The organism is Mycobacterium hippophais, from assembly GCF_027529605.1.
Taxonomy (GTDB): Bacteria; Actinomycetota; Actinomycetes; order Mycobacteriales; family Mycobacteriaceae; genus Mycobacterium; species Mycobacterium arseniciresistens.
The window spans coordinates 905711-960630 of the sequence record NZ_JAPZPY010000001.1 but is presented as its reverse complement, the minus strand read 5'-3'; the positions used below and the strand labels follow the sequence as shown (position 1 = coordinate 960630).

56 protein-coding genes (2 of these 56 running past the window's edge) are annotated in these 54920 nt (G+C 69.2%); 32 read left to right on the top strand and 24 right to left on the bottom strand.

Annotated features, from left to right (window positions below):
* Together hsaC and hsaB are read left to right on the top strand one after the other, a co-directional pair.
* Window positions 1-727 carry the 3' portion of an iron-dependent extradiol dioxygenase HsaC gene (hsaC, locus tag O6P37_RS04820; RefSeq protein WP_269892965.1) on the top strand. It extends 182 nt beyond the left edge of the window, so only the last 727 of its 909 coding nucleotides appear in the window; its start codon lies off the left edge, out of view; it ends in the stop codon at window positions 725-727.
* 28 nt (window positions 728-755) lie between these two features.
* The gene (gene hsaB / locus O6P37_RS04815) at window positions 756-1322 is read left to right on the top strand and encodes a 3-hydroxy-9,10-secoandrosta-1,3,5(10)-triene-9,17-dione monooxygenase reductase subunit (RefSeq protein ID WP_269892964.1); all 567 of its coding nucleotides are present in this window, start codon (window positions 756-758) and stop codon (window positions 1320-1322) included.
* A gap of 9 nt (window positions 1323-1331) precedes the next feature.
* On the opposite strand, the gene O6P37_RS04810 is transcribed toward hsaB, so the two are convergent.
* Window positions 1332-2090: an alpha/beta fold hydrolase gene (locus O6P37_RS04810; RefSeq protein ID WP_269892963.1), complete on the bottom strand. Its 759-nt coding sequence runs from the start codon at window positions 2088-2090 to the stop codon at window positions 1332-1334.
* Window positions 2091-2132: 42 nt separating this feature from the next.
* Entirely contained in the window at window positions 2133-3083 is a 951-nt protein-coding gene (locus O6P37_RS04805; protein ID WP_269893172.1) for a LysR family transcriptional regulator, read from the bottom strand.
* A gap of 94 nt (window positions 3084-3177) precedes the next feature.
* Here O6P37_RS04805 and O6P37_RS04800 point away from each other — a divergent pair, with 94 nt between their 5' ends.
* From O6P37_RS04800 to O6P37_RS04790, 3 genes are read left to right on the top strand one after another with little or no spacing between them, the layout of a single operon-like run.
* A complete protein-coding gene (locus tag O6P37_RS04800) occupies window positions 3178-4563 on the top strand; it encodes an MFS transporter (RefSeq protein ID WP_269892962.1) in 1386 nt (461 codons plus the stop codon).
* The gene (locus O6P37_RS04795) at window positions 4560-5306 is read left to right on the top strand and encodes a 3-hydroxybutyrate dehydrogenase (RefSeq protein ID WP_269892961.1); all 747 of its coding nucleotides are present in this window, start codon (window positions 4560-4562) and stop codon (window positions 5304-5306) included. Before O6P37_RS04800 ends, O6P37_RS04795 begins: the two co-directional genes overlap by 4 nt.
* Window positions 5303-7255, top strand: a complete 1953-nt coding sequence (locus O6P37_RS04790) for an acetoacetate--CoA ligase (protein ID WP_269892960.1) — start codon at window positions 5303-5305, stop codon at window positions 7253-7255. The genes O6P37_RS04795 and O6P37_RS04790 overlap by 4 nt, the downstream gene beginning before the upstream one ends.
* On the opposite strand, the gene O6P37_RS04785 is transcribed toward O6P37_RS04790, so the two are convergent.
* Entirely contained in the window at window positions 7252-8418 is a 1167-nt protein-coding gene (locus O6P37_RS04785) for a pyridoxal phosphate-dependent aminotransferase (protein ID WP_269892959.1), read from the bottom strand. The genes O6P37_RS04790 and O6P37_RS04785 overlap by 4 nt on opposite strands.
* 9 nt (window positions 8419-8427) lie before the next feature.
* Window positions 8428-8922 carry a MarR family winged helix-turn-helix transcriptional regulator gene (locus tag O6P37_RS04780; protein WP_269892958.1) on the bottom strand — a complete coding sequence of 165 codons (495 nt, stop codon included), beginning with the start codon at window positions 8920-8922 and terminating at the stop codon, window positions 8428-8430.
* Window positions 8923-9048: 126 nt separating this feature from the next.
* On the opposite strand from O6P37_RS04780, the gene O6P37_RS04775 reads away from it, so the two are divergent.
* Window positions 9049-9984: an NADP-dependent oxidoreductase gene (locus O6P37_RS04775; RefSeq protein ID WP_269892957.1), complete on the top strand. Its 936-nt coding sequence runs from the start codon at window positions 9049-9051 to the stop codon at window positions 9982-9984.
* Between the two features lie 55 nt (window positions 9985-10039).
* On the opposite strand, the gene ipdE2 is transcribed toward O6P37_RS04775, so the two are convergent.
* The 4 genes from ipdE2 to fadD3 are packed head-to-tail and all read right to left on the bottom strand — an operon-like array spanning window position 10040 to window position 14645.
* The gene (ipdE2, locus tag O6P37_RS04770) at window positions 10040-10981 is read right to left on the bottom strand and encodes an acyl-CoA dehydrogenase IpdE2 (RefSeq protein ID WP_269892956.1); all 942 of its coding nucleotides are present in this window, start codon (window positions 10979-10981) and stop codon (window positions 10040-10042) included.
* Window positions 10978-11937 carry an acyl-CoA dehydrogenase family protein gene (locus O6P37_RS04765; protein ID WP_269892955.1) on the bottom strand — a complete coding sequence of 320 codons (960 nt, stop codon included), beginning with the start codon at window positions 11935-11937 and terminating at the stop codon, window positions 10978-10980. Before O6P37_RS04765 ends, ipdE2 begins: the two co-directional genes overlap by 4 nt.
* On the bottom strand, window positions 11934-13079 hold the full coding sequence (locus tag O6P37_RS04760) for an acyl-CoA dehydrogenase family protein (protein ID WP_269892954.1): 1146 nt from the start codon (window positions 13077-13079) through the stop codon (window positions 11934-11936). Before O6P37_RS04760 ends, O6P37_RS04765 begins: the two co-directional genes overlap by 4 nt.
* The gene (fadD3, locus tag O6P37_RS04755) at window positions 13080-14645 is read right to left on the bottom strand and encodes a 3-((3aS,4S,7aS)-7a-methyl-1,5-dioxo-octahydro-1H-inden-4-yl)propanoate--CoA ligase FadD3 (RefSeq protein WP_269892953.1); all 1566 of its coding nucleotides are present in this window, start codon (window positions 14643-14645) and stop codon (window positions 13080-13082) included.
* 47 nt (window positions 14646-14692) lie between these two features.
* On the opposite strand from fadD3, the gene ipdE1 reads away from it, so the two are divergent.
* The 7 genes from ipdE1 (at window position 14693) to fadA6 (ending at window position 21755) form a co-directional block, all read left to right on the top strand.
* A complete protein-coding gene (gene ipdE1, locus O6P37_RS04750) occupies window positions 14693-15844 on the top strand; it encodes an acyl-CoA dehydrogenase IpdE1 (protein WP_269892952.1) in 1152 nt (383 codons plus the stop codon).
* The gene (gene ipdF, locus O6P37_RS04745) at window positions 15841-16629 is read left to right on the top strand and encodes a (5R,7aS)-5-hydroxy-7a-methyl-1-oxo-2,3,5,6,7,7a-hexahydro-1H-indene-carboxyl-CoA reductase (protein WP_269892951.1); all 789 of its coding nucleotides are present in this window, start codon (window positions 15841-15843) and stop codon (window positions 16627-16629) included. Before ipdE1 ends, ipdF begins: the two co-directional genes overlap by 4 nt.
* 69 nt (window positions 16630-16698) lie before the next feature.
* Window positions 16699-17367: a response regulator transcription factor gene (locus O6P37_RS04740; protein ID WP_269892950.1), complete on the top strand. Its 669-nt coding sequence runs from the start codon at window positions 16699-16701 to the stop codon at window positions 17365-17367.
* Window positions 17364-18395 (top strand): HAMP domain-containing sensor histidine kinase, encoded by a 1032-nt coding sequence (locus O6P37_RS04735; RefSeq protein ID WP_269892949.1) that lies wholly within the window; start codon window positions 17364-17366, stop codon window positions 18393-18395. The genes O6P37_RS04740 and O6P37_RS04735 overlap by 4 nt, the downstream gene beginning before the upstream one ends.
* The gene (locus O6P37_RS04730; RefSeq protein ID WP_269892948.1) at window positions 18392-19945 is read left to right on the top strand and encodes a DUF4153 domain-containing protein; all 1554 of its coding nucleotides are present in this window, start codon (window positions 18392-18394) and stop codon (window positions 19943-19945) included. The genes O6P37_RS04735 and O6P37_RS04730 overlap by 4 nt, the downstream gene beginning before the upstream one ends.
* Window positions 19946-19989: 44 nt before the next feature.
* A complete protein-coding gene (kstR2, locus tag O6P37_RS04725; RefSeq protein WP_269892947.1) occupies window positions 19990-20604 on the top strand; it encodes a TetR family transcriptional regulator KstR2 in 615 nt (204 codons plus the stop codon).
* Window positions 20605-20606: 2 nt separating this feature from the next.
* Entirely contained in the window at window positions 20607-21755 is a 1149-nt protein-coding gene (gene fadA6, locus O6P37_RS04720; protein ID WP_269892946.1) for a steroid 3-ketoacyl-CoA thiolase FadA6, read from the top strand.
* A gap of 21 nt (window positions 21756-21776) precedes the next feature.
* On the opposite strand, the gene O6P37_RS04715 is transcribed toward fadA6, so the two are convergent.
* Window positions 21777-22889, bottom strand: coding sequence for an NDMA-dependent alcohol dehydrogenase (locus O6P37_RS04715; RefSeq protein WP_269892945.1), 1113 nt, complete (start codon window positions 22887-22889; stop codon window positions 21777-21779).
* A gap of 82 nt (window positions 22890-22971) precedes the next feature.
* Here O6P37_RS04715 and O6P37_RS04710 point away from each other — a divergent pair, with 82 nt between their 5' ends.
* Window positions 22972-23175 carry a zinc-ribbon domain-containing protein gene (locus O6P37_RS04710; RefSeq protein WP_269892944.1) on the top strand — a complete coding sequence of 68 codons (204 nt, stop codon included), beginning with the start codon at window positions 22972-22974 and terminating at the stop codon, window positions 23173-23175.
* Window positions 23176-23259: 84 nt separating this feature from the next.
* Here the strand turns inward: O6P37_RS04710 and ipdC are convergent, their stop codons facing one another.
* The 4 genes from ipdC to echA20 are packed head-to-tail and all read right to left on the bottom strand — an operon-like array spanning window position 23260 to window position 26712.
* Window positions 23260-24330, bottom strand: coding sequence for a (3aS,4S,5R,7aS)-5-hydroxy-7a-methyl-1-oxo-octahydro-1H-indene-4-carboxyl-CoA dehydrogenase (gene ipdC / locus O6P37_RS04705; RefSeq protein WP_269892943.1), 1071 nt, complete (start codon window positions 24328-24330; stop codon window positions 23260-23262).
* The gene (ipdB, locus tag O6P37_RS04700) at window positions 24327-25076 is read right to left on the bottom strand and encodes a cholesterol ring-cleaving hydrolase subunit IpdB (RefSeq protein ID WP_269892942.1); all 750 of its coding nucleotides are present in this window, start codon (window positions 25074-25076) and stop codon (window positions 24327-24329) included. The genes ipdC and ipdB overlap by 4 nt, the downstream gene beginning before the upstream one ends.
* A complete protein-coding gene (ipdA, locus tag O6P37_RS04695; RefSeq protein ID WP_269892941.1) occupies window positions 25073-25951 on the bottom strand; it encodes a cholesterol ring-cleaving hydrolase subunit IpdA in 879 nt (292 codons plus the stop codon). Before ipdA ends, ipdB begins: the two co-directional genes overlap by 4 nt.
* A complete protein-coding gene (echA20, locus tag O6P37_RS04690; protein ID WP_269892940.1) occupies window positions 25948-26712 on the bottom strand; it encodes a (7aS)-7a-methyl-1,5-dioxo-2,3,5,6,7,7a-hexahydro-1H-indene-carboxyl-CoA hydrolase in 765 nt (254 codons plus the stop codon). Before echA20 ends, ipdA begins: the two co-directional genes overlap by 4 nt.
* Before the next feature lie 67 nt (window positions 26713-26779).
* Here echA20 and O6P37_RS04685 point away from each other — a divergent pair, with 67 nt between their 5' ends.
* Window positions 26780-27556, top strand: a complete 777-nt coding sequence (locus tag O6P37_RS04685; protein ID WP_269892939.1) for an SDR family oxidoreductase — start codon at window positions 26780-26782, stop codon at window positions 27554-27556.
* A 14-nt stretch (window positions 27557-27570) separates the two neighbouring features.
* Window positions 27571-28476, top strand: coding sequence for an SDR family oxidoreductase (locus O6P37_RS04680; RefSeq protein WP_269892938.1), 906 nt, complete (start codon window positions 27571-27573; stop codon window positions 28474-28476).
* 7 nt (window positions 28477-28483) lie between these two features.
* Here O6P37_RS04680 and O6P37_RS04675 read toward each other — a convergent pair whose 3' ends face one another.
* From O6P37_RS04675 to O6P37_RS04660, 4 genes are read right to left on the bottom strand one after another with little or no spacing between them, the layout of a single operon-like run.
* Window positions 28484-28936: a nitroreductase family deazaflavin-dependent oxidoreductase gene (locus O6P37_RS04675; protein ID WP_269892937.1), complete on the bottom strand. Its 453-nt coding sequence runs from the start codon at window positions 28934-28936 to the stop codon at window positions 28484-28486.
* Between the two features lie 48 nt (window positions 28937-28984).
* On the bottom strand, window positions 28985-29464 hold the full coding sequence (locus O6P37_RS04670) for a nitroreductase family deazaflavin-dependent oxidoreductase (protein ID WP_269892936.1): 480 nt from the start codon (window positions 29462-29464) through the stop codon (window positions 28985-28987).
* Between the two features lie 10 nt (window positions 29465-29474).
* Window positions 29475-29846, bottom strand: a complete 372-nt coding sequence (locus O6P37_RS04665; RefSeq protein ID WP_269892935.1) for a hypothetical protein — start codon at window positions 29844-29846, stop codon at window positions 29475-29477.
* Complete coding sequence (locus tag O6P37_RS04660) at window positions 29846-31009, bottom strand: steroid 3-ketoacyl-CoA thiolase (RefSeq protein WP_264016132.1); 1164 nt, start codon at window positions 31007-31009, stop codon at window positions 29846-29848. The genes O6P37_RS04665 and O6P37_RS04660 overlap by 1 nt, the downstream gene beginning before the upstream one ends.
* A gap of 120 nt (window positions 31010-31129) precedes the next feature.
* On the opposite strand from O6P37_RS04660, the gene O6P37_RS04655 reads away from it, so the two are divergent.
* The 8 genes from O6P37_RS04655 (at window position 31130) to O6P37_RS04620 (ending at window position 39129) form a co-directional block, all read left to right on the top strand.
* Window positions 31130-32371, top strand: a complete 1242-nt coding sequence (locus O6P37_RS04655) for a cytochrome P450 (RefSeq protein WP_269892934.1) — start codon at window positions 31130-31132, stop codon at window positions 32369-32371.
* A gap of 29 nt (window positions 32372-32400) precedes the next feature.
* Window positions 32401-33426: an acyl-CoA dehydrogenase family protein gene (locus tag O6P37_RS04650; protein WP_269892933.1), complete on the top strand. Its 1026-nt coding sequence runs from the start codon at window positions 32401-32403 to the stop codon at window positions 33424-33426.
* Window positions 33411-34574 (top strand): acyl-CoA dehydrogenase FadE29, encoded by a 1164-nt coding sequence (gene fadE29, locus O6P37_RS04645; protein WP_264016135.1) that lies wholly within the window; start codon window positions 33411-33413, stop codon window positions 34572-34574. The genes O6P37_RS04650 and fadE29 overlap by 16 nt, the downstream gene beginning before the upstream one ends.
* Complete coding sequence (locus O6P37_RS04640; protein WP_269892932.1) at window positions 34571-35539, top strand: bifunctional MaoC family dehydratase N-terminal/OB-fold nucleic acid binding domain-containing protein; 969 nt, start codon at window positions 34571-34573, stop codon at window positions 35537-35539. Before fadE29 ends, O6P37_RS04640 begins: the two co-directional genes overlap by 4 nt.
* Complete coding sequence (locus O6P37_RS04635) at window positions 35536-35952, top strand: MaoC family dehydratase (RefSeq protein ID WP_269892931.1); 417 nt, start codon at window positions 35536-35538, stop codon at window positions 35950-35952. Before O6P37_RS04640 ends, O6P37_RS04635 begins: the two co-directional genes overlap by 4 nt.
* The gene (locus O6P37_RS04630; protein ID WP_269892930.1) at window positions 35949-37115 is read left to right on the top strand and encodes a lipid-transfer protein; all 1167 of its coding nucleotides are present in this window, start codon (window positions 35949-35951) and stop codon (window positions 37113-37115) included. Before O6P37_RS04635 ends, O6P37_RS04630 begins: the two co-directional genes overlap by 4 nt.
* A gap of 99 nt (window positions 37116-37214) precedes the next feature.
* Window positions 37215-38342 (top strand): hypothetical protein, encoded by a 1128-nt coding sequence (locus O6P37_RS04625; RefSeq protein WP_269892929.1) that lies wholly within the window; start codon window positions 37215-37217, stop codon window positions 38340-38342.
* A gap of 10 nt (window positions 38343-38352) precedes the next feature.
* On the top strand, window positions 38353-39129 hold the full coding sequence (locus tag O6P37_RS04620) for a hypothetical protein (protein WP_269892928.1): 777 nt from the start codon (window positions 38353-38355) through the stop codon (window positions 39127-39129).
* A 4-nt stretch (window positions 39130-39133) separates the two neighbouring features.
* Here the strand turns inward: O6P37_RS04620 and O6P37_RS04615 are convergent, their stop codons facing one another.
* Window positions 39134-39994, bottom strand: a complete 861-nt coding sequence (locus O6P37_RS04615) for a MaoC family dehydratase (RefSeq protein ID WP_269892927.1) — start codon at window positions 39992-39994, stop codon at window positions 39134-39136.
* Window positions 39994-41700, bottom strand: coding sequence for a 3-oxosteroid 1-dehydrogenase (gene kstD, locus O6P37_RS04610; RefSeq protein ID WP_269892926.1), 1707 nt, complete (start codon window positions 41698-41700; stop codon window positions 39994-39996). Before kstD ends, O6P37_RS04615 begins: the two co-directional genes overlap by 1 nt.
* A gap of 73 nt (window positions 41701-41773) precedes the next feature.
* On the opposite strand from kstD, the gene O6P37_RS04605 reads away from it, so the two are divergent.
* From O6P37_RS04605 to O6P37_RS04585, 5 genes are all read left to right on the top strand, one after another.
* Window positions 41774-42559, top strand: coding sequence for a 2-keto-4-pentenoate hydratase (locus tag O6P37_RS04605; protein WP_269892925.1), 786 nt, complete (start codon window positions 41774-41776; stop codon window positions 42557-42559).
* A 15-nt stretch (window positions 42560-42574) separates the two neighbouring features.
* Complete coding sequence (locus O6P37_RS04600) at window positions 42575-43489, top strand: acetaldehyde dehydrogenase (acetylating) (protein ID WP_269892924.1); 915 nt, start codon at window positions 42575-42577, stop codon at window positions 43487-43489.
* Window positions 43486-44544 (top strand): 4-hydroxy-2-oxovalerate aldolase, encoded by a 1059-nt coding sequence (dmpG, locus tag O6P37_RS04595; protein WP_269892923.1) that lies wholly within the window; start codon window positions 43486-43488, stop codon window positions 44542-44544. Before O6P37_RS04600 ends, dmpG begins: the two co-directional genes overlap by 4 nt.
* 169 nt (window positions 44545-44713) lie before the next feature.
* Complete coding sequence (trhA, locus tag O6P37_RS04590) at window positions 44714-45391, top strand: PAQR family membrane homeostasis protein TrhA (RefSeq protein ID WP_269892922.1); 678 nt, start codon at window positions 44714-44716, stop codon at window positions 45389-45391.
* 41 nt (window positions 45392-45432) lie between these two features.
* The gene (locus O6P37_RS04585; RefSeq protein WP_269892921.1) at window positions 45433-47511 is read left to right on the top strand and encodes a RecQ family ATP-dependent DNA helicase; all 2079 of its coding nucleotides are present in this window, start codon (window positions 45433-45435) and stop codon (window positions 47509-47511) included.
* Here the strand turns inward: O6P37_RS04585 and O6P37_RS04580 are convergent.
* Complete coding sequence (locus tag O6P37_RS04580) at window positions 47504-48412, bottom strand: IclR family transcriptional regulator (protein ID WP_269892920.1); 909 nt, start codon at window positions 48410-48412, stop codon at window positions 47504-47506. The two genes, O6P37_RS04585 and O6P37_RS04580, sit on opposite strands and share 8 nt — an antisense overlap.
* Before the next feature lie 89 nt (window positions 48413-48501).
* On the opposite strand from O6P37_RS04580, the gene O6P37_RS04575 reads away from it, so the two are divergent.
* Genes O6P37_RS04575 through O6P37_RS04565 form a run of 3 tightly spaced genes read left to right on the top strand, consistent with a single transcriptional unit; the run spans window position 48502 to window position 51561 of the window.
* On the top strand, window positions 48502-49629 hold the full coding sequence (locus O6P37_RS04575) for a hypothetical protein (protein WP_269892919.1): 1128 nt from the start codon (window positions 48502-48504) through the stop codon (window positions 49627-49629).
* Window positions 49630-49633: 4 nt separating this feature from the next.
* Window positions 49634-50416: an SDR family oxidoreductase gene (locus tag O6P37_RS04570; protein WP_269892918.1), complete on the top strand. Its 783-nt coding sequence runs from the start codon at window positions 49634-49636 to the stop codon at window positions 50414-50416.
* Entirely contained in the window at window positions 50413-51561 is a 1149-nt protein-coding gene (locus O6P37_RS04565; protein WP_269892917.1) for a sulfotransferase family protein, read from the top strand. The genes O6P37_RS04570 and O6P37_RS04565 overlap by 4 nt, the downstream gene beginning before the upstream one ends.
* A gap of 4 nt (window positions 51562-51565) precedes the next feature.
* Here O6P37_RS04565 and O6P37_RS04560 read toward each other — a convergent pair whose 3' ends face one another.
* From O6P37_RS04560 to ampC, 4 genes are all read right to left on the bottom strand, one after another.
* Window positions 51566-52204 carry a sensor domain-containing protein gene (locus O6P37_RS04560; protein ID WP_269892916.1) on the bottom strand — a complete coding sequence of 213 codons (639 nt, stop codon included), beginning with the start codon at window positions 52202-52204 and terminating at the stop codon, window positions 51566-51568.
* Window positions 52205-52221: 17 nt separating this feature from the next.
* Complete coding sequence (locus O6P37_RS04555) at window positions 52222-52683, bottom strand: hypothetical protein (protein ID WP_269892915.1); 462 nt, start codon at window positions 52681-52683, stop codon at window positions 52222-52224.
* A complete protein-coding gene (locus tag O6P37_RS04550) occupies window positions 52680-53855 on the bottom strand; it encodes a Rieske 2Fe-2S domain-containing protein (protein WP_269892914.1) in 1176 nt (391 codons plus the stop codon). Before O6P37_RS04550 ends, O6P37_RS04555 begins: the two co-directional genes overlap by 4 nt.
* Window positions 53856-53970: 115 nt before the next feature.
* Window positions 53971-54920, bottom strand: the 3' portion of a protein-coding gene (gene ampC / locus O6P37_RS04545) for a class C beta-lactamase (RefSeq protein ID WP_408633100.1). It continues 202 nt past the right edge of the window; only the last 950 of its 1152 coding nucleotides appear in the window; its start codon lies off the right edge, out of view — the gene reads right to left on this strand; it ends in the stop codon at window positions 53971-53973.

Sequence of the window (54920 nt, the reverse complement as noted above, 5' to 3'; positions counted from 1 at the left end):
GCTGTCGTCGGGTTGGGAGACCGCGAACGCCGCTGCGCTGCAGGACATCCGCAACCGTCTCGACATCGAGGGGACGCCGTACAAGGAGGCCACGGCCGCCGAACTCGCCGACCGTCGCGTCGACGAGATGATCGTCTTCGACGACCCGTCGGGCAACACCATCGAGGTGTTCCACGGCGTTGCTCTCGAGCATCGCCGTGTCGTGAGCCCGTACGGCCACAAGTTCGTCACCGAGGAGCAAGGGCTCGGCCACGTGGTGCTGACCACCCGCGACGACGCCGAGACGCTGCACTTCTACCGCGATGTGCTCGGCTTCCATCTGCGCGACTCGATGCGACTGCCACCGCAGCTGGTCGGCCGTCCCGCTGACGGCGCGCCGGCGTGGCTGCGGTTCCTCGGGGTGAACCCGCGGCATCACAGCCTGGCGTTCATGCCCGGCGAGACCCCAAGCGGCATCGTGCATCTGATGGTCGAGGTCGAGAACGCCGACGACGTGGGCCTGTGCCTGGACCGGGCGCTGCGGCGCAAGGTCAAGATGTCGGCGACCCTGGGGCGGCACGTCAACGACAAGATGCTCTCGTTCTACATGAAGACCCCCGGCGGCTTCGATGTCGAGTTCGGTTGCGAGGGACTCGAAGTGGAGGATGACGCCACGTGGATCGCTCGCGAGAGCACCGCGGTCAGTCTGTGGGGGCACGACTTCAGCGTCGGCTTCAAGTCGCGATGAGCGTCCGCGCGAAGAGCCGAGGACACTGATGGCCGCCGAGCCCATCGACCCGCGCACATTCCGGCATGTGCTCGGCCAGTTCTGCACCGGCATCACGATCATCACGACGGTGCACGACGACGAGCCGATCGGCTTCGCGTGCCAGTCCTTCGCGGCGCTGTCGCTCGACCCGCCGCTGGTGCTGTTCTGCCCCACGAAGGTGTCGCGGTCGTGGCAGGCGATCGAGGCGAGCGGCAAGTTCTGCGTCAATGTGCTGCACGAGAAGCAGAAGGACGTCTCGGCGCGGTTCGGGTCCAAGGCTCCGGACAAGTTCGCCGGGATCGACTGGCGGCTCTCGAAGCTCGGCTCGCCGGTGATCGACGGCACGCTCGCGCACATCGACTGCACGGTGGCCTCGGTGCACGACGGTGGCGATCACTTCGTGGTGTTCGGCGCGGTGCACTCGCTGTCCGAGGTGCCGAAGAAGAAGCCGCGGCCGCTGCTGTTCTACCGCGGCGAGTACACCGGCATCGAGCCCGATAAGAACTCGCCGGCGCAGTGGCGCGACGACCTCGAGGCCTTCCTCACCGCCACCACCCCCGACACCTGGCTGTAGCGCACTCAATCAGAGCTGCGCGTCGATGAACTCGACGATCACCGCCGCCACCTCGCGATGCACGGTCTCGTTGAGGATGTCGTGGCGACCCGGGAACTCCTGCAGCTGTAGCCGATCGATCTGTTCGGCATACGCCCGGACCGCGCCGATCGAGGCGATCGGATCGGCGGTGCCGTGCACGGCCAGCGTCGGCACCTCGAGGCCTGGGAGGTCCGCTCCGAATCTGTCCCAGCCGCGGTCGAGTTCGCGGGCCAGCGCTGTGGTGTCGGCGTCGACGAACGCGAGCGGATCGTTCTCCAGCGTATCCAGATAGAACGGGTCGGCCGACAGCCAATCTGGGTCCAGCTGCACGGACGTGTCCGCATCGAGCAGTTCGGCGACGGGCACGAGCGGTGCGCCCGAGATCACCGCGGCGGCCGCACGGGCGTCACCGCCCAGCAGGCGGAACAGGGTGACGATCGCGCCGAACGAGTGGCCCTGCGCGATCACCGGCACACCGGCCTCGGCGGCCAGTGCGGTCAGCGAATCGGCGAGGGCCGAGCTGTCCTCGATCGAGCCGAAGTCACCACGGTCGCCCGGGCTCAGGCCGTGACCGAACTGATCGACCGCCCACAGATCGATGCCCGCGGCATTCAGGGCGAAGCCGTAGCGGTGGTAGACGCCGGTGTGCTCGCCGAAGCCGTGCAGGAAGACGACGGCCGCCCGGGGCTCGTCAGCGGCCCAGTGCCGGTAGTACGCGCGGCCGCGATCGTGGTCGAGGAAGGGCATGGCTGACTGCACCACGCTTGGCGGCGTGGAGGCAAGGGTCGGTCAGCCCGAACCCAGCAGCACGTCGCGCTGCTCGGTGACCCGGGCCCGGATCGCGCTCACCACGGCCGAGACCTCGGGCCGGCGCATCGTCTCCGCCCGCGTCACCAGCCAGTAGCTCAGCCGGACGGCGACGGCGTCGGGCAGCACCCGCACCAGGTCGTCGTGGCGGTCGGCCATGAAACACGGCAGCAGTCCGAGCCCGGCGGCCGCCCGGGTCGCCTCGACGTGCACGAACACGTTGGTCGACGTCACCGACTCGCGCATCGCCGGAGCGAAACTGGTGGCCACGTCAAGGTCGTCGACCTGGAGCATCGAGTCGATGAAGTAGACCAGCGGATAGTCGGTCAGCGCGTCGATGCCGCGGGGCGTCCCATGCTCGGCCAGATAGGAGCGCGCGCCGTACAGCCCGAGACAGTAGTCGCCGAGCCGGATCGCCTCGGCCCGGTGCACCTGCGGCTCACCGACGACGACCTCGATGTCCAGGCCCGACCGCTGCTGGGTGGCCCGCCGGGTGGCCGCGACGATCTCCACCGCCACCCGCGGATGGCGCCGCTGCACCTGGGCCGCCGCGGGCGCGGCGATGTAGGCGCTGAAGCCGTCGGTCGCCGACAGGCGCACCACGCCCTCGAGGGCCCGCTCGCCACCGGGGTCGGCGTCGAGTGAGCGCACCGCCGTCTCGACCGCCTCGGCCGCGGACAGCGCGGCCCTGCCCAGGTCGGTGAGTTCCCAGCCGCCTGCCACCCGGGTGAGCACCCGCCCGCCCATCGATTGTTCGAGTGCGGCGATCCGCCGCGAGATGGTGGTGTGGTTGAGCCCGAGTTCCTCCGCCGCGGTGGTGTAGCGGCCGGACCGTCCGACGGCCAGCAGCACCAGCAGGTCGTCTGCGCTGGGGCGTCGGCCGGGGACGTTCACGTCTGCAGTTTTGCAGATCGAAGCTGCGAATTTGACCATTGCGGCGCGGTCGAGGTGCATGAATACTCACCTGCAGAGTGCGGTCGGTCACATTGCGGCCTCCATATGTCCTGCGTCATGAACGGAGCGTGCGATGAGCGTGCAGGAACCGGCACAGCCGGACACCACTACTCCGAGCTCGATCACCCAAGGGCTCAAACGCGTCGTCGTGGCGTCGATGGCCGGCACGGTCGTCGAGTGGTACGAGTTCTTCCTCTACGGCACCGCCGCGACGCTGGTGTTCAATAAGATCTTCTTCTCCGAGACCACCAGTGAGCTGAACGCGATCTTCCTGGCGTTCGCGACCTACGCGGTCGGGTTCGTGGCGCGGCCGGTCGGCGGCGTGGTGTTCGGCCACTTCGGCGACAAGTACGGCCGCAAGAAACTGTTGCAGTTCAGCCTGATCCTGGTCGGCGCGGCGACCTTCCTGATGGGCTGCCTGCCGACGTACGGGCAGATCGGTTACTGGGCGCCGGGGCTGTTGGTGACGCTGCGGTTCATCCAGGGCTTCGCGGTCGGCGGTGAATGGGGCGGTGCGGTGCTGCTGGTCGCCGAGCACAGCCCCAACCGCCAGCGTGGATTCTGGGCCAGCTGGCCGCAGGCCGGTGTGCCGGTCGGCAACCTGTTGGCCACGGTGGTGCTGCTGGTGCTCACCACCACGCTGCCGGACTCCGCATTCCTGTCGTGGGGCTGGCGCGTGGCGTTCTGGCTGTCGGCCGTCGTGGTGCTGGTCGGCTACTACATCAGGACCAAGGTCACCGACGCCCCGATCTTCCTCGCCGCCCAGCAGGAGGTGGAGCGGGTGAAGGCCACCTCGTTCGGCGTGCTCGAGGTGCTGAAGCGTTACCCGCGTGGCGTTTTCACCGCGATGGGCCTGCGCTTCGGCGAGAACATCATGTACTACCTGGTGGTCACGTTCTCCATCACCTACCTCAAGACCCAGGTGGGAGCGGATACCACGTCCATCCTCTGGTACCTGCTGGTGGCGCACATGGTGCACTTCGCGGTGGTGCCGCTCGTCGGCTGGTTGTCCGACCGGTACGGCCGCAGGCCGGTGTACATGGTCGGCGCGATCACGGGCGCCACCTGGGGGTTCTTCGCCTTCCCGATGATGAACAGCGCGAACTACGTGGTCGTCACGGCGGCCGTCACCATCGGCCTGGTGTTCCATGCGCTGATGTACGCTCCGCAGCCGGCGATCATGGCCGAGATGTTCCCGACGCGGATGCGGTATTCCGGTGTGTCACTGGGCTATCAAGTCACCTCGATCGTCGCGGGTTCGCTCGCGCCGCTGATCGCGGTCAAGCTGCTCGACATCTACGACTCCTCGGTGCCGGTCGCCATCTATCTCGCCGCGGCGTGCGCCGTCACCCTGGTCGCGGTGTTCTACACGAGGGAGACCCGGGGCATCGATCTCGAGTCCCTCGACGAGGCCGACCGCGCGGACCTCGCCCGGGAAGCCGAGGCCGCCCGCCCATGACGGATCTCGACGGGCGCAGCGCCCTGGTCACCGGCGGCGCGAGCGGCATCGGCGCGGCCTGCGCACGGGAACTCGCAGCGAGGGGCGCGACGGTCACCGTCGCCGACCTCGACGACGTCGCCGCGAAGGCAGTCGCCGACGAGATCGGCGGAAAGGCCTGGGCGGTGGACCTTTCCGATGTCACCGCACTCGAGGATCTGACCCTCGACGTCGACATCCTGGTCAACAACGCCGGTGTGCAGCACGTCAGCCCGATCACCGACTTCCCGCCCGAGAAGTTCCGCTTCATCCTGGCACTCATGGTGGAGGCGCCGTTCCTGCTGATCCGCGCGGCGCTGCCGCACATGTACGAGCGGGGATTCGGGCGGATCGTCAACATCTCCTCGGTGCACGGCCTTCGGGCGTCGGAGTTCAAATCGGCCTACGTCACCGCCAAGCACGCGCTCGAGGGACTGTCGAAGGTGACGGCGCTTGAGGGTGGCCCGCGCGGGGTGACCAGCAACTGCGTCGACCCCGGGTATGTGCGCACGCCACTGGTCACCAAACAGATAGCCGATCAGTCCAAGGCGCACGGCATCGCCGAGGATGAGGTGGTGACACAGATACTCCTCAAGGAGGCCGCGATCAAACGGCTCGTCGAACCCGCCGAGGTGGCCTCGCTGGTGGGTTGGCTCACCGGCCCGCAGGCCGGCATGGTCACCGGCGCCTCGTACACGATGGACGGCGGGTGGAGCGCACGATGACCGACGTCTCCGATGCGGTCGAACCGCAGTGGGTGCCCACCGACCGGGACGTCGCCGAGTCCGCCATCACCGACTTCGCCGGGTTCGTCGCCGCCCGCACGGGACGCGACATGCCCGACTACCAGACGCTGTGGCAGTGGTCGGTCGACGATCTGGCCGGCTTCTGGTCTGCGTTGTGGGAGTACTTCGAGCTGGGCGACGCACCGGCCCAGGTGCTCGCCGACGACGACATGCCCGGGGCCCAATGGTTCGCCGGCACCCGCTGCAACTACGTCGACCAGGTCAGGCGGCAGGCGCGCGGCGACCGCACCGCCGTCATCTACGTCGGCGAGGACGGCAACGGCACCGAGATGTCGTGGGACGAACTCCTGGGTCGCGCTGCAGCGTTCGCGCAGACGCTGCGCGACCTCGGTGTGGGTCCGGGCGACCGCGTCGCGGGGTATCTGCCGAACGTCCCCGAGGCCGTGGTGGCATTCCTGGCGACCGCGGCCATCGGCGCCGTCTGGAGCGCCTGCGGCCAGGACTACACCGCACGGGCCGCGCTCGACCGCCTCGGCCAGCTCGAGCCGACCGTGCTGGTCGCCGCCGACGGCTACCGGTTCAACGGCAAGGTGCACGACAAACGCGACGAGATCAGCGCGCTGCGCGCCGGGCTGCCGACGTGCAAGGCCGCCGTCCTGGTGTCGCGCCTGGGTCTCGACGCCCCCGACGACTGGCTGGACTGGGCCGCCGTCAGCGCTCCCGGCGACGCCGAGCTGAGCACCGAGCAGGTCGAGTTCGGCCACCCGCTGTGGGTGCTGTACTCCTCGGGCACCACCGGCCTGCCGAAGGGCATCGTGCACGGGCACGGCGGAGTTCTGGTGGAGCACCTGAAAGCCGTTGCGCTGCAGTCCGACATCGGCGCCGACGACGTGTTCTTCTGGTACACCAGCCCGAGCTGGATGATGTGGAACTACCAGGTGGCGGGCCTGCTCGTGGGGGCGACCGTCATCTGCTACGACGGCAGCCCCACCTGCCCGACACCCGACGCGCTGTGGAAGGTCGCGGCCCGCTTCGGCGTCACTGTGCTCGGCACCAGCCCCGGTTACGTGCTGGCCTGCGCCAAGGCCGGGGCGGTGCCTCGGCGGGACCACGACCTCTCGGCGCTCAAGACGGTCGGCATCACCGGATCGTCGCTGCCCGCGTCGTCGTCGATGTGGTTGCACGACAACGTCGGTGAGCACGTGCAGGTGTCGTCGATCAGTGGCGGCACCGACGTGGTGTCGGCCTTCGCCGGCGGGGTCCGCACGGTGCCCGTGTGGCCGGGGGAGCTGTCGGCACCGTTCCTCGGTGTCGCGCTCGACGCCTGGGACGAATCCGGTCAGCCCGTCCGCGGCGAGGTCGGCGAGCTCGTCATCACCAAGCCGATGCCGTCGATGCCGGTGTCGTTCTGGAACGACGACGACGGAAGCCGCTACCGCGACGCCTATTTCGAGATGTACCCGGGGGTGTGGCGGCACGGCGACTGGATCACGCGCACCGAGCGGGGCAGCATCGTGGTGCACGGCCGCTCGGATTCCACCCTCAACCGGCACGGGATCCGGATGGGCAGCGCGGACATCTACCAGGCCGTCGAGGGGCTGCCGGAGATCGCCGAGGCGCTGGTGATCGGCGTCGAACAATCCGACGGCGGCTACTGGATGCCGCTGTTCGTCACCCTCGCCGACGGCGGTGAACTGACCGACGAACTACGCGCCACGATCAAAGACACCATCCGGGCCGACGTCTCACCGCGCCACGTGCCGGACCAGATCGTGCTCGCACCCGGCATCCCGCACACCCGCACCGGCAAGAAGCTCGAGGTGCCGGTCAAGAAGCTGTTGCAGGGCGCCGATCCGGCGAAGGTGGTCAACCCGAGCGCGGTCGACGACCCGGCGCTGCTGCAGTGGTACGCGCAGCAGAAGCCCTAGCGTTCGGCCAGCCACGGCCCGATCCGGTGCAGCGCCTCAGTGATGTCGCCGGTGGGCCCGGCGAACGAGAGCCGGACGAACGAGCCGCCGTGCACGGTGTCGAAGTCGATTCCCGGTGCGATGGCGACGCCGGTGTCCGCCAACAGCTTCGAACAGAACGACATCGAGTCGGTGGTGTGGTCGGACACGTCGGCGTAGACGTAGAACGCGCCGTCGGTGGGTGCGACCCGGTCGACGCCGATCTGCCGCAGGCCGTCGAGCAGCAGCCGCCGGTTGTCCGCGTAGTGCCGCAGCAGGCCGTCGGACTCCGCGATCGATCCCGGGGTGAAGGCGGCGACGGCCGCGTGCTGGGCCAGCGCGGGCGGGCAGATGGTGAAGTTGCCCGTCAGCCGGTCGACCGCGCGCCGGAGTTCCTCGGGCACCAGCAGCCAGCCGAGCCGCCATCCCGTCATCGCGAAGTACTTCGAGAAGCTGTTGACCACAACGGCATCCCGAGACGTCTGCCACGCGCAGCTGGTGGCGGGGGCGCCGTCGTACACCAGGCCGTGGTACACCTCGTCGCTGATCAGCCGCACACCTGAGGCGGCGCACCACGAGGCGATGGCCGCGAGTTCGTCAGGGGCGATCACCGTTCCGGTGGGGTTGGCGGGGCTGGCCACGATGACGCCCTGCACCGGCGGATCGAGTGCGGCGAGCTGGCCGGCGGTGGGCTGGAACCGGGTGTCCGGCCCGCACGGGATCTCGACCACCTCGCAGCCCAGCGCCGAGAGGATGTTGCGGTAGCAGGGGTAGCCGGGGCTGGCGATCGCCACCCGGTCGCCGACGTCGAAGCACGCCAGGAACGTCAGCAGGAAGCCGCCCGACGAGCCGGTGGTGATCACCACGTCGTCGGGCTGCACGTCAAGGCCGTAGCGGTCGTCGTAGCGCTGCGCGATCGCGGCCCGCAGTTCCGGGATGCCCAGTGCGACGGTGTACCCGAGCTGATTGCCCTGCAGTGCGGCCACGGCCGCCTCGCGCACCGCCGTCGGTGCGCCGGCGCTTGGCTGACCCGCCGACAGGTTCACCAGGTCGCCGTGCGAGCGCTGCCGTTGCGCGGCGGCCAGCCAGACGTCCATCACGTAGAACGGCGGGATGCCTGCCCTCAGTGCCACCCGGTCACTCATTGCGTCAGGCTACTGAAGCGCGTTGTGCTGCTTGCGCGAGGCGGCCGAGCGGGGCGGCCGGTCGCGCATGTGGTCGCGGACCCGGCTCATCAGGTCGCCGAGGGTCTGCACGTCGGAGTCGGAGAGCGCGCCGTAGAGCAGGTCGCGTACCACCTCGATGTGGCCGGGCAGGACCTTCTCCACCCGGCTCCGGCCCGCCCGGGTGATGTCGACGACCGTCGCCCGCTGGTCGCGCGGGCTCGCGGTGCGGGTGATGAGCCCCGCCTTCTCCAGCAGGCCGGCCTGATGGGTGAGGCCACTGCGGCTGTAGACCACGCCGTCGGCCAGCTCGGTCATGGTGAGTGGCCGGTCGGCGTCGGCCAGCGTGGCCAGCACCTCGAACTGCACGTAGCTCAGGTCGCCTTCGGCCTGCAGCTGCTGCCGCACGGCGTACTGCAGCAGGCTCACCGCCTCGGTGAGTGCGAAGTACGTCCGCATCTGTGCGGGTCCGAGGGCTTCGGCCATGTCGCGAGCATAGTGCTTCGAGCTCGAAACAATCAGATCCTGCGGTTCGGGAATGCTTCGCGTTCGAAGCAAGTTGCACCGGATGTAACTGCTTCGATATCGAAGCAACCAGCTGAGGAGGACATCATGAAGGCTGCGATCTACCACCGGTACGGCGACAGCGGAGTGCTGCGCTACGAGGACGTCCAGCGGCCGACGCCGGGCGCAGGCGAGGTTCTCGTGAAGGTCGCCGCGACCTCGTTCAACCCGGTCGACGCGGGCATCCGGGGCGGCTACCTGTCCGGGGTGTACGCGATCGCGTTCCCGCACACGCCGGGCATCGACGTCGCGGGCACGGTCGCCGAACTCGGCGACGGGGTGGACGGCTGGCAGCTCGACGACGCCGTCGTGGGCATGCTTGCACTCGATGCCGACGGAGCCGCCGCGGAGTACGTCGTCGCACCGGCCGAGGCGCTGACCGCCGCGCCACACTCGGTCGCCCTGGCCGACGCCGCCGCCCTGCCGACGGTCGGGCTGACGGCCTGGCAGGCGCTGTTCGACATCGCCGGGCTGACGGCGGGCCAGACGATCCTGATCAACGGCGCGGGCGGCGCGGTCGGCGGGTACGCCGTCCAGCTCGCCAAGCGCGCCGGGGCGGTCGTCACCGCGACCGCATCCGCGCGCAGCGCGAGTCGGCTGCGCCGCTACGGCGTCGACCGGCTGATCGACCACGTCGACTACGCGGCAACGCCGTTCGCCGTCGACGGGCAGCCGTTCGACGTCGTGCTCAACCTGGTGAGCACCTCGCCGGAGGAGACAGCGGCGCTGGTCGGCGTCATCGCGGACGGTGGCTTCCACGTCGGCACCATGACGTCGGGGGAGGAGAACTCCCGGGTGCGCACGCAGCGGGTCTTCGTCCGCAGCGACGTCGCGCAACTCGCCGGCCTCGTCGGTCGCGTCGACGCCGGCGAACTGCACATCGACGTCGCCGATCGCCGCCCGCTGGCCGAGGTCGCCGCGGTGCACGAAGAATCCGACGCCGGGCGGCTGACCGGCAAGACCATCCTCACCCCCGTCGCATAGTGATTTCGGCGCGGAAACGCTCGCTCAGCGAACGTGTCCGCGCCCGAAATCGCCGCTAGAGGACCTGGGACTCGAGGCGACGCAGGTGTTCGCGCGGCGGGCCGAGCAGCTGGGCGCTGCCGTGGGCGCGCTTGAAGTACAGCTGGATGTCGTGCTCCCAGGTGATCGCGATGCCGCCGTGCAGCTGGATCGCCTCTCCCGCCACCGCGCTGAACGCCTCGCTCGCGGTGAACCGGGCCAGCGCCGCGGACGTGGGCGACGGCGCGGCGATCGCCTCGGTCACCACGGCCCGCGCCGACTGCACCAGCACGTAGAGGTCGGCCATCCGGTGCTTGAGCGCCTGGAAACTGCCGATCGGCCTGCCGAACTGCACCCGGTCCTTGGTGTAGGCGACCGTCAGCTCGAGACACTGCGCCGCGGCGCCGATCTGCTCGGCGGCCAGCAGCAGCGCGGCGATATCGGCCAGCCCCGGATCGGCCCCGAGGACCGCGTCGGCCCGGCCCTGCACCCGCGCCAGGCGCCGCGTCGGGTCCATCGGCACGTGCGCCTCCGCGGACACGTCGGCCCAGCGCACCAGCCGGTCGCCGTCCACGGCGACCACCACGTCGGCGACGTCGCCGTTGACCACGTACTCCGGATCGAACACCACCGCGCCGATGCGGGTTCCTTCGGCCAGCCCCTCGAGGGCATCGGTGTCCGGCTCGTCGGCGGCGAGCAGCGCCAGCTCGGCCAGGGTCGTGCCCAGCAGCGGCGTCGGCACCAGTGCCCGGCCCAGCTCCTCGATCACCACCGCCGCGTCGGCCAGTTCACCGCCGGCGCCGCCGAGCTCCTCGGGCACCACGAGCGCGGCCGCACCGACCTGCTCGCACAGCAGCTTCCACAGCGACTCGTCGTAACCGCGGTCGGACGCCATCGCCTCGCGCACCGCGGCGGGGGAGGCGTGCTTGTCGACCAGTGCGGCGACGGTGTCGCGCAGCAGTTCCCGCTCTTCAGTCATTTCGCCAACTCCTCCAGCACGCGCCTGCGGTGCCACGCCGGGTCACCCCACGCCGAGCGCAGCGCCTGCACCCGCAGCAGCCACAGCGACAGGTCGTGTTCGTGGGTGAAGCCGATCGCCCCGTGGGTCTGCAGCGCCGATCGGGCGGCCAGCAGCGCGGCGTCGGATGCGGCGGCCTTGGCGGCGCTGACGTCGCGGGCGGTGTCCGCGGATCCGTCGGCGAGCGACAGAGCCGCACCGTAGACGAGCGGGCGAGCCAGTTCGACGGCGATGAGCACGTCGGCCAGCTTGTGCTTGATCGCCTGGTACGAACCGATCGCACGGCCGAACTGGTGACGCTGCTTGGCGTACTCCACCGACTGGTCGAGCATCGCCTGGCCTGCGCCGACCAGCTGGGCGGCGGTGGCCAGCGCGCCGAATTCATAGGCGCGGGCGACGTCGGCGGCGCGGGTCTCACCGGAGGCATTGACGTCGAACAGCTTTCGCGCCGGGTCCACCGACTCGTGCGGTCCGCCGGCGGAGCCGTCACGCACACCACCGTCGTCGGCGAGCAGTACCAGACCCGCGGTGTCGGCGTCGACGGCCCGCGGCACCTGAGGCGGCAGGGCGACGGTCGCGATCAGCTCACCGGACGCCAGCGCGGCGCTGCGCTCGTCACCGGCCAGCAGCACCGGCGCCACCGCGATCGACTCCGTGACCGGCCCCGGCACGCACCAGCGGCCAAGCCGCTCGGCGGCCACCACGAGGTCGACCGGGTGGGCGTCGATGCCGTCGAACTCCTCGGCGACCAGCAGCGCCGTGACGCCGAGGTCAGCCAGCTGCGCCCACACCTTGCGGCCGGGTCCGGCATCACCGGCAGCCCAGGCACGCACCGCACCCGGCACGTCGGCCGCCCCGAGCGCCGCGTCGATGCTGGCGGCGAAATCGCGCTGCTGTTCGTCGATCTCGAAGTTCATTTGGCCTGCCCTTTCGGCTCGCGGGGCAGACCCAGCAGCCGCTCGGCGATGATGTTGCGCTGGATCTCGTTGGTACCCGCGTAGATCGGCCCGCCGAGCGCGAACAGCAGTCCGTCGGTCCAGGAGCCTGCGAGTTCGGCGTCGGCGCCGCGCAGGTCGAGCGCGGTCTGATGCAGCTCGACATCGAGGTCGGACCAGAACACCTTCGTCACCGACGATTCCGCGCCCAGCTCGCCGCCACCGGCGACGCGGGTCACGGTGCCGAAGGTGTGCAGCCGGTAGGCCTGCGCCTTGATCCAGGCGTCGGCCACCCGGTCGGCCATCGCCGAAGGGCGCCCACGCTCAGTCCATTCCGAGACCAGTCGTTCGGCCGGCGCCAGGAACCGCGCCGGGCTGCGCAGCGACATGCCACGTTCATTGCTCGACGTGCTCATCGCGGCCCGCCAGCCGTCGTTGACCTCACCGATCACGTCGGCGTCGGGCACGAACACGTCGTCGAGGAAGATCTCGCCGAACCCGGTGTCGCCGCCGAGCTGGACGATCGGCCGAACGGTGACGCCGTCGGCCTTCAGGTCGAACATCACGTAGGTGAGGCCCTTGTGGCGCTGCGCCTCCGGGTCGGAACGGAACAGCCCGAACGCCCGGTCGCCGAACGGCGCCCGGGAACTCCAGATCTTCTGACCGTTGAGCAGCCAGCCGCCGTCGGTACGGGTCGCCGTCGAGCGCAGTGAGGCCAGGTCGCTGCCCGACTCCGGCTCCGACCAGGCCTGCGCCCAGATCTCTTCCCCACTGGCCATTTTCGGCAGGATGCGGTCCAGCTGTTCGGCGGTGCCGTGCGCGAAAAGTGTCGGCGCCAGCATCGAGGTGCCGTTCGCGCTGGCCCGCCCCGGCGCACCGGCGCGGAAGTACTCCTCCTCGTACACCACCCACTGCAGCAGCGAGGCGTCCCTGCCGCCGTACTTCGCCGGCCAGGTGATCACCGAGAGGCCGGCGTCGAACAGCACCTGGTCCCACTGCCGGTGCTGGGCGAAACCCTCGGCGTTGTCGTAGGACGTCGTCGGGAACGAATCGCGGTTCGCCGCGAGGAACTCGCGCACCTCCGCGCGGAAGTCCTCGGCGGACTCGTCGAATGTCAGGTCCATTCAGGCTTCTTCCTTCTCGGACATCGCTCGAAGCGCAGGCTTGACCACCTTGCCCCCGGGATTGCGGGGCAGCGCGTCGAGGAACACCACCGATCGTGGTGTCTTGAAGTTGGCGAGATGCTCACGCGCGTGGGCGATCACGGTCTGCGCATCGAGGGACGAGCCGGGCAGGGCGACGACGAACGCCTTGCCGACCTCGCCGAGCCGCTCGTCGGGCACCCCGATCACCGCCGACTCCGCCACCCCGTCGAGGCGCGCCAGCACCTGTTCGATCTCGGCGGGGTAGACGTTGAACCCGCCGCAGATGTACATGTCCTTGAGCCGGTCGGTGATCCGCAGGTTGCCCGCCGCGTCGACGGTGCCGACGTCGCCGGTGTGCAGCCAGCCGTCGGCGTCGATCGCCGCCGCGGTCGCCTCGGGGTCGTCGAGGTAGCCGAGCATCACGTTGGGCCCCCGCAGCAGCACCTCGCCCTCGGGGCCCTCGCCGTCGATGCGCAGTTCGAAGTCGGCGATCGGCCGCCCGCAGGTGGTGGCGACGGTGACCGCGTCGTCGTCCGGCCGGCACATGGTGCCGAAGCCGGCGGCCTCGGTGAGCCCGTAGCCGGTGAGCACGATGTCGATGTCGAGTTCGGCCTGCATGCGCTCGATCAGCACCACCGGCACGACGGCCGCGCCGGTGACCGCGAACCGCAGCGAGCTCAGGTCGTGCTCGGCCCGGCGGGGGTGGTCCAGCAGCGACTGGTAGATCGTCGGCGGTCCGGGCAGCACGGTCACGCGGTGCTCCGCGACGGCGGCCATCGCCCGCTCGGGGTCGAACGTCAGCTGCGGGATCAGTGTGGCGCCGGTCTGCAGGCAGGCCAGGATGCCTGCCTTGTAGCCGAAGTTGTGGAAGAACGGGTTGATGCAGAGGTAGCGGTCTTCGCTGGTGAGCTCGCCGCACGCGGCCCACGCGGCGGGTGCGTCGAGGGACTGCCGGTGGGCGCACAGCGCGCCCTTGCTGCGGCCTGTGGTGCCCGAGGTGAACAGGATGTCGGACACGTCGTCGGGCCGCACCGCGGCGGCGCGGGCGTCCACGGCCGCGAGGTCGGTTCCGCGGGCGACGAAGTCGTCCCAGGTGCCGTCGGCCTTGTCGACGGGCACCCGCACGATGTGCCGCAGCGCGGGCAGATCGGCACCGTCCAGGGATGCCGCCTTGTCGGCGCCGAGGAACTCCCCTGAGGCGAACAGCAGCGGTGCGCCGGTGCGGCCGAGGACGTCGGCGGCCTCGCTGGCGGTGTAGCGGGTGTTGAGCGGCACGAGGACGCCGCCGGCGTAATGGGTGGCCAGGCAGGCCACCACCCAGTGCCAGGTGTTGGGGGACCAAATGGCGACGCGGTCACCGGATGCGACGCCGAGGTCGATCATGGCGGCGGCAGCGCGGCGGACGTCGTCCCGCAACTGGGCGTAGGTGATCCGCCGGTCGTCGGTGACCAGCGCGTCGTGGTCGGCGAACTGGTCGGCGATCCGGTCGAGGACCTGGGGAATGGTCCTGCCGTCGGACCGGTCTTGCCCGCCGGGCGTCGTCATCGATGCTCCTCTAACAAAGCAAGTGCTTGGTAGGTTAGCCTACAGGGGTGATAGAGGTCCAGGAGTTCCGGGCCGAGGTCCGGCAGTGGCTCAGCGACAATCTGGTCGGTGACTTCGCCGCGCTCAAAGGCCTCGGGGGGCCCGGCCGCGAGCACGAGGCCTTCGAGGAGCGGCTGGCGTGGAACCGCCGTCTCGCCGAGGCCGGCCTGACGTGCCTTGGCTGGCCGGAGGAGCACGGCGGCCGCGGCCTGACGGTGGCGCACCGGGTGGCGTTCTATGAGGAGTACGCGATCGCCAACGCGCCTGCCAAGGTCAACCACCTCGGCGAGGAACTGCTCGGCCCGACGCTGATCGCGTACGGCACCCCCGAGCAGCAGCAGCGCTTCCTGCCCAGGATCCTCGACGTCACCGAACTGTGGTCGCAGGGCTATTCGGAGCCGGGCGCGGGCAGCGATCTGGCCAACGTGTCGACCACGGCAGAACTCGACGGCGACCAGTGGGTGATCAACGGCCAGAAGGTGTGGACGTCGCTGGCGCACTGGGCGCAGTGGTGCTTCGTCATCGCCCGCACCGAGAGGGGCTCCAAGCGCCACGCCGGCCTGTCCTACCTGCTGGTGCCGCTTGACCAGCCCGGCGTCGAGATCCGGCCGATCATCCAGCTGACCGGTGACTCCGAGTTCAACGAGGTGTTCTTCGACGACGCCCGCACCGACGCCTCGATGGTGGTCGGCGAGCCGGGCGACGGCTGGCGGGTGGCGATGGGCACGCTGACGTTCGAGCGCGGCGTCTCGACGCTCGGCCAGCAGATCGAATACGCCCGCGAGTTGTCCGCGCTGGCCGAGGTGGCCAAGCGCACCGGCGCCGCCGACGACCCGCTGATCCGCGAGCGGCTGACCCGCGCATGGGTGGGTCTGCGCACCATGCGGTCGTTCGCGCTGGCGACCATGGACGTCGAGCAGCCCGGACAGGATTCCGTCTCGAAGTTGTTGTGGGCCAACTGGCATCGCGACCTCGGCGAGCTGGCGATGGACATCGTCGGCGGCGAGGGTCTGACGCTGCCCGGCGGCGATTTCGACGAGTGGCAGCGGCTGTACTTGTTCTCCCGCTCGGACACCATCTACGGCGGGTCGAACGAGATCCAGCGCAACATCATCGCCGAGCGGGTGCTCGGCCTACCGCGGGAGCCAAAGGGAACATGACGCTGACCGAAGCGCCGAAGGAGATCGACGGGCACGGACTTCTGACAGGCAGGGTGGTCGTGGTCACCGCCGCGGCGGGCACCGGCATCGGTTCGGCGGTCGCCCGCCGGGCACTGGCTGAGGGCGCCGACGTGGTGGTCTCCGACTACCACGAACGCCGGCTGGGGGAGACGCGCGACGAGCTCGCGGCGCTCGGGCTCGGCCGCGTCGACGCGGTGGTGTGCGACGTGACGTCGACCGCGGCCGTCGATGCGCTGATCAGCACGGTCGTCCACAAGATGGGCCGCCTCGACGTCCTGGTCAACAACGCCGGGCTGGGCGGTCAGACGCCGGTGGTCGACATGGACGACGACGAATGGGACCGCGTGCTGAACGTGACCCTGACCTCGGTCATGCGAGCCACCCGCGCGGCGCTGCGGTACTTCCGCGACGCCCCGCACGGCGGCGTCATCGTCAACAACGCCAGCGTGCTCGGCTGGCGCGCCCAGCACTCGCAGTCGCACTACGCCGCGGCCAAGGCCGGGGTGATGGCACTGACCCGTTGCAGCGCAATCGAAGCCGTCGAGTACGGCGTGCGCATCAACGCGGTGTCGCCGAGCATCGCGCGGCACAAGTTCCTGGAGAAGACCAGCTCCTCGGAGCTGCTGGACCGGCTGGCGGGCGGCGAGGCCTTCGGCCGGGCCGCCGAACCGTGGGAGGTCGCGGCCACCATCGCGTTCCTCGCCAGCGACTACTCCAGTTACCTGACCGGCGAGGTCATCTCGGTGTCCAGCCAGCGCGCCTAGCAAGCTTCTCCACCGAATCTTCACATTCGCTGCCGGGAAGCCCCACAACCGGCCCTTACAGTCGGATATGTGAAGCGCATCCTGGTGGTCGACGACGAGCCGACCATCCTGGCCCAGGTCGCCACCCGGCTCCGCGCTGAAGCGTTCACCGTGGTCACCGCGGTCGACGGGCCGTCGGCGGTGGAGACCGCCGCCGCCACCGCACCCGATCTCGTGGTGCTCGACGTGATGCTGCCCGGATTCGACGGGCTCGAGGTGTGCCGGCGGATCCAGGCCGACCGTCCCGTCCCCGTGCTGATGCTCACCGCCCGCAGCGACGAGACCGACATGCTCATCGGGCTGGGCATCGGCGCCGACGACTACCTGACCAAACCGTTCAGCATGCGCGAACTCGTCGCGCGGGTGCGGGTGCTGCTGCGCCGGATGGACCGCGCCGGCGACGACCCACAGCCGCTGCTGGTGGGCGACTGCCGCATCGACCTGCAGGCGCGGCGGGTGCACCGCGGTGACGACGAGATCCACCTCACCCGGACCGAATTCGACCTGCTGGCGTTCCTCATCGGCCGGCCGAGGGCCGTGGTGTCGCGTGACGTGCTGCTCGAGCAGGTGTGGGGCTGGGCCTCCGGGGTGGAGACCCGCACGGTCGACAGCCACGTCAAGGCGTTGCGCCGCAAGCTCGGTGCGGAACTGATCAGGACGGTGCACGGCGTGGGGTACGCACTGGAGACGCCGCGGTGACCGTCCGCGGCCGGGCCGTCGCCTTCTGGGAGCGGCTGCCGAGGCCGTTGGACCCGTTCGCGTCCTTCAAGGTCAAGACCGCGTTGCTGGTGGCGGGCGCCATCACGCTGGCGTCGTTCACGTTCTGGATCGGCGCGAGCTGGCAGTTCCGGTACGCCCTGCTCGCCGCGCTGGTGACCGCCCTGGTGGTGACGCAGTTCCTCGCCCACGGGATGACGTCGCCGCTGCGGCAGATGACCGCCGCGGCGCGGGCGATGGCCCGTGGCGACTACAGCATCCGGGTGCGCGCCACATCACGGGACGAGATCGGGCAGCTGGCAACGGCGTTCAACCAGATGGCGGCCGACCTCGGGGCGGCCGACGAGTACCGGCGCGGTCTGATCGCCAACGTCTCGCACGAGCTTCGCACGCCGATCACTGCGCTGCATGCGGTGCTGGAGAACGTGATCGACGGTGTCGCCGAGCCCGACCCCGACACGATGCGGATGGCGTTGGCGCAGACCGAACGCCTCGGCGAGCTCGTCACCAACCTGCTCGACCTGTCCCGCGTCGAGGGTGGCGCGATCCCGTTGCGCCAGGAGCGGTTCGGCGTCGACGCGTTCCTGCGCGACGCGGTGGCGCACGTGGCGGCGGGTCAGGCGATCGTCGAGGTGCGGGTGTCCCCGCCGGCGTTGACCGCGGTCGCGGACCCGGCGCGGTTGCGGCAGGTGGTGGTCAACCTGGTGCAGAACGCCATCCGGCACAGCCCGCCGGGCGGCCGGGTGTCGGTGCTGGCATGCGCGGCGGCGCCGTCGGGCATCCGGCTCGACGTGTGCGACGAGGGGCCCGGTATCCCGGCCGCCGAGCGCGAGCGCGTCTTCCAGCGATTCACCCGTGGCGCCACCTCCGACGGTGGCACCGGGCTGGGCCTGGCCATCGCCCGGTGGGCCGTCGAGTTGCACGGCGGCGCCATCTCCGTCGCCGACGTCCGGGCGGGCTGCCGGATCAGCGTCACGATCCCCGAACCGAGAGAACAGGTGCCCACATGACCTCAGGCATGACACAGATGGTTCCCGGCATGCAGATGATGCCGCCCCCGCCACCGCTGCTCGGTCCGCTGCTGCCGCGCCACGGAGAGCCCGGCTGGTCGGTGTGGTCGCGCAAGGTCTGGCCGATCGACCCGCTGGCCACGGCGCCACCCCGCCTGCTGGCCGCCGCTCCGGTGGCGGCACTGCTGGGCACCGCGCTGTGGCGTCCGTCGGTGCTCAGCATCGGCTATCTCGTGACCGGGCTGATCGTCTTCGGGGTGGTGTACGCGACGGCACACCGTAGGCCCACCCGGCGGGAGTGGTGCGGCATCGCCCTGACACTGGCGCTGCTGGCTGTGCCGGGACTGCTCGCCGCGGAATGGCTGGGCGTGCTGTGCATCATGACCGCGTGGATCACCGGGTGGCTGACGATCGTCGGCGGACACACCTGGACCGCGGTGTTCACCGGACCGTTCGTGCCGTGGGCCTCGCCGGCGCGGGTGCTGGGCTGGGTCCGGCGCGGTGCGAGTGGTTCGGTGGCGCACGGACGCATCCCCGACATCGGCCGGGTGGCCGTGGTGGCGGGCGTGACCGTGGCCGTCGCACTGGTCTTCGGCGGTCTGTTCGCGGCGGCCGACGTCGCGTTCGCGCACGTGCTGGGCAGCTTCACCCCGGCGCTTCAGGTCGACGAGTTCGTCGCGCGCAGCGGAGTCTTCCTCATCGTCGCGGCCTTCGTGCTGGGCGGCGGGTACCTGCTGCGGTTCCCGCCGCGGCTGGACGCGTTGGCGCCCGCGCCGGGCAAGCCGGTGCGGCGATGGGAGTGGGCGGTGCCCCTCGGCGTGCTCGACGCGCTGTTCCTGGTGTTCGTCGCCGTGCAGGCGACCGTGCTGTTCGGCGGGCATGCCCATGTGCTGAAGACCGAGGGGCTGACCTACGCCGAGTACGCGCGGCAGGGATTCTGGCAGCTGCTCTGGGTGTCGGCGCTGACGCTGCTGGTGCTGGCCGCGGTGATCAGGGTGGCGGCCCGGGTGACCGGCGCCGACCGCCGGGTGCTCCGGATTCTCGTCGGAATCCTCTGCGCCACATCGGTTGTCGTGGTCATCTCGGCGATCCACCGGATGTGGCTGTACCAGGAGGCCTACGGGTTCAGCGTCCAGCGGCTGATGGTGATCACCATCGAGCTGTGGCTGGGTGCGGTGTTCCTGCTGGTGGCGGCCGCGGGTGTCCGGATGACAGCGCGGTGGCTGCCGCAGGCGGTGCTGGTGGCCGGTGTGCTGGCGCTGCTCGGGTTGGCGGCGCTCGATCCCGAGCGGCTGGTCGCCGACCGGAACATCGACCGCTTCGAGCGGACCGGCGAACTCGACGCGAAGTACCTGTCGACGCTGTCGTCGGACATCGACCCGGCCGTGCACCGGCTGCCCGAGCAGGTGCAGCTCTGCGTGCCGTCGCCGCACCGCGAGCCGGAACCCTGGTACCTGTTCAACCTGTCGCGGTCGCGGGCGGACCGGCCGACGGACACCGATCGGCCGGAGCTGTGCCTGCAGTACGGATGGGACGAGTACCGGTACTGACGGCGGGCTCGACCTAGCAAGTGCTTGGTTGGTAGTCTGCACTGATGGACAGGGTGGCGCCGACGCGTCGCGAGGAGCTGCTCGAGCTCGCCGCGACGATGTTCGCCGACCGCGGGCTGCGGGCCACCACCGTGCGCGACATCGCCGACTCGGCGGGAATCCTCTCCGGCAGCCTCTATCACCACTTCGCCTCCAAGGAGGAGATGGTCGACGAGGTGCTGCGCGGCTTCCTGGACTGGCTGTTCGACCGCTACCGGCAGATCGTCGACACCGAACCCACTCCGCTCGAACGGCTCAAGGGGCTGTTCATGGCGTCGTTCGAGGCGATCGAGCACCGCCACGCGCAGGTGGTCATCTACCAGGACGAGGCCAAACGACTCTCCGCGCACCCGCGCTTCTCCTACGTCGAGGAGCGCAACAAGGAACAGCGCAGGATGTGGATGAGCGTTTTGAATCAGGGCATCGAGGAGGGCTGCTTCCGCCCCGACCTCGACGTCGACCTGGTCTACCGCTTCATCCGCGACACCACCTGGGTCTCGGTGCGCTGGTATCAGCCCGGCGGACCGCTGACGGCCCAGGAGGTCGGCCGCCAGTACCTCGACATCGTCCTCGGCGGCATCACCGTCACGGGCACAACGAACACCACGAAAGAGAGCTGAACATGGCTGAGGCGTACGTCATCGACGCTGTGCGCACCCCCGTCGGCAAGCGCGGCGGTTCGCTCGCCGGTGTGCACCCGATCGACCTCGGGGTGCACGCGTTCCGCGGCATCTTCGACCGGGTCGACGTCGATCCCGGCGCGGTGGACGACGTCATCGTCGGCTGCGTCGACGCGATCGGCGGACAGGCCGGCAACATCGGCCGCAACGCCTGGCTGGCCGCCGGCTACCCCGAGGAGGTCCCCGGCGTCACGGTCGACCGGCAGTGCGGATCCAGCCAGCAGGCCATCTCGTTCGGCGCGCAGGCGATCCTGTCCGGAACGGCGGACGTCATCCTGGCCGGCGGGATGCAGAACATGAGCCAGATCCCGATCGCGTCGGCGATGGTGGTCGGCAAGGAGTTCGGATTCACCTCGCCCACCGGCGAATCCGAGCATTGGCGGCACCGCTACGGCGACCAGGAGATCTCGCAGTTCCGCGGCGCGGAGATGATCGCCGAGAAGTGGAACATCTCCCGCGAGGAGATGGAGCAGTTCGCCTACACCAGCCATCAGCGGGCGTTCGGTGCGATCCGCGGCGGCCACTTCGAGAACGAGATCCTCGCCGTGGGTGACTTCCGCATCGACGAGGGCCCGCGGGAGTCGACGCTGGAGAAGCTCGCGTCGCTCAAGCCACTCGCCGAGGGCGGCCGGCTGACCGCCGCGGTGGCCAGCCAGATCTCCGACGGCGCGAGCGCGGTGCTGCTCGCATCAGAGCAGGCCGTCAAGGAGCACAACCTGACCCCGCGCGCCCGCATCCACCACATCAGCGCCCGCGGCGCCGACCCGGTGTTCATGCTCACCGGCCCCATCCCCGCCACCCGCTACGCGCTGGAGAAGACGGGACTGTCGATCGACGACATCGACGTCGTCGAGATCAACGAGGCCTTCGCCCCCGTGGTGCTCGCGTGGCTGAAGGAGATCAAGGCCGACCCGGAGAAGGTGAACCCCAACGGGGGCGCGATCGCACTGGGTCACCCGCTCGGCGCCACCGGGGCCAAGCTCTTCGCCACCATGCTCAACGAGCTCGAGCGCACCGGCGGCCGCTACGGCCTGCAGACGATGTGCGAGGGCGGCGGCACCGCGAACGTCACCATCATCGAGCGCCTCTAGTTCCTGCTCGCCGGGCAGCGGCTAGTGGTCGTGCACCACCACGCCGCGGATGATCCGCCCGGCCAGCATGTCGTCGTAGGCCTCGTTGATCTCGCCGAGCTTGTATTCGTGGGTGACGGTCTCGTCGAGCAGCAGTTGCCCGCTCCGGTACAGGCTCAGCAGCCGCGGGATGTCGGCGCGCGGATTGGCCTCGCCGTACACGCTGCCCAGCAGCCGCTTCTGGAAGAGCGTGAACATCGCCATCGGCAGCGTCGGTGTCACGTCGGCCATCGCGGCGATGCCGGTGAGCACCACTGCGCCGCCCTTGCGGATGATGTCGAGGGCCTCGCCGATCATCGGGCCCTCGACCAGCCCGACGGTGAGGATCGCCGAATCGGCCATCACGCCCTTGGTCAGGTCCGCCACCAGCGCGGTGGCCTCCGCCATCGACGTCGCGAAGTGCGTGGCGCCGAACTCGTGCGCCTTCTCCCGCTTGTCGGCCACGATGTCGACCACGACGATCCGCTCCGCGCCGGCCAACCGGGCGCCCTGGACGGCGCCGCTGCCGACCCCGCCGAGGCCGATGACCACCACGGTGTCGCCCGGCCGGACGTCCGCGGTGTTGACGGCGGAGCCCCAGCCGGTGGTCACGCCGCAGCCGATCAGGCAGGCCCGCGACAGCGGCAGGTCGTCGTCGATCTTGACCAGCGACGCCTCGGAGACCACGCCGTACTGGGCGAACGTGCCGAGCAGCAGCGCGACGTTGACGTCCACATCGCCGATGTGTCGCCGGGAGGTGCCATCGAGCTGGGTGCCGTTGAGGATGAGCGCGCCCAGATCGCACAGGTTCTGCCTGCCGCTGGCGCACCACCGGCAGCGGCCGCAGGCGGGCAGGAACGACGCCACCACGTGGTCGCCGGGTTTGAGGTCGCGAACGCCGGGGCCGACCTCCTGCACGATGCCCGCGCCCTCGTGCCCGCCGATCACGGGCATCGGGATCGGGAAGTCGCCGGTGCGGCCGTGGTGATCGGAGTGGCACAGGCCGGTCGCCTCGAACGAGACCAGGACCTCGCCGTCCTGCGGTGGGTCGAGGTCGACCTCCTCGACCGTCCAATCGCCATTGACTTCCCACAGGACCGCGGCGTCCATCTTCATGCTGGCGAGTGTAGGAACGTGCAGCGCGGGGCATAGCCGTTTGCGTGACACCGCCGGAACGCGCGAATCCCAGGGTGAAGTGATGCTCTTCATCTTCGGCTTCGGCACCAAGCAGAAGCACCTCGGCGCGGGTGAGATGCGGACCTGCCCGCGATGCCACAACACCACGCAGTGGGCGCGAATGCGGGAGTTCAAGCAGTTCACGCTGTTCTTCGTGCCGGTGGCCCGGTGGAACCGCCGGAACTTCGAGGTCTGCGGCATCTGCGGCGCCGCCGTCGCGGTCTAGCCGTTCGCCGAGTGTGCGGTCAGGGCGATTTTCGGCCCGGATTTTCGCCGTGGCTTCACGTTCGGCGAGACACTCGAGCAGAGATCACTGCACGTAGGAGACCGCGGCCTGCAGGTGCTTGACGGCGTCGCCGACGATGGTGTCGATCAACTCTGCGCATGACGGCAGGTCGTCGAGGATCCCGGCCACCTGACCCGACGCCAGCACACCGGCATCGGTGTTGCCCTCGACCAGGCCGGCCTTGAGCAGCATTGGGGTGTTAGCGGCCATCACCACCTGCGACCAGGTGAGGTCCTTGCCGTGTCGCATCGCCATACCGTCGCTGATCATCGACCGCCAGCTCATCTGCGTCATCTTCTTGAACTTCTGCGCGTTGCCGACCGCCGCGGCCAGCCCCCGCACGGGGGAACCGCTCTCGAGCTTCTCGACCAGTCCGGTGCGCAGCACCCGGTGCGGCATCCCGTCCACCCGGGTCGACACCACCGTGCCGTCGAGTGCGGCCTCGAGGTAGCGCCTCTTCACCGCGTCGGGCACCGTCGAATCCGACGTCAGCAGGAAGCGGGTGCCCATCGCCACGCCGGCCGCGCCGTAGGACAGGGCCGCGGCCAACCCGCGGCCGTCGAAGAACCCGCCCGCCGCGATCACCGGCATGCCGGTGTCCTTGACGGCGTCGAGCACCGACGGCAGCAGCAGCGTGGTCGCGACCGGGCCGGTGTGGCCGCCGCCCTCACCGCCCTGCACGATCACCGCGTCGGCGCCCCAGCCGGCCACCTTCTTGGCGTGCTTGGCGGCGCCGACCGACGGGATCACCACCACACCGGCGTCCTTGAGGCGGGCGATCAGCTCGGGCTTGGGCGCCAGCGCGAACGACGCCACCTTGACGCCCTCGCGGATGAGCAGGTCGACCCGTTCGTTCGCGTCACCCGCGTCGGCGCGCATGTTGATGCCGAACGGCTTGTCGGTCGTCGCCTTGACCTTGGTCACGGCGGTCTGCAGTTCGTCGAGGGTCATCGTCGCCGACGCCAGGATGCCCAGCCCGCCGGCGTTGGCCGTCGCGGACACCAGCCGCGCACCGGCGACCCAGCCCATGCCGGTCTGCACCACCGGATGGTCGATACCGACCAGCTCCGTCAGCGGCGTCACGAGCCTACTCATGACCGGATCTCCCGGTCACGCAGCGACTTCGGGTCGATCACCTCTCGAATCAGGCGCAGCTCCTCGTCGGTGGGCAGCCGCGTCGGCTCGGCCGAATCGAGGCCGTGCACCTCGAAGCCCGTGTTCTCGGCGACCTGGGCGGCGTCGACGCCGGGGTGCAGCGACACCGCACGCATCTGCCGGTCCGGGCCGTTGAAGTCGAACACCCCGAGGTTGCTCACCACCCGGAAAACATTGGTGAACCGGTACGCGGGGTTCTCGGGATCGACCTTGTTCCAGCCGATTCCGGACACGATGTCGACGGACTCGCCGAACACCCGCGAGCTGTGTCCGCCGACCCAGTAACTGGTCGCGTGGTTGATGGTGTTGCCGGGTGCGCCGCGGACGCCGAACATCTGCCGCTTCGGCTGCTGGATCGGGCCGAACGCCGAGAGGTTCTGGTTGCCGTACCGGTCGATCTGGTTGGCGCCCATCACAACGTGCCTGCGCCCCCAGGTCAGCGTCTCGAAGACCCGACCGAACGGCATCCAGCCCTCGATCGCGCCGGTGGCGCCGAGTGCGGGCGTGTCGGCCAGCAGGCGGGCCTCCCCGTCGGTCAGCAGGATGTCGGGGGAGAAGGTCAGCCGCGCCAGGCGGGCGCCGACCGACACCATGTTGGCCATCGGGCTGACCATGATCTCGCCGGCGTCGCGGAACAGTTCGGCGCACGCGACGGCGCACACCTCGGCTCGGGTCGCGGAGGTCATGAGTTCTGCTCCTTGAAGTCTCGCACCGCGGCCTGGTAGTCGGCCTCGCTGCCGGACAGGTAGGTGTCGACGAATGCCGCCCAGCTCTCGTCGGACCCGGCGGCCTCGGCGTAGTGCCGCTGGAACTTCTCGTCGCGCCGGTAGTCGGGTTCGGCGGTGGTGAAGTGGGCGCCGTTGGGCGCCTCGACCACCGAGTCGACCATCATCCTGTTGATCAGGAGTGCCTGCGGTGGAACGGCTTTGACCAGCTCGTCGGTGGCGACCACCCGCTCGACCGAGAGTAGGCGGCGCTCGGCCGACATCAGGAACAGGTCGTCGAAGTAGGGGTCGATGCCGGTGTAGGCCGCATTGCCCGCTGCGTCACCGAGATTCATGTGCACCAGCGCGGCGTCGAGGTTCAGCGCCGGCATGGCGACCAGCTCCTCGTATGCGTCGCCGGTCGGATAGGGCGAACGCACGGTCTTGAGTTCGTCGCCCCAGAACGCCCGGACGTCGCTGCCGAGGCCGGCGCGGATCGGCAGGAACGGAAGCCGTTGTGCGGCCGCCTGCAGGCCGCAGCGCAACATGCCCTCGTCCATCTCGCGGGCCTCGATCGTGCCGGACGTCCGGGCCTTCGCGAACCACGGGTCGTAGAACGGCGGGGAGTCCAGCGACACGAAGCCGTAGTAGACCCGCTTCACCTTGCCCGCCGAGCACAACAGCCCGAGGTCCGGTCCGCCGTAGGCGACGACGGTGAGGTCGGTGACATCGGTGCGCAGCAGCGCCCGCACCAGCGCCATCGGCTTGCGCCGGGATCCCCAGCCGCCGATGCCGATCGTCATGCCGCTCTCGATCGAGGCGACGGCCTCGTCGAGCGTTGTTCGCTTGTCTGTCACTTCGACCCCCCGGCCTTCTTGTCGGTGCCCGCGAAGGTGTCCCGGTGCTCGTCGGAGACGCCCGCGAGGTTCAGCTCGAATGTGAAGCCCTGCTCCATGCGGTACCTGGCGTTCACCGGTTGCACGTCGATGAAGTTGAGCGCTTCCTTCGCGGCACGGATCACGCGGGTGTCCTTCGACGCGATGTCCCGTGCGACGCGCAGAGCGGCCTCGTCGAGGTCCGCGCGCGGCACCACCTCGTGCACCGAGCCGAAGTGGTGCAGCGTGGCCGCGTCGACCCTCGCTGCGGTGAAGAACAGCCGGCGCATCATGTGCTGCGGCACCAGCCGCGACAGGTGGGTGGCCGCGCCGAGGGCGCCGCGCTCCACTTCCGGCAGCCCGAACGTCGCGTCGTCGGACGCGACGATGACGTCGGCATTGCCGACCAGCCCGATGCCGCCGCCGACGCAGAATCCGTTGACGGCCGCGACGACCGGCACGGCACATTCGTACACCGCCCGGAAGGCTTCGTAGCAACCGCGATTGGCGTCGATGAGGGCGGTGAAGCCCTCGGTCTTCTGCATCTCCTTGATGTCGACGCCTGCGTTGAAGCCCTTGCCCTCGGCACGCAGGATCACCACGTGGGTCGCGGTGTCGCGGCCCGCCGCGGTCAGTACGTCGGCGAGTTCGAACCAGCCGCGCGACGGGATCGCGTTGACCGGTGGGTAATCGACGGTGACCGAGACGATGCCCGGTTCGACGGTCTTGGACGTGATGGTCATCAATGACTCCTGATGCACTTCATAGGGGTCGCTACCTAAGCAAGCACTTGCTTGGTACGCTAGCACAGTGACCGTCGCCGCTGGAATCAACCTGCAACTCGCCGGCCGGGTCGTTCTGGTGACCGGTGGGGTACGCGGAGTCGGCGCCGGGATCAGCGCCGTGTTCGCAGGTCAGGGCGCTACGGTCGTGACGTGCGCCCGGCGTCCGGTGGACGGCCTGCCCTACGAGTTCCACTCCTGCGACGTCCGCGACGACGACTCGGTGAGGGCCCTGATCGACGCGATCGTCGAACGCCACGGCCGCATCGACGTCGTGGTCAACAACGCGGGCGGATCGCCGTACGTGCGTGCCGCCGAGGCCTCGGCGAAGTTCAGCGCCAAGATCGTCGGGTTGAATCTGCTCGGCCCGCTGTCGCTCTCGACGCACGCCAACGCCGTGATGCAGACCCAGGACCGCGGCGGGTCGATCGTCAACATCGCCAGTGTCAGCGGCCGCAGGCCCACTCCCGGTACCGCCGCCTACGGCGCGGCGAAGGCCGGGATGGAGAGCATGACCACCACCCTGGCCGTCGAGTGGGCGCCGAAGGTGCGGGTGAACTCCGTGGTGGTGGGCATGGTCGAGACCGAACAGTCCGAATTGTTCTACGGCGACGCCGATTCCATCGCCGCGATCTCACGCAACGTTCCGCTCGGCCGGCTGGCGACCCCGGCCGACGTCGGCTGGGCCACCGCGTTCCTGGCGTCCGACGCCGCGTCCTACATCAGCGGCGCCTCACTGGAAGTTCACGGTGGCGGTGAGCCGCCGCACTATCTGGCGACCACCACCGCCGACATCAAGCGATAAGGGAGACAACAGGGATGGGACTTCTCGACGGCCGCGTGGTCATCGTGACGGGTGCCGGCGGCGGGATCGGCCGGGCGCATGCGCTGGCGTTCGCCGCCGAGGGCGCGCGCGTGGTGGTCAACGACATTGGAGTCGGCCTCGACGGCTCACCGGCGGGCGGCGGCAGTGCTGCCCAGAGCGTCGTCGACGAGATCACCGCCGGCGGTGGCGAAGCCGTCACCAGCGGCGCGAACGTCGCCGACTGGTCGCAGGCCGAGGGCCTGATCCAGACCGCGGTCGACGCCTTCGGCGGTCTCGACGTGCTGGTGAACAACGCGGGCATCGTCCGCGACCGGATGTTCGCCAACACCAGCGAGGAGGAGTTCGACGCCGTCACCGCCGTCCACCTCAAGGGCCACTTCGCCACCATGCGGCACGCGGCGGCCTACTGGCGCGCCCAGTCCAAGGCCGGCGACGCCCGAGACGCCCGCATCATCAACACCAGCTCCGGTGCGGGACTGCAGGGCAGTGTGGGGCAGGCGAACTACAGCGCCTCGAAGGCCGGCATCGCCGCACTGACCCTGGTGGCCGCCGCCGAGATGGGTCGCTACGGCGTCAGCGTCAACGCCATCGCCCCGTCCGCGCGCACCCGCATGACCGAGACGGTGTTCGCCGACATGATGTCCACGCAGGACAAGGACTTCGATGCCATGGCGCCGGAAAACATCTCGCCGCTGGTCGTCTGGTTGGGCAGCGTCGAATCGAAGGACGTCACCGGCAGGGTCTTCGAGGTCGAAGGCGGCATCATCCGCGTCGCCGAGGGCTGGGCGCGGGGCGCCGAGATCGACAAGGGCGCCCGGTGGGATCCGGCGGAGCTGGGCCCGGTCGTCACCGATCTGCTCGCGAAGTCGCGTACGCCGCTACCGGTGTTCGGCGCCTGAGCGCCGGTCAGGGTTCGCAGACCACCAGCGGGATGACCCGGTCGGTCGCGTCGCGATAGTTGCTGTAGGGCGGATAGATCTTCGTGAGGTACCGCCAGTAGCGTTCGCGCTCCTCCTCAGTGGCGTCGCGCGCGGTCATCTCCCGCTGCTGCGGCCCCACCTGGACCTGCACCTTCGGATTCGCCTTCAGGTTCAGGTACCACACCGGATCGGTCGCGCGCCCGCCGAAGGTCGCGGGCAGCACCACCTTGTCGCCGTCACGCAGATACAGCGTCGGGGTGGTGCGCGGCAGGCCCGACTTCCGCCCGGTCGTCGTCAGCAGGGCGGCCGGGAACCACAGCAGCCGGGAGCCGAGGCGTCCGCCCGTGTTGCGGTACACCCAGATGTGGCCGCGGGCAAACGACTTCATCGCCCACTTGACCAAGCCCGAATTGCGGATCGGGTGCGAATCGTCGGCCATGGCCGGTAGATAGCCCGTGACGGCGGCTCGCAAACGCCCCGAACGGCATCAGGCCGGATCGCAGATGACGATCGGGATCTTGCGGTCGGTGTAGGACCGGTAGTTGGCGAAGTCGGCGTACATCGCGTCCAGCTTCGGCCAGTACTCGTCGCGTTCGGCGTCGGTGGCGTCACGCGCGATCAGGTCGAACACCCCGGCCTTGGTCTGGAACCTGACCTTCGGGTCGGCCTTCAGGTTCAGGTACCACATCGGGTTGGTGGCCCGGCCGCCCTGCGAGGCGACGAGCACGATGCGCCGGCCCTCCTGCAGGAACAGCAGCGGGCTGTCCCGCGGCTCGCCGGACTTGCGGCCGGTGGTGGTCAGGATGCCGACCTCGGCGCCGCGCAGGAACTTGCTGCCGAGCTTGCCGTTGGACTTCTTGAACAGCCAGGTCTGAGCTTTCGACATCCACTTGATCGCGGTGCCGACCTTGGCGGAGTTCAGGTTCTCGATCTGTTTTCCGCTCAACGGGCGTGAGGGTTCGGCCATACCGGTCAACCTATCTGGCGATGAACGGGCGGATTCGGGCGTCGATGCGGTGGATCAGGCCGTCGGCGGGGATGTGAAACGTCTCGTCGATGTGGGCGCCCACCCGCACTCCGCCGACATGGGGTTTCGTCACCAGGTCGAAGCGGGCACGCACATGGTCGCCGTCGACGGTGAACTCCGGTGTGGTGGTCGCCTTGATCACCTTGTACTGCGGTCCGCGATTCAGGCTGCGGCGCAGATGATCCCCGGAGAACCCGGTCTTGATGCCGATCTCGACTCGGGTGCAGTCGGGGGCGAACGGGACGGTGTCGGCCCGGTGGCTGACCAGCGCGTCGATGTAGGACTGCGCGGCCGCGATCCGGTCGGTGTCGGTGATGGGCACTAGATCCGCTCGATGATCGTGCCGGTGGACAGTGCCCCGCCGGCGCACATCGTGATCAGCGCCGTCGTCTTGTCGGTGCGCTCGAGCTCGTGCAGCGCCGTGGTGATCAGCCGGCTGCCGGTGCTGCCGACCGGGTGACCGAGCGCGATCGCTCCGCCGTTGACGTTGACGCGATCCATGTCGGGCTCGTGCACCCGCGCCCACGACAGCACCACCGACGCGAACGCCTCGTTGATCTCGGTGATGTCGATGTCACCGATCTTCATGCCGGCCTTCTCGAGCACCTTCGCCGTCGACTGCACGGGGCCGTCGAGGTGGTAGTAGGGCTCGGCGCCGACGAGCGCCTGGCTGACGATCCGCGCCCTGGGAACAAAGCCCTGCGCACGCGCCACGGCCTCGTCCATCCACAGCACGGCCGCGGCGCCGTCGGAGATCTGCGACGAGGTTCCTGCGGTGTGAATGCCGCCTTCCATCACGGGTTTCAGTGCGGCGAGGCCTTCGGCGGTGGTGTCGCGCAGGCCCTGGTCGCGGGTCACCACGTGGCGCTCGGCGGTGGGCTGCTTGTTCTCGTCGAGCACGGGCGCCTCGATCCCGCTGATCTCGCGGTCGAACCTGCCCTCGGCCCACGCCTGGGCGGCCTTGCGCTGCGAGTCCAGCCCGAACGCGTCGATGTCCTCGCGGGTGATGCCGCGCCGCTTGGCGATGCGCTCGGCGGCCTCGAACTGGTTGGGCATGTCGATGTCCCACGACTCGGCGCGGATCCTGGACCGGTCGGGTCCGGCGTTGGCGCCGAGGCCGACACGGCTCATGGCCTCGATGCCGCAGGCGATGCCCACGTCGATGGCGCCCGCGGCGATCAGGCCCGCGATCAGACCGTTGGCCTGCTGGCCGCTGCCACACTGGCAGTCGATCGTGGTGGCGCCCACCTGCTCGGGCAGCCCCGCGGTCAGCCAGGCCACCCGGGTGATGTTGTTGGACTGTTCGCCGTACTGCGTGACACAGCCGCCGATAGCCTGTTCCACCTCGGCGGGATCGATGCCGGCCTTCTCCACGAGGGCCTTCTGCACCGCGCCGAGCAGCTCGGTGGCGTGCAGGCCGGAGAGCCATCCGTTGCGCTTGCCGATGGGGCTGCGGGTGGCTTCGACGATGACAGGGTTACCCATTCCGCCAGGCTAGAACACGTTTCATTAGTCTGACAAGCGGGGATCGACTGGTGCCTTTGATCTGCGGTGTAGCCGTGTTTTACTGGCACTAGAACACGTTGCAATTAGGAGCGCACACCTATGGCACCCCCGAACATCCCGGCCGAATTCGACTTCCTCGATCCCGACGTGAACCTCGAGGCGTTGCCCGTCGAGCAGCTGGCCGAACTGCGGAAGTCCGAGCCGATCCACTGGGTGGAGGTGCCCGGTGGCACGGGCGGCTTCGGCGACAAGGGCTACTGGCTCGTGACCAAGCACGCCGACGTCAAGGAGGTGTCACGCCGCAGCGACGTCTTCTCCAGCTGGCAGAACGGCGCCATCCCGACTTGGCCGAAGGAGATGCAGTTCGAGCAGATTGAATTGCAGCGCAGCGTCATGCTCAACATGGACGCGCCGCACCACACCCGGTTGCGCAAGATCATCTCGCGCGGGTTCACGCCCCGAGCCATCGGACGGCTGGAAGACGAACTCGCGCAGCGTGCGCAGAGCATCGCCAAGACCGCCGCGGCCGCGGGCTCGGGCGACTTCGTCGAGCAGGTCAGCTGCGAGTTGCCGCTGCAGGCCATCGCCGGCCTGCTCGGCGTGCCGCAGGACGACCGCGACAAGCTGTTCCGCTGGTCGAACGAGATGACCGGCGGCGAGGACCCGGAGTTCGCCGACGTCGATCCCGCGCAGTCCTCGATGGAACTCATCATGTACGCCATGGCCATGGCCGACGAGCGGGGCAAGAACCCGACCGACGACATCGTCACGACGCTGATCCAGGCCGACATCGACGGCGAGAAGCTCTCCGACGACGAGTTCGGCTTCTTCGTGATCATGCTGGCGGTGGCGGGCAACGAGACCACCCGCAACTCAATCACCCACGGCATGATCGCGCTGTCGCAGAACCCCGACCAGTGGGAGCTGTACAAGAAGGAGCGCCCGTCCACCACGGCGGACGAGATCATCCGCTGGGCCACACCGGTTTCAGCGTTCCAGCGCACCGCCAACGAGGACGTCGAGCTGGGTGGCGTCACCATCAAGAAGGGGCAGCGGGTGGTGATGTCCTACCGCTCGGCCAACTTCGACGACGAGGTCTTCGAGGACCCGCACGCCTTCAACATCCTGCGCGACCCGAACCCGCACGTGGGCTTCGGCGGCACCGGTGCCCACTTCTGCATCGGCGCCAACCTGGCGCGGATGACCATCAACCTGATCTTCAATGCGGTCGCCGACCACATGCCGGATCTCAAGCCCATCGGTGAGCCGGAACGGCTACGTTCGGGGTGGCTCAACGGCATCAAGCACTGGCAGGTCGATTACACCGGGGCCACGCGCTAGCTCCGTGCGCTGAATCAAGGAGGATTCGGGTGGATTTCAGCCCAGACGAGGGGCAGCAGGCTGTCGCCGACGTGGTGACATCGGCGCTCGGCCGGGACAACAGTTGGCAGGCGCTGGTCGACGGCGGCGTCGTCGCCTTCGGGGTGCCCGAACGTCTCGGTGGTGACGGGCTCGGTCTGCCCGAGATCACCACCGCGCTCACCGAGATCGGCAGGCACGGCACCGTCAGCCCGGCGCTCGCGACGCTGGGACTCGGGCTGTTGCCGCTGCTCGATCTGGCGTCCGACGAGCAGCAGGACCGGTTCCTGGCCGGCGTCGCCAAGGGCGGCGTGCTCACGGCGGCGCTGAACGAGCCGGGCAGTTCGCTGCCCGAGCGTCCGTCGACCCGCCTGTCCGGCGGCAAGCTGACGGGCACCAAGATCGGCGTTCCCTATGCCGAACAGTCGGATTGGCTGACCGTCACCACCGACAGCGGTGTCGTCGTGGTGTCGCCGAAGGCCGACGGGGTGACGCTGACCAGGACACCTGCCGCCAACCACTCCGACGAGTACGTGGTGACATTCGACGCCGTGGCGGTGCCCGAGGCCGACGTGCTCGGCGCGACACCGGACTCGGTGCACCGCGTCAACCAGCTCGTGCTGGCGGCGACGGGTGCGTTCGCGGCGGGTCTCGTCGCCGGCGCGCTGCGGCTGACCGCCGACTACGTGGCCAACCGGCACCAGTTCGGCCGGCCGCTGTCGACGTTCCAGACGGTCGCCGCCCAGCTCGCCGAGGTCTACATCGCCTCCCGCACACTGGCCTTGGCGTCTACGTCGGTGGTGTGGCGGCTCGCCGAGGGCAGGGACGCCGACGAAGACCTCGACGTGCTGGGGTACTGGCTGACCTCACAGGCGCCGCCGGTGATGCAGACGTGTCATCACCTGCACGGCGGCATGGGTATGGACATCACCTACCCGATGGACCGCTACTACTCCACGATCAAGGACCTGACCCGGCTGCTGGGCGGTCCCTCGCATCGTCTCGAACTGGTGGGAGCGCAATGTACATCGAACTGACCCCCGAGCAGCGCCAGCTGCAAGCCGAACTGCGCCAGTACTTCTCGACGCTCATCACGCCCGAAGAGGCCGAGGCGATGGAGTCTGACCGGCACAACGAGGCATACCGCGCCGTCATCAAGCGCATGGGCGCCGACGGCAAGCTGGGCATGGGCTGGCCCAAGGAGTTCGGCGGCCTGGGACTCGGACCGGTCGAGCAGTCGATCTTCGTCAACGAGGCGGCCCGGGCCGACGTGCCGCTGCCGGCGGTGACCCTGCAGACCGTCGGTCCGACGCTGCAGGTGTACGGCACCGAGGCGCAGAAGAAGAAGTTCCTTCCGGGGATCCTCGCCGGCGAGGTGCACTTCGCGATCGGCTACTCAGAACCGGAGGCGGGCACCGACCTTGCGTCGCTGCGTACGTCGGCGGTGCGGCACGGCGACGAGTACATCGTCAACGGCCAGAAGATCTGGACCACCGGCGCACATGACGCCGACTACATCTGGCTGGCGGTGCGCACCGATCCCGAGGCCGCGAAGCACAAGGGCATCTCGATCCTGATCGTGGACACCAAGGATCCGGGCTACTCGTGGACCCCGATCATCCTGTCCGACGGCGCCCACCACACGAATGCCAGTTACTACGAAGATGTCCGGGTGCCGGCCGACATGCTGGTGGGCGAGGAGAACGCCGGGTGGAAGCTGATCACCACCCAGCTCAACCACGAGCGCGTCATGCTGGGTCCGGCGGGCAAGGTCGCCGCGATCTACGACCGGGTACACGCGTGGGCGTCCAAGCCGGGTGGCGACGGCGTCACCCCGATCGACCATGACGACGTCAAGCGTCTGCTCGGCGAGATCAAGGCCATCTGGCGGATCAACGAACTGCTCAACTGGCAGGTCGCGGCAGGCGGCGAGACCATCTTGGTCGCCGACGCCGCGGCCACCAAGGTGTTCGGCACTGAGCGCATCCAGAAGGTGGGCCGGATCGCCGAGGAGATCGTCGGCAAGTACGGCAACCCGGCGGAGTCCGCGACCGGTGAACTGCTCGACTGGCTGGACAGCCAGACCAAGCGCAACCTGGTCATCACGTTCGGCGGTGGAGTGAACGAGGTGATGCGCGAGATGATCGCGGCGGCGGGCCTGCAGGTGCCGAGGGTGCCACGATGAGCGATTTCTCCGCTGCCATTGACGAGATCAAGGCGGCGGGCCGCAGCGAGCCGCGCGTCGGACCCGATCCGGTGAACCAGCCGATGATCCGGCACTGGGTGGACGCGATCGGCGACACGAACCCGATCTACGTCGACGAGGCGGCCGCGCAGGCAGCCGGCCATCCGGGAATCGTGGCTCCGCCGGCCATGATCCAGGTCTGGACGATGGCGGGCCTGAACGGTCGCCGCTCCGACGACGATCCGCTGAGCAAGATGATGAACCTGTTCGACGAGGCGGGCTACGTCGGCGTCGTCGCCACCAACTGTGAGCAGACCTACCACCGCTACCTGCGGCCCGGCGAGGACGTCAGCATCAGCGCCGAACTGACCGACGTGATCGGGCCGAAGCGCACGGCGCTCGGCGAGGGCTACTTCATCAACCAGAAGATCACTTGGACTGCCGGCGACGACCACGACAACCCTGTCGCCGAGATGAACTGGCGCATCATGAAGTTCAGGCCCGCAGATCAGGACGGAGCGGCCGCCACGGCGCCGGTGCCCGACGATCTGGACGCCGATCAGATGATGCGGCCCTCGTCGTCGAAGGACACGAAGTTCTTCTGGGACGGCGTCAGCGCGCACGAGCTGCGCATCCAGAAGCGCGGCGACGGCACCCTGGTGCACCCGCCGGTGCCCGCGCTGTGGCTGGACAAGGAGCAGCAGACCGACTACGTCGTCGCGTCCGGTGCCGGCACGGTGTTCAGCTTTGTGGTGCACCACGCCCCGAAGGTCCCGGGCCGCACGCTGCCGTTCGTCATCGCCCTGGTCGAACTGGAGGAGGGCGTCCGCATGCTCGGCGAACTCCGCAACGTCGACCCCGCCACCGTGGAGATCGGAATGCCGGTTCGCGCAACATATATCGACTTCCCTGCCGGTGACTCGGGCCCGGCGTGGACGCTCTACGCCTGGGAGCCGGCCGCATGAGCGCCGCGGAGGTGGTGTCCGGACTCGAGGTCGGGACGAAGCTGCCGGAACTCGCGCTCTACGGCGACCCCACGTTCATCGTGTCGACGGCGATCGCGACGCGTGACTACCAGGACGTCCATCACGACCGGGACAAGGCGCAGGCCAAGGGTTCGAAGGACATCTTCGTCAACATCCTCACCGACACCGGCCTGGTGCAGCGCTACATCACCGACTGGGCGGGCCCGAACGCGTTCATCAGGTCCATCGGCTTGCGGCTCGGCGTGCCCTGGTACGCCTATGACACCGTCACCTTCAGGGGCGAGGTCACCGCCGTCGAGGACGGCCTCATCACCCTGAAGATCGTGGGCAGCAACAGTCTCGGCGACCACGTCATCGCCAACGCCACGCTGACCATCGGAGGGAACGCATGAGCGGACCCCTGTCGGGCAAGGCGGCGATCGTCGGGATCGGCGCGACCGACTTCTCCAAGAACTCCGGCCGCAGCGAGCTGCGGCTCGCCTCGGAGGCGGTGCTCGACGCGCTGGACGACGCCGGCCTGACTCCGGCCGACGTCGACGGTATGACCACGTTCACCATGGATTCCAACACCGAGGTCGCGATCGCCCGTGCGACCGGGATCGGTGAGCTGAAGTTCTTCTCGAAGATCCACCACGGCGGCGGCGCCGCGTGCGCGACCGTCCAGCAGGCCGCGATCGCGGTGGCCACCGGGGTCGCCGACTGCGTGGTGGCCTACCGCGCGTTCAACGAGCGGTCCGGCATGAGGTTCGGCCAGGTGCAGATGCGGCTGGTCGAGAACGCCGACGCGACCGGCGTGGACAACTCGTTCTCCTATCCGCACGGCCTGTCGACACCCGCAGCGCAGGTGGCGATGATCGCCAGGCGCTACATGCAGCTGTCGGGCGCCACCAGCAGGGACTTCGGCGCCGTGTCCGTCGCGGACCGCAAGCATGCGGCGAAGAACCCGAAGGCGTACTTCTACGAGAAGCCGATCACGATCGACGACCACCAGAGTTCGCGGTGGATCGCCGAGCCGCTGCGGCTGCTGGACTGCTGCCAGGAGACCGACGGCGGTGTCGCGCTGGTGATCACGTCGGCGGAGCGGGCCAAGGACCTCAAGCACCGGCCCGCGGTCATCGAGGCCGCGTCGCAGGGCTCGAGCCCCGACCAGTACTCGATGACGAGCTACTACCGGCAGGAGCTCGGGCTGCCCGAGATGGGGCTGGTCGGCCGGCAGCTCTGGGAGCAGTCCGGCCTGACGCCGGCGGACATCCAGACCGCGATCCTCTACGACCACTTCACGCCGTTCACGCTGATCCAGCTCGAGGAGCTCGGCTTCTGCGGCCGGGGTGAGGCCAAGGACTACATCGCCGACGGCGCCATCGAGGTCGGCGGCAGGCTGCCCATCAACACCCACGGCGGCCAACTCGGCGAGGCGTACATCCACGGGATGAACGGCATCGCAGAGGGCGTGCGTCAACTGCGCGGCACGTCGGTGAATCCGGTGCCCGATGTCGAGCACGTCCTCGTCACCGCAGGCACCGGGGTGCCGACGTCGGGACTGATCCTCGGCTGACCCGCTGCCCCGGCAGCCAGAAATTGCTGCACAGCAAACACCCACGCACACGGTAGTGTCGGATGACACGGCGGATGAACGCGTAAGGGGGCCGTTTCAGTGGCGATCCAGCCGGAGAGCAGTCCGTTCGGCTCACAGACGGTGACGGGGCCGGGCTGGCCGAACGTCGACGAGGAACAGCTGGCCGCGGCCGCGGCGAAGTTCGAGGCACTGGCGGCCAAGATCACCGGCACGGTGGTGCCGCAACAGCAGACTCAGCTGATGGGCCTCGCGGAGAAGTGGATGGGCGGTGGTTCGCTGGCCGCCCAGGGCGAGGCGACCACGATCATCGGCGGCCATGAGGCCAACGGCGCCCAGGCGGCGGCGATCGCCGCGAAGCTGCGCGCCATGGAGGCCACCGTCGTCAAGACCAAGCTGCTGGCCAACGCCATAGCCGTCGAGGTGCAGCGAGAGTGCGAGGCGCTGTCGATGATGCCGTTCAGCAACGCCCAGGAACTGGTGCAGAGCCGCATCAAGATGGGGCTGTCGCAGAACATCGCGTTCGTCACCGCCAACACCACCGAGCTGGCCAACACGCTGGCCGTGCCGCCCAGCATCCCGATGGTCGGCGCCGCACCCGGGACACAGGGCAAGGACGAAGCCGAGGACGCCGCGAAGGCTGCCGGCGAGGGCGGCGGCCAGGGCATGCAGCAGATGATGCAGATGGCCACCCAGATGGGTTCGATGGCCGCACAGCTGCCACAGCAGATCGGTCAGATGGTCACGCAGGTTCCGCAGCAGATGATGCAGACGCTGTCGCAGCCGCTGCAGCAGCTGACGTCGATGTTCGGCAAGGGCGGCAAAGCGGATTCCATCGGTCCGGCGGGCGCGCCGTTCTCGCAGTTCTCCAAGCACCCGCTGGCAGGTGGTGGTGGACCCGGTGGCGGCTCCGGCATGGTGAAGGCCGCGTCGACACCCGGTTCGGGCGGGGTTTCGCCGCAGACACCGCTGATGTCGTCGCTGGTCAAGACCAATCCCGTGAGCGTCGCGCCGGCCGAGGCCGCAGCGGCCACCGCCGCGGGCGGCTTGGCTCCGGTGGCCGCCGGTGCCAGCGGCATGGGCGGTGGCATGGGCCCGATGATGGGCGGCGGTCAACGAGGCACGAGCGGCGGGACGACGGCGTCGCTGGCCATTCCGGCGCCCCTGGAGTACGACGACGACGACGTCGACGACGACGACGAGTGGTGAGGGAGTAGCTGTGGGCAGCCCATTGGAGAAGCCGGAAGGCATCAACTGGAACGCGGCCTCGGTCGAATTGCCCGAGGTCCCGATGATCCAGCCGGGCCAGGATGCGATGAGCATGACCATTGCCGGGGTTCTGCCCACGATGGCCGCCTCGTTGACCGCCAACGTCGCCACGCTGCAGGCCAAGGAGAACATGTTCTCCGGCAAGCTGGTCGCGGCCGAGTCCGCTTACACCAACGCCGATGACCAGGGCGGCCAGGCGGTCGGGCAGCTCACCGGCATGCTGGGTCAGCTCGGTCAGATGAGCCAGATGGCCGGTCAGGGCGGGCAGCAGGCCAGTGGTCTCACCGGCCAGTTCGGGCAGTTGATGCAGCCCCTGATGAAGGCGTTCGAGGGCATGAAGCCCGAGGGCGGTGGATCGCCGGCCGCCGGTCAGCCGGCCCAGCCGCAGGGCGCGGGCACCCCCGGTGCGGGGGCGCCGCAGGGTGCGGGAGCGGGTCAGGCGCCCGGCGGTCAGGGCACACCCGGCGGTGCGGGCGCGCCGCAGCAGGGCCGCGAGGACGCCGGCGAGTCCCGGCCCGAAGAGTCCCGGCCCGAAGAGGCCCGCCGCGAGGAGACCGACCGCGAGCGCGAGGAGCGCGAGAGCCGTGATCGCGACGAGCGCTACCAGGCAGCTCCGCCTGCGGGCGCAGGACCCGCGGAGGGCCGCCCGGGTGCCGGGCCGGTCCCCGTCGCGCCGGACCATCCGCGGCAGACCGGCGGCGAGGACGACCTCGCACGCCGGATGTGACGTCCTACTTCGAGACGAACTCCACCCCGGTCAGCACCGCGGCGTCGTCCCGGCCGGGCGCGACGACGGTCGCGACGTAGCGTCCGTCGTCCTTCCAGACATTCACCTTGAGCGTCTCACCGGGGAACACCACGCCGGCGAAGCGCGCGCCGTAGGTGTCCACGGCCGCGGCATCGCCGTCGAGCACGTGGTCGGTGATCGCCTTGCACGTCATGCCGTAGGTGCACAGGCCGTGCAGGATCGGCTTGGGAAAGCCTGCGGCCGAGGCGAATCCGGGGTCGGAGTGCAGCGGGTTGCGGTCGCCGCATAGCCGGTACAGCAGCGCCTGCTGGGGCAGCACCGGGATCGACAGTTCGAAGTCGGGTGCGCGCTCGGGCGGTGCGGTGCTGGTCGAGGGGCCGCGCTCGCCGCCGAAGCCGCCCTCGCCGCGCGCGAAGATCGACCGCTTCTGCGTCCACAGCAGGGAGCCGTCGGGTGCGGTGACGGTGGTCTCCGACCAGATCACCGCGGCCTTGCCCTTGTCCCAGATGTCGGTGAACCGGGTGACGGCCACACCGGTGCCGCTCGCCGGAATCGGGCCAGGCGCCGAGATCGCCTCGCTGGCATGCAACACCTTCGACAGCTCGATGTCGATGCCCGGGAACTGCACCGTCGGCGGCTTCGTCATGTGAAAGCTCTGCGCGACATTGCCGAACGTCGGCAGCACCTGCGGGGTGTCGTCGGTCAGGTAGCGCAGTTCGCGCGGGTCCATCGGGTCGGCGCCGGCCCCGAGGCCGAGGTGGTAGAGCTGCACATCGCTGCTGCTCCACGAGAACTCGTCGGGTTCGAGCTCGGCTCCGAGCGCCTCGTCCAGGTTGATCGGCATCAGTTCGCCGCCCCGCCGGATGTCTGCGCGGCTCCGGCGAGATGCAGGGCGGCCAGGTAGCCGAACGCCATGGCAGGACCGATCGTCCCGCCGGGGCCGGGATAGGTGTGTCCCATCACCGGGGCGCTCACATTGCCTGCGGCATAGAGCCCTTCGATCACCGAGCCGTCGTCGCGAAGCGCCCGGCCGTGCACGTCGGTGCGGATGCCGCCCTTGGTCCCCAGGTCGCCGGGCACCATCTTGGCCGCGTAGTACGGCCCGTGACTGATCTCGCCGAGATTCGGGTTCGGCTTGTTGGTCGGGTCGCCGTAGTAGCGGTCGTAGGCGCTCTCGCCGCGGTGGAAGTCCTCGTCGACGCCGGAGCGGGCGAAGCCGTTGAACCGTGCGATCGTGGCCTCCAGCGCGTCGGCCGGCACACCGGTCTTGCCGGCCAGTTCGGCCAGCGTGTCCGCCTTGACGATCACGCCGGACTCCAGCCACTTGCGCGGAATGCGCTGTCCGGGCTGCAGTCCCGCGAAGATGTAGCGGTCGCGGTACTGCTGGTCGAACACCAGCCAGGCCGGGATGTTCTCACCGGGTCCGGATCCCTGGCCGTAGACGCCGCCGTACATGTGGTGGCACGCCTCGACATACGGCATGGACTCGTTCATGAACCGCTTGCCGGACATGTTCACGATGATCGAGCCGGGCGAGTTGCGTTCCGAGAGCGCGAACCACGGCGCGCCGACCAGCGGCACCGTCGGTCCCCACCAGGCGTCCTCCATGACGTCCAGTGCGGCGCCCAGCTTCTCGGCCGCCACGATGCCGTCGCCGGTGTTCGCCTTGGCGCCGACGGTCCACTCGGTGCTGATCGGTGCGCGCTGGTACTTCACCCGCATCTGCTCGTTGTGCTCGAACCCGCCGCTGCCCAGGATCACCCCGCGGCGCACCCGGATGAGTTCGGGCTCGGCGGATTCCGGGGCGCCGACATCGCGCACGTAGACGCCGCGCACCACGCCGTCCTCGACGTAGAGGTCGGTCAGCGCGGTGTTGAGCCGCACCGGGACCCCGGCCTGCTGGAGCCCGATGCGCAGGGGGGCGATCAATGCACGGCCCATGCCCACCAGGTTCTTGCCGGTCGCCTTCGCCCACGTCGCGCGCATGCCGACCTTCAGGCTGCGCAGCACGCCGCGTGGGTGGCGCTTGAGCTGGTTGAGCCGGACATAGTCCTGCTGCATGACCACCATGTTCATCGGCACCTTGCCGTACGGCGGCTCGAGGCCGTCGAGGTCGGCGCCGAGCTTCTTGGCGTCGAACGGCTTCGGCTCGACGGAGCGACCGGTCGGCTTGCCGCCCGGTGCCTCCGGGTAGTAGTCCGAGTACCCCGGCACCCAGCACAGCTTCAACGGCGAGTGCTTCAGCACGAACGACAACATCTCCGGCGCCCGGTCCAGATAGGTGTCGATGCGCTCGGCCGGCACCACGTCGCCGATGATGGCGTGCAGGTACTGACGGGCCGCGTCGGGGCTGTCCTTGACGCCGTCACGCTTGAGGATCTCGTTGTTCGGGATCCAGACGCCGCCACCTGACCGCGCAGTGGAACCACCGTAGTGCGCGGCCTTCTCAACGACTACTGTGGAAAGGCCCTGGTGAGCGGCGGTGAGGGCAGCGACCATACCGGCTGCGCCGCTCCCCACCACGACGACGTCGTACTCCTGTCCGGTCATGTAGAACACGTTATAGAATCGCCCGGCCGACCCACAACTGCGCCGGTCGACGAAACGAGGGGAATTCACGTAGATGCTCTCTGAAGAGGTGCGTGACTGGCTGGCCGCCGACCTGGCGCAGGCCGAACGCAGCCGAGTTCCGATCGCGCCGCTGACCTCCAGGGAATCCGACATCGACGTGGTCGACGCCTACGAAATCCAGCTGATCAACATTCGCCAGCGCGTCGCGGAGGGCGCCCGCGTGATCGGCCACAAAGTGGGCCTGTCGTCCGAGGCGATGCAGAAGATGATGGGCGTCGACGAACCCGACTACGGCCACCTGCTCGACGAGATGCAGGTGTACGAAGATCGTCCGGTCCGCAGCGCGAACTACCTCTACCCGCGGGTCGAGGTCGAGGTCGGCTTCATCCTCGCCGACGACCTGCCCGGGGCGAACTGCACCGAGGAGGACGTGCTCGCCGCGACGGCTGCGTTCGCGCCGGCGATCGAGCTCATCGACACCCGCATCAGGGACTGGAAGATCAAGTTGTGCGACACCATCGCCGACAACGCGTCCTCGGCGGGGTGGGTGCTCGGCGAGGCGAGGGTGTCGCCGAAGGACATCGACATCAAGGCCATCGACGCGGTGCTGACCAACAACGGCGAGATCGCGGCCGAGGGGCGCAGTGACGCGGTGCTGGGCAACCCGGTCACCGCGGTGGCGTGGCTGGCTCGCAAGGTGGAGAGCTTCGGGGTCCGGTTGAAGGCCGGCGACATCGTGCTGCCGGGCTCGTGCACACGTGCGATAGATGCACCACCCGGCAGCCATTTCGTGGCGGACTTCGCCGGGTTAGGTTCAGTCAAGCTGAGTTTCGAATAAGCCAGGGGAGAAGCAATGCCGCAGAAGCTGCAAGTCGCGATCGTGGGGTCGGGCAACATCAGCACCGACCTGTTGTACAAGCTGCTGCGGTCGGATGTGCTGGAGCCACGGTGGATGGTCGGGATCGACCCGGAGTCCGAGGGTCTGGCGCGGGCGCGCAAGTTGGGTCTGGAGACCACCCATGAGGGGGTGGACTGGCTGCTGGCGCGGGATGAGAAGCCGGACATGGTGTTCGAGGCCACCAGCGCCTATGTGCACCGCGACGCGGCCCCGAAGTACGCCGAGGCGGGCATCCGCGCGATCGACCTGACACCGGCCGCGGTCGGGCCGGGGGTGATCCCGCCGGCGAATCTGCGCGAGCACCTGGATGCGCCGAACGTCAACATGGTGACCTGCGGCGGGCAGGCCACCATCCCGATCGTGCATGCGGTGTCACGCGTGGTGGATGTGCCCTACGGCGAGATCGTGGCGTCGGTGTCCTCGGCGTCGGCCGGGCCGGGGACGCGCGCCAACATCGACGAGTTCACCAAGACCACCAGCGCCGGGGTGCAGAACATCGGCGGCGCCAGGCGGGGCAAGGCGATCATCATCCTCAACCCGGCCGATCCGCCGATGATCATGCGCGACACCATCTTCTGCGCCATCCCCGAGGACGCCGACCGTGACGCGATTGCCCAGTCGATCCGCGACGTGGTGGCCGAGGTGCAGACCTACGTGCCGGGCTACCGGCTGCTCAACGAGCCGCAGTTCGACGACCCGTCGATGAACTCCGGCGGGCAGGCGGTGGTGACGACGTTCATCGAGGTGGAGGGTGCGGGTGACTACCTGCCGCCCTACGCCGGGAACCTCGACATCATGACCGCCGCGGCGACCAAGGTCGGCGAGGAGATCGCCAAGGAAAGCCTTTCCACGACTGGAGCGCAGGCATGAGTACCGACGAGATCTATTTCGACCCGATGTGGGACATCCGGATGACCGACACCTCCCTGCGGGACGGCAGTCACCACAAGCGCCACCAGTTCACCACCGACGAGGTCGGTGCGATCGTCGCCGCGCTGGACGCGGCGGGGGTGCCGGTCATCGAGGTCACCCACGGCGACGGGCTGGGTGGGTCGAGCTTCAACTACGGGTTCTCCAAGACCCCGGAGCAGCAGCTGATCAAGCTGGCCGCCGAGACGGCGAAGAACTCCAAGATCGCCTTCCTGATGCTGCCCGGTGTGGGCACCAAGGAGGACATCAAGGAGGCGCAGAACAACGGCGGTTCCATCTGCCGCATCGCCACCCACTGCACCGAGGCCGACGTGTCGATCCAGCACTTCGGGCTGGCCCGTGAACTCGGGCTGGAGACCGTCGGGTTCCTGATGATGAGCCACACCATCCCGCCGGAGAAGCTGGCCGCCCAGGCCCGCATCATGGCCGACGCGGGATGTCAGTGCGTCTACGTGGTCGACTCGGCCGGGGCGCTGGTGCTCGAGGGTGTGCGCGACCGGGTGGCCGCGCTGGTCGCCGAGCTCGGTGAGGACGCCCAGGTCGGTTTTCACGGCCACGAGAACCTCGGGCTCGGGGTGGCCAACTCGATCGAGGCGGTGCGGGCGGGCGCCAAGCAGATCGACGGTTCGTGCCGGCGGTTCGGCGCCGGTGCGGGCAACGCTCCGGTCGAGGCACTGATCGGGGTGTTCGACAAGATCGGTGTGAAGACCGGGATCGACTTCTTCGACATCGCCGACGCGGCCGAGGAGGTCGTCGCGCCTGCGATGCCCGCCGAATGTCTGTTGGACCGCAACGCGTTGATCATGGGCTACTCGGGCGTCTACTCCAGTTTCCTCAAGCACGCCATTCGCCAGTCCGAGCGCTACGGGGTGCCCGCGCACAAGTTGCTGCACCGCGCGGGCCAGCGCAAGCTGATCGGCGGCCAGGAAGACCAGCTCATCGATATCGCGCTGGAGATCAAGCGTGAGCAGGACGCCGCCGCCGAGGTGGTATGAGAGATGTCTCGATTGTGACATCAGAGCCTGTCCCGTTCTGACGCGCAGTCGTTTGCGGGTATGGTTTGCATCGCTATCGCACCTGCGATGCGTGCCGTGAGCACAGTCGGCTTACTGCGACATCGGAGACGCCCTGAACGATCGATCTGCTGTTACTGAAACGCTCCAGATGCCGGAGCCCATCGGCGGTCCGGTCAGCGATGTGTTCCTCGCACCCCGTGCCCGCGGCTGGATCCACGTCGTCGCCGCGTTCCTCGCCGTGCTCGGCGGCGCGGCGCTGATCGGGCTCGCGTGGACCGGTGACCGGCCGACACAGGCCGGCTGGGCCGCGCTCGTCTACGTCGCCGCGACCATCACGATGTTCAGCGTCAGTGCGGTGTACCACCGGATGCGGTGGACCTCGCCGGTCACCCAGAAGTGGATGATGCGGGTCGACCATTCGGTGATCTTCGTGTTCATCGCAGGCACCTACACACCGCTCGCACTGCTGGCCATGCCGCCGTCGATCGGGGCCGAGGTGCTGATGGTCGTGTGGACCGGCGCCGCGGCCGGCGTGCTGTTCAAGATGGCCTGGCCGGCCGGCCCCCGGTGGATCGGCGTCAGCCTGTACCTTGCGTTCGGCTGGGCGGCGATCTGGTTCGCCGAGACGCTGCTGCTCGGTGCCGGCCTGACGGTCGTCGCACTGCTGATCGCCGGCGCGGTGCTCTACAACATCGGCGCCGTCTGCTACGGCATGCGCTGGCCGAATCCGTGGCCGACCACGTTCGGGCACCACGAGGTGTTCCACGCGTTCACCGCGGTCGCGGCGCTCTGCCACTTCGCCGCCATCTGGCTCGTCATCGCCTAGCTGCCCGTCCGGCTGTCACCGGGGCCAGGCACGATGGCGGCATGGCGACGCGGACCGAGGCACAGGCCCTTCTCGAACAGCTGGCAGGACCGCACGCCACCCTGCGCGACGACCAGTGGACGGCCATCGAGGCGCTCGTCGTGCACCGGCGGCAGGCGCTGGTGGTGCAGCGCACCGGCTGGGGCAAGTCGGCGGTGTACTTCATCGCCGCGAAACTGTTGCGCGCCGCCGGGCATGGGCCCACCGTCATCGTGTCGCCGCTGCTGGCGCTGATGCGCAACCAGGTGGCCGCTGCCGAGCGGGCCGGGGTTCGTGCCGCGACGATCAACTCGAGCAATGTCACCGACTGGGACGAGATCCACGCCCGGGTCGGCGCCGGTGACCTCGACGTCCTGCTGGTCAGCCCGGAACGGCTGAACAACCCCGACTTCCGTGACCAGGTGCTGCCCGCGCTGGCCCACGACGCGGGCCTGGTCGTGGTGGACGAAGCGCACTGCGTGTCCGACTGGGGCCACGACTTCCGGCCCGACTACCGCCGGATCCGCACCCTCATCGCCGACCTCGGCACCGACATCCCGGTGCTCGCCACCACCGCGACGGCCAACGACCGGGTGGTCGACGACGTCGCGAGCCAGCTGGGCGTGGGCGGCCGCGACACGGTGGTGCTGCGGGGCGGACTCGACCGGGAGTCGCTGCGGCTGTCGGTGGTGAACGCCGGCAACCCCGCCCAGCGGGCCGCCTGGATCGCCGCGCACCTCGGGTCGCTGCCCGGCTCGGGGATCGTCTACACCCTGACGGTCGCGCAGGCGCACGACGTGGCGGCGCTGCTGCGGGAGAACGGCCACCCGGTCGCCGCGTACACCGGCGCCACCGAGGCCGCCGAGCGCGAGCAACTCGAGGCCGACCTGCTCGCCAACGACGTCAAGGCGCTGATCGCGACGTCCGCACTGGGCATGGGTTTCGACAAGCCGGACCTGGGGTTCGTCGTCCACCTCGGCGCGCCGTCGTCGCCGATTGCCTACTACCAGCAGGTCGGCCGCGCCGGCAGGTCGACGGCGCAGGCAGAGGTGATCCTGCTGCCCGGCCGGGAGGACCAGGACGTGTGGCGCTACTTCGCATCGGTGGCGTTCCCGTCGGAGGCGATGGTGCGCGACGTGCTGCGGGCGCTCGAGCCCGACCGCCCGCAGTCGACGCCTGCGCTCGAACCGCTCGTCGACCTGAACCGTGCGCGGCTGGAGATGGTGCTCAAGGTGCTCGACGTCGATGGGGCGGTCCGGCGGGTCAAGGGCGGCTGGGTGGGCACTGGTGCGCCGTGGACCTACGACGAGGAGCGGTACCGCAACCTCGACGCGGCGCGCCGGCGCGAGCAGCAGGCGATGCTCGAGTACCAGTCGACCGACGAGTGCCGGATGACGTTCCTGCGCCGCCAGCTCGACGACCCGGAGCTGACCGACGGCGAGCGCTGCGGCCGGTGCGACAACTGCGCGGGCAGTCACTACGGCGCCGACGTCGACGACGCGACCGCGCAGGCCACCCGGCAACGGCTGTTGCGGCCGGGCGTGGAGATCACCCCGCGCAAGCAGTGGCCCTCCGGTCTGGCCAAGCTCGGCGTGCCGCTGTCCGGCCGCATCGGCGACGGGCCGGAGCCGGGGCGGGTGATCGGCCGGCTCACCGATCTCGGCTGGGGCGCCCGGCTGCGCGCGGTGCTCGACGCGCCGGACGAGGAGGTGAGCGACGACGTCGTGCGTGCCGCGGTCGACGTGCTCGCCGCATGGGAGTGGCAGACACGCCCCGTCGCCGTCCTGGCGATGGACTCGGTGGCGCGGCCGCGGCTGATCGGGTCGCTGGCCGGCAGGCTGGCCGAGCTGGGCCGTCTCGCGAACCTCGGCACCTTGCGGTACCGGCCCGACCGTCGCCCGGTGAGCGCCGCGAACTCCGCGTATCGCGTTGCGGCGCTCAACGATTCGTGGGAGACGCCGGACCTGTCGACGGTGGGCGGGCCGGTGCTGCTGGTCGATGACCTCACCGACACGGGATGGACGATGACGATGGCCGCCCGGGTGGTGCGGGACGGGGGAGCGCCTGCCGTGCTGCCGTTCGCGATGGCCGCGGTCAGCTGAGCGCAGGCCAGGGTGGCTTCTCGCCGCCCAGCTGAACGGTCAGTGCGTCGGCGGACGACATCAGCCGGCGCGCCCGCCTGACGATCTCGGCGGCGCTCAGCGACCGGCCGACGTGCAGGGAGACGACCATGGCCTGGCGCTGATGGTGGTCGTAGACGGGGGCGGAGATGACGCTGACGTCGTGGCGTTGCCGCCCGTCGCCGGCGGACTCGCTCCGCAGGTACACCCGCTCGCCGATGTCGGACACCATCTCGCCGAGCAGCGCGCGCAACTCGTGGGGCAGTGTGCTCGGGATGCCCGCGGTCAGCGCGTAGAGCCGCTGCCCGGCCGCGGTCTGCCGCTCCACCAGGTAGCCGTCTGCCCGGCACTCGGCGATCACCCGCTGCAGCCGGTCGTCGTCCGTGCGGAGCGGCACCGTCGGCTCCTTGTCCAGCCAGGTCCGCACGGCGTCGTCGTCCCAGAGCACGAACATCAACCCGACGGGCGGCGCGAACGGATAGCTCTGGCCCACGTGCACCGGGGCGCTCACCTCCGGTGGCGACACCAAGTCCAGCACGGTGATGCGGTCCTCGACCACCGCCGACAGCGCGGCCGTCGCCGAGTAGGCCGCCGAGAGCCGGCGCAGCTCGGCGCGCGCGGCGGGGTTGACCCGGAGTGACTCCTGGGCGGTGTGCCCGAGCGCGATCAGCGCGGGGCCCAGCCGGTAGGTCTTGTCCTGCGCGTCGCGCACCAGGTATCCCGCCGCGGTCAGTGTGGTGACGATGCCCAGGCATGTGGGCTTGCTCAGCTGCAGGCGCCGCGCCAGGTCGGACAGCCCGAACCGGCCCTGGGGGTGGCCGGCGAGGTAGTCCAGCACGGCCACCACGCGCTCGGTGGGTGGCGATGTGCGAGCCGTCGACATGTCAGAAATGTACCTTGTCGTTCCAAATATGAACCACGGATCGACCGACGACCATTGACTAGCACTAGAACGCGTTCTAGTTTCAAGGCGTGTACTCCGCACCCTTCGCCGAGGCGATCGCCGAGGCCGAGCGCCTCGTCACCGAAGCGCCGTTCATCGAATCCGAAGCCGATCTGCTCGAGGGTCTGCAGTATCTCGCCGGCGGCATCGCCGCCTGCACGCACCTCGCCTTCGACTACGACCGCGACCACCCGTTCCTGCAGTCGGGGACCGGCCCGTTCACGAAGATGGGTCTGGACAACCCGGACACGTTGTACTTCGGCACCCGGGTGCACCCGGGCCACGAGTACGTCGTCACCGGCAACCGCGGCACCACCACCGATCTGAGCTTCCAGATGCTCGGTGGCGACTACACCGACGACAACGTGCCGGCCAGCCAGGCCGCTTTCGACGACCGCGAACTCGACATCGCCGAGGACGGCACCTTCGAATGGCGGGTCACGCCGAACAGCCCGTCACAGTTGCTGATCCGTGAGGTCTACAACGACTGGTCGGCCCAGCGGGGCTACGTCAACGTCGCCCGCACCGACACCGCGGGCACCGCGCCCCCGCCGCTGACGAAGGAACTCATCGAGAAGCGCTACGCCGTTGCGGGCAAGCAACTCGTCCAGCGGGTCAAGACGTGGCTGCAGTTTCCGCAGTGGTTCTACGACAACCTGCCGGTCAACACGATGGTCGCGCCGCGGCTGACGCCCGGTGGGCTGGCCACGCAGTACTCGTCGGTGGGTCGCTTCGACCTCGCGCCGAACGAGGCCATGGTCATCACCCTGCCGGTGTCCGACGCCCCGTACCTGGGCTTCCAGCTGGGTAGCCTGTGGTACATCTCGCTGGACTACATCAACCACCAGACGTCGCTGAACGGCACTCAGGCGCAGGCGGACCCGGACGGCAAGATCCGCATCGTCGTCGCCGATGCCAACCCGGGCGTGACGAACTGGTGCGAAACCCTCGGGCACCGCAAGGGCTATCTCCAGTTCCGGTGGCAGCGCCTCTCGCGTGAGCTGACGGAGGCCGACGGACCGTCGGTGGAGGTCGTCGACGTCGACGAGGTCGCCTCCGCACTGCCGTTCCATGAGTCGAACAAGATCTCCGAGGACGACTGGCGCGAACGTATCGCGCTGCGGCAGCGGCAGATCCAGAACAGAATGGTGGGATGACCCGATGACCGGACTGCTCGACGGCAAGGTGGTCGTGATCAGCGGTGTGGGACCGGCGCTGGGGACGACGCTGGCCCGCCGTTGCGCCGAGAACGGCGCCGATCTGGTGCTGGCGGCGCGCACCGTGGAACGGCTGGACGACGTCGCCAAGCAGATCACCGACCTGGGACGGCGTGCGGTCTCGGTCGGCACCGACATCACCGACGACGCCCAGGTGGCCAACCTGGTCGAGAAGACGCTCGAGGCCTACGGCAGGGTCGACGTCCTCATCAACAACGCGTTCCGCGTTCCGTCGATGAAGCCGTTGGCCAACACCACCTTCGAGCACATGCGCGATGCGATCGAACTCACGGTGTTCGGTGCGCTGCGGCTGATCCAGGGCTTCACGCCGGCACTGGCCGAGGCGAACGGGTCCGTGGTCAACGTGAACTCGATGGTGGTACGGCACTCCCAGGCCAAGTATGGCGCCTACAAGATGGCCAAGTCCGCGCTGCTGGCGATGTCCCAGTCGCTGTCCACCGAACTGGGAGAGCAGGGCATCCGGGTGAATTCGGTGCTGCCCGGCTACATCTGGGGCGGCACGCTGGAGAGTTACTTCACCCACCAGGCCGGCAAGTACGGCACCACCGTCGACGAGATCTACAAAGCCACCGCAGCCGCCTCCGACCTGAAGCGGCTGCCCACTGAGAACGAGGTCGCCTCGGCGATCCTGTTCATGGCCAGCGACCTGTCGAGCGGGATCACCGGACAGGCGCTGGACGTCAACTGCGGAGAGTACAAAGCGTGAGCACCACCCGTACCAATGTCGGCACTGTCGAGGATCTGCACGCGTCGGCCACCAAGGCCTGCGGCCTCGACGATTTCGGCTCCGACGACGACAACTACCGCGAGGCGCTCGGCGTGCTGCTCGAGTCCTTCCAGCGCGACGCCGACCTCACCGAGTTCGGCAGCAAGATGCAGCGCTTCTTCGTGCGCAACGCCCTTGTGGCGCGGCTGGTCTCGGAAGCGGCGTGGAAGCAGTACCCCGAGCACGCCGACGTCGCGATCGAACGACCGATCTTCGTCACCGGGCTGCCCCGCACCGGCACCACCGCCCTGCACCGGCTTCTCTCCGCCGACCCGGGCCACCAGGGTCTCGAGCTGTGGCTGGCCGAGTTCCCGCAGCCGCGGCCGCCGCGCGAGACGTGGGCGGACAACCCCGTCTTCCAGCAACTCGACGCCCAGTTCACCAAGGCGCACGAGGAGAACCCGGACTACACCGGGCTGCACTACATGACCGCCGACGAGGTCGAGGAGTGCTGGCAGCTGCTGCGCCAGTCGCTGCACTCGGTGTCCTACGAGACCCTGGCGCACGTCCCGACGTACTCGCAGTGGCTGGCGCGCCAGGACTGGACGAAGCCGTACCAACGGCACCGGCGCAATCTGCAGCTGATCGGGCTCAACGACGCCGAGAAGCGCTGGGTGCTCAAGAATCCGAGCCACCTGTTCGCACTCGACGCGCTGTTCGCCACGTATCCCGATGCGCTCGTCATCCAGTGCCACCGACCGCCGGAGACGCTGATGGCGTCGATGTGCTCGCTGGCCCAGCACACCACCGAGGGCTGGTCGCACCGGTTCGTCGGCGAGCAGATCGGCGCCGATTCGCTCGAGACCTGGTCGCGCGGCCTCGAGAGGTTCAACACGGTTCGGGCGCAACAAAACTCGGCACAGTTCTATGACATGGACTACTTCGACTTCATCGCCGACCCGGTCGCCGAGGTGGAGCGCATCTACCGGCACTTCGGCCTGCCGTACACCGACGCCGCGCGCGGTGCGATGGAGCAGAGCCACGCCGAGAGCAAGAAGGGGCCTCGCGCGCCGAAGCACACCTACTCGCTGGCCGACTACGGCCTGACCGACGACATCGTCAAGGAGCGCTTCGCCGGGCTCTAGACGGTCACACCGTCATGTCGGCCAGGGTGTTGATGCGTCGCAGCGCGTCCCGCGCGACGGACAGCACGTCGAAGCCGTTCTTCTGCGCGCACGCGGTGAGTTCGACCGCCGCATTGTGCGCGGCGACGAAGGCGTTGTCGCAGGACCACCCGCCGCTGATGGACCACAGCACGATCTGGGCCGAGCCCGACTCGCGCGCAGGCAGCAGGCGGAACTGAATCGTCTTGCCCTCCATGGTGGTCACCGCCAGGTCGTCCTCCCGGCAGGCGTCGATGGTGCGTCTCACCTCTTCGACGGCGGCGGCGGTGTCGAAGTCGGCGCGGTAGACCGCGGCCATCTGCTGAACCGAGACGGTACGCGCGGGGTCGCCGTAGAACTGACCGCCGTCGTGCGCGGCAGGCGTCCTGCTGAAGATGAACGGCGGATCGACCTCCTGCGCCAGGCCGGCGCACCTCTCGGGTTCGACGGTCACGAACAGGTTCGATTCGTGCTCCGGTGCGGTCTTCTCGCTCAGCAGGCCGCCGACCTGTCCTGCGGTGATGGGAGCGACGGGCACCACGGCGCGGGGACGGGCGTCGTCCACCACCTGGGTGCAGCCGCCGAGCGCGACACACAGCAGACCTGCCGCCGCGGTCCTGAGCATGGGATCAGTGTCGCAGCTCAGCCGTCGCCGGGCGACGGGGCGGACGACACCTCCTCGAGACAACCCTCGGCGACGGCGTGTTTGATGCTGTCGGCCAACCTCGGGCAACTGCGTGAGCGTGCCGAGTGGCCGCCGGACTCCCGGATCTCGGTGAAGTAGGCGCACCGCTGCGAAGCGGCGGAGTTCCACTGCACGGCGGTGTGTTCCGGGCCGAGCTTCTTCACGTCCACCGCCACGTGGCAGAACCGGCAGTCGATGGACACCAGACCCGCGCTCAGGTAGCGCTCACGGTCGCGACGGCTGGCCTCCCGCACCGCCTCGGCCCGTCGCGGGTCCGCGGCGAAGTCCGGTGCCTTGGACCAGGATCCGCGGCTGGGCGCGGCCGGCACGTCGTCCTCGTCATCATGGGCGCCGTGCAGGAGAAGCATCGACCGGGCCAACTGGTCGACGTCCGGTGCCTCCTGGCGCTCGCCCGTCATGACGTGGCCTGTTCGGCCTTTGCCTCGTCGGGTTCCTTCTCGGCTTCCTGACGCCTGAGGTTCTCCTCCACCTCGACCTGCCACTTCTCGTTGGCGGCCGTGGTGTCGACCTCGATCTCGAAACGGTCGGTCATGTCGGGCGTGACGTCGGCGACGTCGACGTAGAACTGCTGGTACCAGCGGCGCATCTGGTAGACGGCGCCGTCCTCTTCGACGAGCAGTGGGTTGTCGATGCGGGTCTTGTGCTTCCAGATCTCGACGTCCTGCAGGAAGCCCTTGCTGACGCCCTCGGTGAACGTCCGCGCCAGCTTGTCGGTGGTCTTGTCGTCCAGGCCCTTGGGCTTCTCGACGATGACACCCCACTGCAGCACGAAGGAGTCCTGCGAGACGGGGTAGTGGCAGTTGATCAGGATCGACTCGGCCTTGAAGCCGCCGTAGTTGTTGTGCAGCCAGTTGATCATGAATGACGGGCCGAAGTACGACGCCTCGCTGTCCAGGTGCGCCTCGCCATAGGTGGTGCCCATGTCGTTGATGTCCGCGCGGCCCACGTTGTGCAGGTACTGCGACGCGATGTGGCCCTCGAAGACGTTCTTGAAGTAGGTCGGCAACCCGTAGTGGATGTAGAAGAAGTGCGCCATGTCGGTGACGTTGTCGATGATCTCGCGGCAGTTGGAGCCCTCGATGAGCATCGAATTCCACCGCCAGTCGGTCCACTCGTCGCTGGCGAACTCCGGGATCTCGGGAATCTGCACCTCGGGCTGCGGTGGGTTGCCCTCGTGGTCGTTCCACACGAAGAGCAGCCCGCCGCGGACGTCGGTGTGCCAGGCCCGGGTGCGGGCCAGCCGCGGGGTGCGCTTGGCGTACGGGACGAGCTTGCACTTGCCGTCGCCGCCCCAGCGCCAGTCGTGGAACGGGCAGGCGACCTCGTCGCCTTTGATGGTGCCCTGGGACAGGTTGCCGCCCATGTGCCTGCAGTACCCGTCGAGGATCTTCAGTTCGCCCTTGGAGTCGGCGAACACCACGAGCATGGTGCCGAAGATCTCGACACCGTGCGGTTCGCCGTCCAGGAAGTCCTTGACGGGTCCCAGGCAGTGCCAGCCTCGGGCGTACCGGTCGGGCAGCGCTCCGGTGTCGATCTCGCGGACGCCTGCGCCGGCGGTATCAGTAGCCACGTCGCACCTCCAGATATGGGCTTCTAACTAGAACACGTTACAGTTTTATCCCGCGTTCGCACAATGATTGGCCCGTGACCTGCGGCATACCCACGTCCGCGGCCTTCTGAACTGCTCACTCGCCGTCCAGGGCGGCCAATACCGCGTGCGCGGCGGTGACCCGGGCGGCGATCGGGAAGTTCTTGTTGGCCAGCATGACGACGCCGATGCCGCGCTGCGGCACGAAAGCGGCGTAGGCGCCGAAGCCGTCGGTTGACCCGCTCTTGTTGAACAAGGTCGGCGCGCCGGGCTGCTCAGGGGGCAGGGCCGCCACCGGCTGGGGCTCCATCGCCATCGACGTGGAGTTGCCCGCGAGCAGCTGGTCGAGGGCGACGGGATAGGGATACTGCTCCCAGCCCAGGCCCTGCACCATCGGGCCGACACGATAACGGCCGACGTGGGTCGTCTCGACGGCCCGGCGCAACCGGGGCTCAAGGCCGTTGGGGGAGATGTTGCGCTCGACGAACCGGATCATGTCCGTCGCGGTCGACTTCACACCGTAGGCCTCGGCGTCGAAGACGCCGGCATTGACCCGCACCGGTCGGTCGGCCTTGTCGTACCCCCAGGCGTAGGCGTTCTGCGCCTGGGGCGGCACACGCACGAAGCTCTGCGGCAACCCGAGCCCGGGCATGACGTCGGCCTGCATCACGTCGGTGAAGTCGCGGCCCATCGCCCTCGCGCTGAGGTGCCCGAGCAGCCCGATGCTGGCGTTCGAGTACTGCCTGATCCGGCCCGGCGGCGCGGTCGGGCGCCACTGCCGGAAGTACTCCGTCATCGTGGCGGCGTCGGTGACGGTCTCGGGGAACTGCAGCGGGAGCCCGCCCGCGGTGTAGGTGCCGAGATTCGTCAGCGTGGCGCCGTCGATGGGGGCGCCGGTGAGCGCGGGCAGGTAGCGGCCCGGGTGGTCGTCGAGCGACAGGGCGCCCGTCTCGGCCGCGTAGCCGGCCAGGGTGGCGGTGAAGGTCTTGCTCACCGACCCGATCTCGAACAGCGTGCCCGGCGTGACGGGCGCCCCCGTGTCCCGTG

What these genes read in the sequence shown, in the direction of transcription:
- hsaB (WP_269892964.1), top strand. Translation starts at nt 756, where the DNA reads ATGGCCGCCGAGCCCATCGACCCGCGCACATTCCGGCATGTGCTCGGC.
- O6P37_RS04810 (WP_269892963.1), bottom strand. Translation starts at nt 2,090, where the DNA reads ATGCCCTTCCTCGACCACGATCGCGGCCGCGCGTACTACCGGCACTGG.
- O6P37_RS04805 (WP_269893172.1), bottom strand. Translation starts at nt 3,083, where the DNA reads ATGGTCAAATTCGCAGCTTCGATCTGCAAAACTGCAGACGTGAACGTC.
- O6P37_RS04800 (WP_269892962.1), top strand. Translation starts at nt 3,178, where the DNA reads ATGAGCGTGCAGGAACCGGCACAGCCGGACACCACTACTCCGAGCTCG.
- O6P37_RS04795 (WP_269892961.1), top strand. Translation starts at nt 4,560, where the DNA reads ATGACGGATCTCGACGGGCGCAGCGCCCTGGTCACCGGCGGCGCGAGC.
- O6P37_RS04790 (WP_269892960.1), top strand. Translation starts at nt 5,303, where the DNA reads ATGACCGACGTCTCCGATGCGGTCGAACCGCAGTGGGTGCCCACCGAC.
- O6P37_RS04785 (WP_269892959.1), bottom strand. Translation starts at nt 8,418, where the DNA reads ATGAGTGACCGGGTGGCACTGAGGGCAGGCATCCCGCCGTTCTACGTG.
- O6P37_RS04780 (WP_269892958.1), bottom strand. Translation starts at nt 8,922, where the DNA reads ATGGCCGAAGCCCTCGGACCCGCACAGATGCGGACGTACTTCGCACTC.
- O6P37_RS04775 (WP_269892957.1), top strand. Translation starts at nt 9,049, where the DNA reads ATGAAGGCTGCGATCTACCACCGGTACGGCGACAGCGGAGTGCTGCGC.
- ipdE2 (WP_269892956.1), bottom strand. Translation starts at nt 10,981, where the DNA reads ATGACTGAAGAGCGGGAACTGCTGCGCGACACCGTCGCCGCACTGGTC.
- O6P37_RS04765 (WP_269892955.1), bottom strand. Translation starts at nt 11,937, where the DNA reads ATGAACTTCGAGATCGACGAACAGCAGCGCGATTTCGCCGCCAGCATC.
- O6P37_RS04760 (WP_269892954.1), bottom strand. Translation starts at nt 13,079, where the DNA reads ATGGACCTGACATTCGACGAGTCCGCCGAGGACTTCCGCGCGGAGGTG.
- fadD3 (WP_269892953.1), bottom strand. Translation starts at nt 14,645, where the DNA reads ATGACGACGCCCGGCGGGCAAGACCGGTCCGACGGCAGGACCATTCCC.
- ipdF (WP_269892951.1), top strand. Translation starts at nt 15,841, where the DNA reads ATGACGCTGACCGAAGCGCCGAAGGAGATCGACGGGCACGGACTTCTG.
- O6P37_RS04730 (WP_269892948.1), top strand. Translation starts at nt 18,392, where the DNA reads ATGACCTCAGGCATGACACAGATGGTTCCCGGCATGCAGATGATGCCG.
- kstR2 (WP_269892947.1), top strand. Translation starts at nt 19,990, where the DNA reads ATGGACAGGGTGGCGCCGACGCGTCGCGAGGAGCTGCTCGAGCTCGCC.
- fadA6 (WP_269892946.1), top strand. Translation starts at nt 20,607, where the DNA reads ATGGCTGAGGCGTACGTCATCGACGCTGTGCGCACCCCCGTCGGCAAG.
- O6P37_RS04715 (WP_269892945.1), bottom strand. Translation starts at nt 22,889, where the DNA reads ATGAAGATGGACGCCGCGGTCCTGTGGGAAGTCAATGGCGATTGGACG.
- O6P37_RS04710 (WP_269892944.1), top strand. Translation starts at nt 22,972, where the DNA reads ATGCTCTTCATCTTCGGCTTCGGCACCAAGCAGAAGCACCTCGGCGCG.
- ipdC (WP_269892943.1), bottom strand. Translation starts at nt 24,330, where the DNA reads ATGAGTAGGCTCGTGACGCCGCTGACGGAGCTGGTCGGTATCGACCAT.
- ipdB (WP_269892942.1), bottom strand. Translation starts at nt 25,076, where the DNA reads ATGACCTCCGCGACCCGAGCCGAGGTGTGCGCCGTCGCGTGCGCCGAA.
- echA20 (WP_269892940.1), bottom strand. Translation starts at nt 26,712, where the DNA reads ATGACCATCACGTCCAAGACCGTCGAACCGGGCATCGTCTCGGTCACC.
- O6P37_RS04680 (WP_269892938.1), top strand. Translation starts at nt 27,571, where the DNA reads ATGGGACTTCTCGACGGCCGCGTGGTCATCGTGACGGGTGCCGGCGGC.
- O6P37_RS04675 (WP_269892937.1), bottom strand. Translation starts at nt 28,936, where the DNA reads ATGGCCGACGATTCGCACCCGATCCGCAATTCGGGCTTGGTCAAGTGG.
- O6P37_RS04670 (WP_269892936.1), bottom strand. Translation starts at nt 29,464, where the DNA reads ATGGCCGAACCCTCACGCCCGTTGAGCGGAAAACAGATCGAGAACCTG.
- O6P37_RS04660 (WP_264016132.1), bottom strand. Translation starts at nt 31,009, where the DNA reads ATGGGTAACCCTGTCATCGTCGAAGCCACCCGCAGCCCCATCGGCAAG.
- O6P37_RS04655 (WP_269892934.1), top strand. Translation starts at nt 31,130, where the DNA reads ATGGCACCCCCGAACATCCCGGCCGAATTCGACTTCCTCGATCCCGAC.
- fadE29 (WP_264016135.1), top strand. Translation starts at nt 33,411, where the DNA reads ATGTACATCGAACTGACCCCCGAGCAGCGCCAGCTGCAAGCCGAACTG.
- O6P37_RS04640 (WP_269892932.1), top strand. Translation starts at nt 34,571, where the DNA reads ATGAGCGATTTCTCCGCTGCCATTGACGAGATCAAGGCGGCGGGCCGC.
- O6P37_RS04635 (WP_269892931.1), top strand. Translation starts at nt 35,536, where the DNA reads ATGAGCGCCGCGGAGGTGGTGTCCGGACTCGAGGTCGGGACGAAGCTG.
- O6P37_RS04630 (WP_269892930.1), top strand. Translation starts at nt 35,949, where the DNA reads ATGAGCGGACCCCTGTCGGGCAAGGCGGCGATCGTCGGGATCGGCGCG.
- O6P37_RS04615 (WP_269892927.1), bottom strand. Translation starts at nt 39,994, where the DNA reads ATGCCGATCAACCTGGACGAGGCGCTCGGAGCCGAGCTCGAACCCGAC.
- kstD (WP_269892926.1), bottom strand. Translation starts at nt 41,700, where the DNA reads ATGACCGGACAGGAGTACGACGTCGTCGTGGTGGGGAGCGGCGCAGCC.
- O6P37_RS04605 (WP_269892925.1), top strand. Translation starts at nt 41,774, where the DNA reads ATGCTCTCTGAAGAGGTGCGTGACTGGCTGGCCGCCGACCTGGCGCAG.
- O6P37_RS04600 (WP_269892924.1), top strand. Translation starts at nt 42,575, where the DNA reads ATGCCGCAGAAGCTGCAAGTCGCGATCGTGGGGTCGGGCAACATCAGC.
- dmpG (WP_269892923.1), top strand. Translation starts at nt 43,486, where the DNA reads ATGAGTACCGACGAGATCTATTTCGACCCGATGTGGGACATCCGGATG.
- trhA (WP_269892922.1), top strand. Translation starts at nt 44,714, where the DNA reads ATGCCGGAGCCCATCGGCGGTCCGGTCAGCGATGTGTTCCTCGCACCC.
- O6P37_RS04585 (WP_269892921.1), top strand. Translation starts at nt 45,433, where the DNA reads ATGGCGACGCGGACCGAGGCACAGGCCCTTCTCGAACAGCTGGCAGGA.
- O6P37_RS04580 (WP_269892920.1), bottom strand. Translation starts at nt 48,412, where the DNA reads ATGTCGACGGCTCGCACATCGCCACCCACCGAGCGCGTGGTGGCCGTG.
- O6P37_RS04570 (WP_269892918.1), top strand. Translation starts at nt 49,634, where the DNA reads ATGACCGGACTGCTCGACGGCAAGGTGGTCGTGATCAGCGGTGTGGGA.
- O6P37_RS04560 (WP_269892916.1), bottom strand. Translation starts at nt 52,204, where the DNA reads ATGCTCAGGACCGCGGCGGCAGGTCTGCTGTGTGTCGCGCTCGGCGGC.
- O6P37_RS04555 (WP_269892915.1), bottom strand. Translation starts at nt 52,683, where the DNA reads ATGACGGGCGAGCGCCAGGAGGCACCGGACGTCGACCAGTTGGCCCGG.